This window comes from Streptomyces sp. NPDC041124, assembly GCF_055592385.1.
In genome coordinates this window covers 682951-726076 of sequence record NZ_JBVIYR010000004.1, presented here as the reverse complement: position 1 = coordinate 726076, position 43126 = coordinate 682951, and the positions used below count along the sequence as shown (strand labels likewise).

36 protein-coding genes, 1 tRNA gene and 1 rRNA gene (1 of these 38 cut by a window edge) are annotated in these 43126 nt (G+C 71.7%); 26 read left to right on the top strand and 12 right to left on the bottom strand.

What is annotated here, in order from left to right:
- From rrf to ACZ6A9_RS14815, 3 genes are all read left to right on the top strand, one after another.
- Positions 1–90 (top strand): 5S ribosomal RNA (rrf, locus tag ACZ6A9_RS14825); the annotation flags it as partial.
- A gap of 114 nt (positions 91–204) precedes the next feature.
- Positions 205–867 (top strand): DegT/DnrJ/EryC1/StrS family aminotransferase, encoded by a 663-nt coding sequence (locus ACZ6A9_RS14820; RefSeq protein WP_468984625.1) that lies wholly within the window; start codon positions 205–207, stop codon positions 865–867.
- Between the two features lie 78 nt (positions 868–945).
- Positions 946–1018, top strand: a tRNA-Thr gene (locus ACZ6A9_RS14815).
- Between the two features lie 56 nt (positions 1019–1074).
- Here ACZ6A9_RS14815 and ACZ6A9_RS14810 read toward each other — a convergent pair.
- Positions 1075–3831: a SpoIIE family protein phosphatase gene (locus ACZ6A9_RS14810; RefSeq protein ID WP_468984553.1), complete on the bottom strand. Its 2757-nt coding sequence runs from the start codon at positions 3829–3831 to the stop codon at positions 1075–1077.
- Positions 3832–4243: 412 nt separating this feature from the next.
- Between ACZ6A9_RS14810 and ACZ6A9_RS14805 the strand changes: the two genes are divergently transcribed.
- From ACZ6A9_RS14805 to ACZ6A9_RS14760, 10 genes are all read left to right on the top strand, one after another.
- Positions 4244–9712 (top strand): HAMP domain-containing protein, encoded by a 5469-nt coding sequence (locus ACZ6A9_RS14805; protein WP_468984551.1) that lies wholly within the window; start codon positions 4244–4246, stop codon positions 9710–9712.
- 312 nt (positions 9713–10024) lie between these two features.
- Positions 10025–10702: a response regulator gene (locus ACZ6A9_RS14800; protein WP_468984549.1), complete on the top strand. Its 678-nt coding sequence runs from the start codon at positions 10025–10027 to the stop codon at positions 10700–10702.
- Positions 10703–10877: 175 nt separating this feature from the next.
- Positions 10878–13604: a DNA translocase FtsK gene (locus tag ACZ6A9_RS14795; protein WP_468984547.1), complete on the top strand. Its 2727-nt coding sequence runs from the start codon at positions 10878–10880 to the stop codon at positions 13602–13604.
- A gap of 249 nt (positions 13605–13853) precedes the next feature.
- Positions 13854–14693, top strand: coding sequence for a helix-turn-helix domain-containing protein (locus ACZ6A9_RS14790; RefSeq protein ID WP_468984545.1), 840 nt, complete (start codon positions 13854–13856; stop codon positions 14691–14693).
- A 93-nt stretch (positions 14694–14786) separates the two neighbouring features.
- Positions 14787–16262, top strand: coding sequence for a 30S ribosomal protein S12 methylthiotransferase RimO (gene rimO, locus ACZ6A9_RS14785; RefSeq protein WP_468984543.1), 1476 nt, complete (start codon positions 14787–14789; stop codon positions 16260–16262).
- Positions 16259–17137 (top strand): CDP-diacylglycerol--glycerol-3-phosphate 3-phosphatidyltransferase, encoded by an 879-nt coding sequence (gene pgsA / locus ACZ6A9_RS14780; protein ID WP_468984541.1) that lies wholly within the window; start codon positions 16259–16261, stop codon positions 17135–17137. The genes rimO and pgsA overlap by 4 nt, the downstream gene beginning before the upstream one ends.
- On the top strand, positions 17134–17679 hold the full coding sequence (locus ACZ6A9_RS14775; protein ID WP_468984539.1) for a CinA family protein: 546 nt from the start codon (positions 17134–17136) through the stop codon (positions 17677–17679). The genes pgsA and ACZ6A9_RS14775 overlap by 4 nt, the downstream gene beginning before the upstream one ends.
- 109 nt (positions 17680–17788) lie before the next feature.
- The gene (locus ACZ6A9_RS14770) at positions 17789–18169 is read left to right on the top strand and encodes a helix-turn-helix domain-containing protein (RefSeq protein ID WP_003993396.1); all 381 of its coding nucleotides are present in this window, start codon (positions 17789–17791) and stop codon (positions 18167–18169) included.
- Positions 18170–18363: 194 nt separating this feature from the next.
- Entirely contained in the window at positions 18364–18834 is a 471-nt protein-coding gene (locus ACZ6A9_RS14765) for a Dps family protein (protein WP_228969499.1), read from the top strand.
- Between the two features lie 85 nt (positions 18835–18919).
- Positions 18920–19129, top strand: coding sequence for a hypothetical protein (locus tag ACZ6A9_RS14760; RefSeq protein WP_468984536.1), 210 nt, complete (start codon positions 18920–18922; stop codon positions 19127–19129).
- Between the two features lie 55 nt (positions 19130–19184).
- Here the strand turns inward: ACZ6A9_RS14760 and ACZ6A9_RS14755 are convergent, their stop codons facing one another.
- Positions 19185–20006 (bottom strand): Fpg/Nei family DNA glycosylase, encoded by an 822-nt coding sequence (locus ACZ6A9_RS14755; RefSeq protein WP_468984534.1) that lies wholly within the window; start codon positions 20004–20006, stop codon positions 19185–19187.
- 306 nt (positions 20007–20312) lie between these two features.
- Entirely contained in the window at positions 20313–25154 is a 4842-nt protein-coding gene (locus ACZ6A9_RS14750; protein WP_468984532.1) for an ATP-dependent helicase, read from the bottom strand.
- Between the two features lie 84 nt (positions 25155–25238).
- Here ACZ6A9_RS14750 and ACZ6A9_RS14745 point away from each other — a divergent pair, with 84 nt between their 5' ends.
- From ACZ6A9_RS14745 to recX, 7 genes are all read left to right on the top strand, one after another.
- A complete protein-coding gene (locus ACZ6A9_RS14745) occupies positions 25239–26279 on the top strand; it encodes an AraC family transcriptional regulator (protein ID WP_468984529.1) in 1041 nt (346 codons plus the stop codon).
- Complete coding sequence (locus ACZ6A9_RS14740; protein ID WP_468984527.1) at positions 26219–26896, top strand: AzlC family ABC transporter permease; 678 nt, start codon at positions 26219–26221, stop codon at positions 26894–26896. Before ACZ6A9_RS14745 ends, ACZ6A9_RS14740 begins: the two co-directional genes overlap by 61 nt.
- The gene (locus ACZ6A9_RS14735) at positions 26893–27201 is read left to right on the top strand and encodes an AzlD domain-containing protein (RefSeq protein WP_468984525.1); all 309 of its coding nucleotides are present in this window, start codon (positions 26893–26895) and stop codon (positions 27199–27201) included. The genes ACZ6A9_RS14740 and ACZ6A9_RS14735 overlap by 4 nt, the downstream gene beginning before the upstream one ends.
- A 224-nt stretch (positions 27202–27425) precedes the next feature.
- Positions 27426–27620, top strand: a complete 195-nt coding sequence (locus tag ACZ6A9_RS14730) for a DUF3046 domain-containing protein (RefSeq protein WP_468984523.1) — start codon at positions 27426–27428, stop codon at positions 27618–27620.
- A gap of 59 nt (positions 27621–27679) precedes the next feature.
- A complete protein-coding gene (locus ACZ6A9_RS14725) occupies positions 27680–28942 on the top strand; it encodes an AI-2E family transporter (protein ID WP_468984521.1) in 1263 nt (420 codons plus the stop codon).
- 229 nt (positions 28943–29171) lie between these two features.
- Positions 29172–30290, top strand: a complete 1119-nt coding sequence (gene recA, locus ACZ6A9_RS14720; RefSeq protein ID WP_468984519.1) for a recombinase RecA — start codon at positions 29172–29174, stop codon at positions 30288–30290.
- A 3-nt stretch (positions 30291–30293) separates the two neighbouring features.
- Entirely contained in the window at positions 30294–31085 is a 792-nt protein-coding gene (gene recX / locus ACZ6A9_RS14715; protein WP_468984517.1) for a recombination regulator RecX, read from the top strand.
- Positions 31086–31212: 127 nt separating this feature from the next.
- On the opposite strand, the gene ACZ6A9_RS14710 is transcribed toward recX, so the two are convergent.
- The 8 genes from ACZ6A9_RS14710 to ACZ6A9_RS14675 all read right to left on the bottom strand — a co-directional run bounded on the left by ACZ6A9_RS14710 (position 31213) and on the right by ACZ6A9_RS14675 (position 37737).
- Complete coding sequence (locus ACZ6A9_RS14710) at positions 31213–31650, bottom strand: rhodanese-like domain-containing protein (RefSeq protein WP_468984515.1); 438 nt, start codon at positions 31648–31650, stop codon at positions 31213–31215.
- Positions 31647–32174: a cupin domain-containing protein gene (locus ACZ6A9_RS14705; protein WP_468984512.1), complete on the bottom strand. Its 528-nt coding sequence runs from the start codon at positions 32172–32174 to the stop codon at positions 31647–31649. The genes ACZ6A9_RS14710 and ACZ6A9_RS14705 overlap by 4 nt, the downstream gene beginning before the upstream one ends.
- Before the next feature lie 67 nt (positions 32175–32241).
- Positions 32242–32289 carry a hypothetical protein gene (locus ACZ6A9_RS14700; RefSeq protein ID WP_386933994.1) on the bottom strand — a complete coding sequence of 16 codons (48 nt, stop codon included), beginning with the start codon at positions 32287–32289 and terminating at the stop codon, positions 32242–32244.
- Between the two features lie 112 nt (positions 32290–32401).
- Positions 32402–34027 (bottom strand): FAD-dependent monooxygenase, encoded by a 1626-nt coding sequence (locus ACZ6A9_RS14695; RefSeq protein ID WP_468984510.1) that lies wholly within the window; start codon positions 34025–34027, stop codon positions 32402–32404.
- A gap of 291 nt (positions 34028–34318) precedes the next feature.
- Positions 34319–35227, bottom strand: a complete 909-nt coding sequence (locus tag ACZ6A9_RS14690) for an amino acid ABC transporter permease (RefSeq protein WP_468984507.1) — start codon at positions 35225–35227, stop codon at positions 34319–34321.
- Positions 35224–35901 carry an amino acid ABC transporter permease gene (locus ACZ6A9_RS14685; RefSeq protein WP_468984504.1) on the bottom strand — a complete coding sequence of 226 codons (678 nt, stop codon included), beginning with the start codon at positions 35899–35901 and terminating at the stop codon, positions 35224–35226. Before ACZ6A9_RS14685 ends, ACZ6A9_RS14690 begins: the two co-directional genes overlap by 4 nt.
- Before the next feature lie 132 nt (positions 35902–36033).
- Complete coding sequence (locus ACZ6A9_RS14680) at positions 36034–36879, bottom strand: glutamate ABC transporter substrate-binding protein (RefSeq protein ID WP_468984502.1); 846 nt, start codon at positions 36877–36879, stop codon at positions 36034–36036.
- Between the two features lie 81 nt (positions 36880–36960).
- Positions 36961–37737 (bottom strand): amino acid ABC transporter ATP-binding protein, encoded by a 777-nt coding sequence (locus ACZ6A9_RS14675; RefSeq protein WP_228969515.1) that lies wholly within the window; start codon positions 37735–37737, stop codon positions 36961–36963.
- 285 nt (positions 37738–38022) lie between these two features.
- On the opposite strand from ACZ6A9_RS14675, the gene ACZ6A9_RS14670 reads away from it, so the two are divergent.
- Together ACZ6A9_RS14670 and ACZ6A9_RS14665 are read left to right on the top strand one after the other, a co-directional pair.
- The gene (locus ACZ6A9_RS14670; RefSeq protein ID WP_468984500.1) at positions 38023–38709 is read left to right on the top strand and encodes a response regulator transcription factor; all 687 of its coding nucleotides are present in this window, start codon (positions 38023–38025) and stop codon (positions 38707–38709) included.
- Between the two features lie 9 nt (positions 38710–38718).
- A complete protein-coding gene (locus ACZ6A9_RS14665; protein WP_468984496.1) occupies positions 38719–40152 on the top strand; it encodes a sensor histidine kinase in 1434 nt (477 codons plus the stop codon).
- On the opposite strand, the gene ACZ6A9_RS14660 is transcribed toward ACZ6A9_RS14665, so the two are convergent.
- Positions 40131–41126, bottom strand: coding sequence for a TAXI family TRAP transporter solute-binding subunit (locus tag ACZ6A9_RS14660; protein ID WP_468984493.1), 996 nt, complete (start codon positions 41124–41126; stop codon positions 40131–40133). The genes ACZ6A9_RS14665 and ACZ6A9_RS14660 overlap by 22 nt on opposite strands.
- 81 nt (positions 41127–41207) lie before the next feature.
- Between ACZ6A9_RS14660 and ACZ6A9_RS14655 the strand changes: the two genes are divergently transcribed.
- The 4 genes from ACZ6A9_RS14655 to miaB form a co-directional block, all read left to right on the top strand.
- Complete coding sequence (locus tag ACZ6A9_RS14655) at positions 41208–41615, top strand: pyrophosphohydrolase domain-containing protein (RefSeq protein WP_468984491.1); 408 nt, start codon at positions 41208–41210, stop codon at positions 41613–41615.
- Positions 41616–41790: 175 nt separating this feature from the next.
- A complete protein-coding gene (locus ACZ6A9_RS14650) occupies positions 41791–41946 on the top strand; it encodes a hypothetical protein (RefSeq protein WP_468984489.1) in 156 nt (51 codons plus the stop codon).
- Positions 41943–42281 carry a hypothetical protein gene (locus ACZ6A9_RS14645; RefSeq protein WP_468984486.1) on the top strand — a complete coding sequence of 113 codons (339 nt, stop codon included), beginning with the start codon at positions 41943–41945 and terminating at the stop codon, positions 42279–42281. Before ACZ6A9_RS14650 ends, ACZ6A9_RS14645 begins: the two co-directional genes overlap by 4 nt.
- A 51-nt stretch (positions 42282–42332) precedes the next feature.
- Positions 42333–43126, top strand: the 5' portion of a protein-coding gene (miaB, locus tag ACZ6A9_RS14640; RefSeq protein ID WP_468984484.1) for a tRNA (N6-isopentenyl adenosine(37)-C2)-methylthiotransferase MiaB. The gene runs 724 nt beyond the window's last position; only the first 794 of its 1518 coding nucleotides appear in the window; the start codon lies at positions 42333–42335; its stop codon lies off the right edge, out of view.

Here is a 43126-nt window from a genome sequence, read left to right as displayed (position 1 = left end):
CCCGGTTACATTCCGAACCCGGAAGCTAAGCCTTACAGCGCCGATGGTACTGCAGGGGGGACCCTGTGGGAGAGTAGGACGCCGCCGAACAATTTTTCAAAGGGTTGGCCCCTGAACTTCGGTTCAGGGGCCAACCCTTTTTTGTTCGGTGTCACTTGGCGTTCACATCGCGCAACGAACATCTCCCCCATGGGTACTGCTGCACTGCTCAGGGCCGCCGGTGTCGGCGTCGGTGACGAAGTCGTCGTACCTGCCTTCGGCAACGTGGAAGTCGCCGAGGCCGTGGCCACGACAGGGGCGTTGCCGGTCTTCGCCGACATAGATCCCGCCACGTACTGCCTGGAACCGGCCGCCGTGGACGGAGCCGTAACTCCACGGACCGCGGCGGTCGTTGTCGTCCACCGCTTCGGCCGGCCCGCCGACGTGGGACCGTTGCGGGTGCTCGGCCGGCGGCACGGGCTGCTGGTGCTGGAGCACGGGGAGTCCGACGCCCCGCACGACGAGATAGCTCAACGGCGCGAGCGGGCCGCTTTCCTCGACACCAAACTGAGAGGAGTCCGCCCGCCTGAAGGCGGAGCCGGACACACCTACCAGCAGTACGTCGTCCGCGTCCCGGGCAACGGAAGGCCCGACCGGGACGCCTTCGCACGGGCCCTACGAGCCAAGGGCATTGACTGCGCTGTGCCGGTGAAGACACCGGTGCACCGCCTGCCCGGATTCCGGCGCTGCGTGTCCCTGCCCGAAACCGAGCGGGCCGCCGACGAGACGCTGGCCCTGCCGGTGGAAACCTCCCTGACCAAGCGGGAGATGCAGCGGATCGTGTCCGCGTGCAACGCGCTGGGCGGACTGCTGGCACCGGCCCTGTGAGCGTGGTTGGGAGCACGGGCCTGTTCGGGGTATGATCTATTCCGTTGCCGCGAGGGAAACCTCGGAAGCGGACAACAGGCCCCTATAGCTCAGTCGGTAGAGCGTCTCCATGGTAAGGAGAAGGTCAACGGTTCGATTCCGTTTGGGGGCTCCGACAGAAAGGCCCCGCCCATTCGGGCGGGGCCTTTCTCATGCCGTCAGGTGCCTTCACACGTCCCTTTGCAGGCCCGGAACACGCATGGCCAGGATGGCCATGTCGTCGGACGGCGCGTCGGAGGCGAATCGCTCCACCGCGCGCATGATGCGGGCCGCGACCGCGCCGGCCGTCAGCCCCGTACACGTCGTCAGGACCTCGGCGAGGCCGTCGTCGCCCAGCATCCGCGGGCCCTCACGGCGCTCGGTGACGCCGTCCGTCACGCAGAGAAGGACATCCCCGGGATCCAGGACGACCGTCTGCTCGTACAGCTCCAGGTCCTCCAGAACACCCAGCAGCGGCTGGGGTTCGGCGGCCGGTTCGACCGTGCCGTCCTGGCGGAGACGGAGCGGGAGGGGATGACCGGCGCACACCACCTTCAGCTCCGCGCTGCCGTCCTCCTGCGGGCGCATCTCGCCGTACAGGAGGGTGAGGAAACGGCTGCGGGCGCCCTCGTCGAGGATCGCCGAATTGAGGCGCTCCAGGACCGCCGGGCCGCTCAGACCCTCGCGGGCCAGCAGGCGCAGCGCGTGCCGGGCGAGACCCGTCACGGCCGCCGCGTTCGGGCCCGTACCGCAGACATCGCCGATGGCGAAACCGTAAGCGCCGTCGCTGATCGGGAAGAGATCGTAGAAGTCGCCGCCGACCTCGTTGCCCTCGCCGGCCGCCCGGTAGATGACTTCGACCTCGACACCGTCGACCGACGGCAGCTCCGGCGGCAGCAGACTGCGCTGCAGGGACTGGCTGATCGCCGTGCGCTCCGAGTACAGGCGGGCGTTGTCCAGTGCCAGGGCGGCCCGCCGGGACAGGTCCTCGGCGAGCTCCAGGATCTCCTGACGGAAGTGCTCGTCGGTCGGCTTGCCGAGCGTCAGCATGCCGATCACACGGTTGCGGGCGACCAGGGGCAGCACCACGGTCTCTCCGCCGACCGCGGAGGCCGTGGCGAGGGTCGGGCCGATGCCCGGCGTGACCTGCCGGGTCGGACCGCCACTGAGGCCCAGACTGCGCATGGAACTGCGCAGGGCCGCCTGGTGGGCGACCTCCGCGGGCGCCGACCAGACACGGGCGCCGGGCGTGGGCACCGGGTCCGGCGGGTCGATCTTCGACAGCAGGGACTTGATGCCGTCGATCAGCTCCTCGTCCTCGTGCAGCACATACGACAGGTACGGCTCGGAAGCCTGGTCGGCGATCGTGTAGACGGCGCACCAGGTGGCGAGGGTCGGGACCGTCATCTGCGCCATCAGGGCCAGCGTCTGGTCCCGGTCCAGGGTGCCCGCCAGCAGGTCGGAGGCCTCGACGAGGAAGCTGAGCGAGCCGCGGCGCAGCCGCTCCAGCTCACCCAGACGCGCCGACTCGACCGCGAGCGCGATCCGGTCCGCCGCGAACTGCAGCCGCAGCGCCTCCTCGTTGGAGTACCTGCCGGGCGCCTCGGCGGCGACGCCGAGCGAACCGGTGAGGCGGCCCTCCACCTTCAGCGGGACGGTGACGACCGAGCGCATCCCCGTACCGTTCAGCAGGGGCACCGCGCCGGAGACGGCGGTGAGGTCGTCGTGGACCGCCGGCATGCGGGCCGAGCCGTAGCGGCCGGGGCCGGCCTCGACGGGGACGCGGGCGAAGCGCTGGCGGGCCGAGGGAAGCCCGGTCGAGGCGCGGACCTCCAGCTCGGTCTCGTCGTCGGTGGCCAGCAGGAGGAAGGCCGAGTCGCCGTCGAGCATGTCCCGGGCGCGTTCCACCGTGCGCTGCAGCAGGCCGTCGAGGTCGTCCGGGGCGGGGGAGCCGATGAAGACCTCGAACGGGTCGGTGTTCTGGCCGTCGGAGCCGCCGGAGGAATCGGAGGCGGGAACCCGCGACGGGGTCTGCAGAACCGCCCGTTCGTGGTCCCGCACGAGGAGACAGACGGTTGACGGCTCCCCTTCGGTGTCGCGGACCCGCAGGTGGGAGGCGTACACGGGGATGACCCGGCCGTGGGCGCCCCTGATGCCGTAGCTGCCCTCCCAGCGGGAGAGCCGCAGCGCGTCGGCGATGCCGGTGCCGGTGCCCGGTGTGTGCGGCCAGGCCGCCAGATCGGTGAGCGGCTTGCCGGTGACCTGCTCGGCGGAATAGCCGAACAACTCCTCCGCGTCCTCGTTCCAGGCGCTGATGGAACCCGCCCGGTCGATCTGGACGACGGCCACCCGGACTCGGGTGTCGGCCAGCGGGAGCAGCGGGGTCGGCAGGGACGGGCCGGCCGACCGGGTGCCGACCGGGCGCTCGGGGAGCGCCAGCTGGAACCAGACGGTCTTGTGCGTGGGTGTGTAGTCGACGCCCCAGTGCCCGGCCAGGGCCGCGCAGAGCTGGAGCCCGCGGCCGCCCTCGCGGTCGGGGCTGCCCATGTCGACGGGCGAGCCCTGCAGCGGGATCTCGCGCTCCGGATACCGGTCGGCCACCTCGATCCGCACGCCCTCCTCGCTGCGCAGACAGAGGAGGTCGGCGGAGGTTCCGGCGTGGACGACGGCGTTGGTCACCAGCTCGCTGGTGAGTACCACGGCGTCGTCGACGATGTCACCGAAGCCCCAGCCCTGCAGGGTGTCGCGGACGAAGGAGCGGGCGCTCGCGACCGATCGTCCGAGGGGCTCGAAGCTGGCGGCCGCGCGCGCGGTGATCACAGAACTCCTCGACCGGTTCTCGACGGGCATGGTTCCCTGACCGGCCGGCTCACGCCGCTGCAGCGGCAGGCCGTCAGCCGGCCGTGGGTCCGGGGGCTGTTCCCCCGGGATCAGTCCCGTGGTCATGTGTGCGGCCGCCCCTCCGATGCCCGCTCGTCTCCTTGCCACCGCCCAGGCCGGGCGGACCGGCGTGGCTGGACAGCCGCATGCAAGGTTACTTACCTTCGCGGTCCGAGCGGATGCCGGTCCGCCGTGTTTCCGTCCGGAGGTGTTCGCCGTCCGGCGGGTGTGCGGACGATGTGCGAAGCTGCCGAACTGTTATGGCCTGGTTCGGCGGGGGTGAAACACTGGGCAGGCTCGCGGTGAAGGCCCCGGCAGGCCGTGTGGCCTCCGTACCGAGTGGGCAGCAGCCCCTTGGCGGCACATGGGAACGCCGGGCGGGACATCGCGGTAGTACAGGAAGAGCGCGGTAGTAACGGGTACGCCCCTGGCGGTCCCGGGCACAGCGGTAACGGTCGACCCCTGCGGGAGGGACACAGTGGAGTCTGGCGCAGCGACGCGGGGCACGAAGACGACGCGCGCGAAAGGCGGACAGTCCCTGAGCAAGCCGGGAAGGGCACGGGGCGGGACCACGACGGTGGACACGGCGTCGCTGAACCGGCTGATGACGGCCCTGGTGGCGATGCGGGACGGTAACTTCCGCAAGCGGCTCACGGTGTCCGGCGACGGCGTGATGTCGGAGATCGCGGCGGTCTTCAACGAGGTGGCCGACCGCAATCTCCACCTGACGGGTGAGCTGGCGCGGGTGCGCCGCATGGTGGGCCGTGAGGGCAAGCTCACGGAGCGGCTGGAGACCGGCGCGTCCCAGGGTTCCTGGGCGACCGCGATCGACCACTCGAACGCGCTCGTGGACGACCTCGTGCGGCCGGTCTCCGAGGTCAGCCGGGTGCTGTCGGCGGTGGCCCAGGGCGACCTGTCGCCGCGTATGGAGCTGCGGACGCAGGCGCCGGACGGGACGGGGCATCCGCTGCGGGGCGAGTTCCTGAAGGTCGCGCGGACCGTCAACAATCTCGTCGACCAGCTGTCGACCTTCACCGACGAGGTCACGCGCGTGGCCAGCGAGGTCGGCACCGAGGGCAAGCTGGGCGGGCAGGCCCAGGTGCGGGGCATGTCCGGTTCGTGGAAGGACCTGACGGACTCCGTCAACACGATGGCGGAGCGGCTCACGGCGCAGGTGCGCGACATCGCCCTGGTGACGACGGCCGTCGCACGCGGTGACCTGTCGCGCAAGGTCACCGTGCACGTCGAGGGCGAGATGCTGGAGCTGAAGAACACCGTCAACACGATGGTCGACCAGCTCTCCGCGTTCTCCTCCGAGGTGACCCGCGTCGCCCGCGAGGTCGGCACCGAGGGCGCCCTGGGCGGCCAGGCGCAGGTGCCCGGGGTGGACGGCGTGTGGAAGGAGCTCACCGACTCCGTCAACACCATGGCCGGCAATCTCACGGCCCAGGTGCGCGGGATCGCCGAGGTGACGACCGCGGTCGCCAACGGCGACCTGTCGCGGAAGGTGACGGTGCCGGCCCGCGGCGAGGTCGCGCAGCTCGCCGACACGATCAACCAGATGACCGAGACACTGCGGATCTTCGCCGACGAGGTCACGCGCGTCGCCAACGAGGTCGGGGCCGAGGGACGGCTGGGCGGTCAGGCGAACGTGCCGGGGGCGGCGGGCACGTGGAAGGACCTGACGGACTCCGTCAACACGGTGTTCCGGAACCTGACGACCCAGGTGCGCGACATCGCGGCGGTGACGACGGCGGTCGCCAACGGTGACCTGTCGCAGAAGGTCACCGTGGACGTGGCAGGCGAGATGCTGGAGCTGAAGAACACCGTCAACACGATGGTCGACCAGCTGTCCTCCTTCGGCGCGGAGGTCACGCGGGTGGCGCGCGAGATCGGCGTCGAGGGCGAGCTGGGCGGCCAGGCGCAGGTGCCGGGGGCGGCGGGCACGTGGAAGGACCTGACGGACTCCGTCAACACGGCCTTCCGCAACCTCACCGGTCAGGTGCGCAACATCGCCCAGGTGACGACGGCGGTCGCCAACGGCGACCTGTCGCAGAAGGTCACCGTGGACGTCTCCGGCGAGATGCTCCAGCTGAAGAACACCGTGAACACGATGGTGGACCAGCTGTCGAGCTTCGCCGACCAGGTGACGCGGATGGCCCGGGACGTGGGTACGGAGGGGCGGCTGGGCGGTCAGGCGCGCGTGGACGGTGTGTCGGGCACCTGGAAGGAGCTCACCGACTCCGTCAACTCCATGGCGTCGAATCTGACCGGTCAGGTGCGCAACATCGCCCAGGTGACGACGGCCGTGGCGCGCGGTGACCTGTCGCAGAAGATCGACGTCGACGCGCGCGGTGAGATCCTCGAGCTGAAGAACACCATCAACACGATGGTGGACCAGCTGTCCTCGTTCGCCGACCAGGTCACGCGGGTGGCCCGCGAGGTGGGTACCGAGGGCAGGCTGGGCGGCCAGGCGCAGGTGCCCGGGGTCGCCGGTGTGTGGCGCGACCTGACGGACTCCGTGAACGGCATGGCGTCGAATCTGACCGGTCAGGTCCGCAACATCGCCCAGGTGGCGACGGCGGTGGCGCGCGGTGACCTGTCGCAGAAGATCACCGTGGACGCGCGCGGGGAGATCCTGGAGCTCAAGAACACGCTGAACACGATGGTCGACCAGCTGTCGTCGTTCGCCGAAGAGGTCACCCGGGTGGCGCGCGAGGTGGGTACGGAGGGCATCCTCGGCGGTCAGGCCGAGGTGCAGGGCGTCTCCGGCACCTGGAAGGACCTCACGCAGTCGGTGAACGGCATGGCGAACAACCTGACCCTCCAGGTGCGCAACATCGCCGAGGTCACCACGGCGGTCGCCAAGGGCGACCTGTCGAAGAAGATCACCGTCGACGCCAAGGGCGAGATCCTCGAGCTGGTCACGACCGTCAACACGATGGTGGACCAGCTGTCGTCGTTCGCCGAGCAGGTGACCCGGGTGGCCCGGGAGGTGGGCACGGAGGGGATCCTGGGCGGTCAGGCGAACGTGCCGGGCGTCACGGGCATCTGGAAGGACCTGAGCGACAACGTCAACCTGATGGCGAAGAACCTGACCACTCAAGTGCGGAACATCTCGCAGGTCTCCGCCGCCGTCGCCAACGGTGACCTGACGCGGCAGGTGAGCATCGAGGCGCGCGGTGAGGTGGCGCAGCTCGCCGACACGATCAACACCATGGTGAAGACGCTGAGCGCGTTCGCCGAGCAGGTCACCAAGGTGGCCCGCGAGGTGGGCACGGACGGCATCCTGGGCGGTCAGGCGCACGTGCCGGGTGTGGCGGGCACGTGGAAGGACCTCACCGAGTCGGTGAACGGCATGGCGTCGAACCTGACGGGCCAGGTGCGCAACATCGCCATGGTGACGACGGCCATCGCCAAGGGCGACCTGACGAAGAAGATCGACATCGACGCGCGCGGTGAGATCCTCGAGCTGAAGACGACCATCAACACGATGGTGGACCAGCTGTCCTCGTTCGCCGAGGAGGTCACCCGGGTGGCGCGCGAGGTGGGCACCGAGGGCCAGCTGGGCGGCCAGGCGCGGGTGCGGGACGTGGACGGCACCTGGCGGGACCTGACCGAGTCCGTGAACGAGATGGCCGGCAATCTCACCCGGCAGGTGCGTGCCATCGCGCGGGTGGCGACGGCGGTGACCCGTGGTGACCTGAACCTGAAGATCGACGTGGACGCGTCCGGGGAGATCCAGGAACTGCAGGACTACATCAACAAGATGATCGCCAACCTGCGCGACACCACCATCGCCAACAAGGAGCAGGACTGGCTGAAGGGCAATCTGGCGCGGATCTCCGCGTTGATGCAGGGCCGCCGCGACCTGGACGACGTGGCGTCGCTGATCATGAGCGAGCTGACGCCGGTGGTGTCCGCGCAGCACGGCGCGTTCTTCCTCGCCATGCCGCTGGTCGACGGCGAGGACCTGACCTCCGCCGACGACGACCAGTTCGAGCTGCGCATGCTCGGCTCGTACGGGTACTCCATGGGGTCCATGCCGACGTCGTTCCAGCCGGGTGAGGGGCTCATCGGGACGGCTGCCATGGAGAAGCGCACGATCCTGGTGGAGAACGCGCCCAGCGGCTATCTGAAGATCTCCTCGGGGCTCGGGGAGGCACCGCCGGCGCAGGTGATCGTGCTCCCCGTGGTGTTCGAGGGGAAGGTGCTCGGCGTGATCGAGCTGGCGTCGTTCACGCCGTTCACGGCGATCCAGAAGGACTTCCTCAACCAGATCGCCGAGATGATCGCGACGAGCGTCAACACCATCTCGGTCAACACCAAGACCGAGCGGCTGCTGGCCCAGTCCCAGGAGCTCACCGAGCAACTGCGGGAGAGGTCGGCGGAGTTGGAGCAGCGGCAGAAGGCGCTGCAGGCGTCCAACGCCGAATTGGAGGAGAAGGCCGAGCTGCTGGCCCGGCAGAACCGCGACATCGAGGTGAAGAACACCGAGATCGAGGAGGCGCGGCAGGTCCTGGAGGAGCGCGCGGAACAGCTCGCGGTGTCCATGCGCTACAAGAGCGAGTTCCTGGCGAACATGTCGCACGAGCTGCGCACGCCGCTCAACTCGCTGCTGATCCTGGCCAAGTTGCTCGCCGACAACGCCGACGCGAACCTGTCGCCGAAGCAGGTCGAGTTCGCCGAGACCATCCACGGCGCCGGGTCCGACCTGCTCCAGCTCATCAACGACATCCTCGACCTGTCGAAGGTCGAGGCGGGCAAGATGGACGTCTCGCCGACGCGTATCGCGCTCGTCCAGCTCGTGGACTACGTGGAGGCCACGTTCCGGCCGCTGACCGCGGAGAAGGGCCTGGACCTGTCCGTGCGGGTCTCCCCGGAGCTGCCGGCCACGCTGCACACCGACGAGCAGCGGTTGCTGCAGGTGCTGCGGAACCTGCTGTCGAACGCGGTGAAGTTCACCGACTCCGGCTCGGTCGAGCTGGTCATCCGGCCCGCCCGGGACGACGTCCCGCAGGCCATCCGGGAGCAGTTGCTGGAGGCCGGTTCGCTGACGGACCCGGACGCGGACCTGATCGCGTTCTCGGTGAGCGACACGGGCATCGGTATCGCGGCGAGCAAGATGCGGGTGATCTTCGAGGCGTTCAAGCAGGCCGACGGCACCACCAGCCGCAAATACGGCGGGACGGGGCTGGGGCTGTCCATCTCGCGGGAGATCGCCCAGCTGCTCGGCGGCGAGATCCACGCGCAGAGCGAGCCGGGGCGGGGATCCACGTTCACGCTGTACCTGCCGCTGCACCCCAGCGAGCTGCCGCCGCACGGATACGCGCAGCCCATGCCGGCACTGGAGGCCGGAGACCTGGTCGCGTCGGCCGAGTCGGCCGCGCCGCAGACCGGGACGCCGGCGGAGGTGACGTCGTACCGGGACTCCCAGAACGGTCCGGCCGCGCTGTTCCGGCGCCGTCGCCGGGTCACGCTGGAGCGGCGGCCGGTCGCCGAGCCGGAGCAGTGGCCGGGAGTGGAGCAGCAGGAGCCGGCGCCGCGTCCGTCGCGCCGGGGGATCCGCTTCGGCGGGCAGAAGGTGCTGATCGTCGACGACGACATCCGCAACGTCTTCGCGCTGACCAGCGTCCTGGAGCAGCACGGTCTGTCCGTGCTGTACGCGGAGAACGGCCGTGAGGGCATCGAGGTGCTGGAGCAGCACGACGACGTGGCGGTCGTCCTGATGGACATCATGATGCCGGAGATGGACGGGTACGCCACCACCACGGCGATCCGCAGGATGCCGCAGTTCGCCGGGCTGCCGATCATCGCGCTCACGGCGAAGGCGATGAAGGGCGACCGCGAGAAGGCGATCGAGTCGGGTGCGTCCGACTACGTGACCAAGCCCGTCGACCCCGATCACCTGCTGTCGGTGATGGAGCAGTGGATGAGGGGGGAGTGAGGCCGGCGTCCGGCGGGCGCGCGACGGGCCGGGACGCTTCGCCGTTCATACGAAGTTGCTGACGCGGTGCGCGTGAAGTCGTGTAGAAGTACGGGATCCGGGGAACCTTCTGGTCTCCTGCCGCGTTTCTGCTACGTGCACAGTGACATCACGGTGACAGGGTGTGGCGACGGGCGGGGTGCGGCTACGATGACCGGCACAAGGACGGGCGGCGCAAGGGAGTCGCCCCCTGGGGCGGTACCCACAGGTACAGGTACGACCCCAGGTCCTGCGGACAGGGGAGGCCCCAAGCCGGGGCGAGGAGGGCGGGCCATGGTGCAGAAGGCCAAGATCCTCCTGGTCGATGACCGGCCGGAGAATCTGCTCGCGCTGGAGGCGATCCTCTCGGCGCTCGATCAGACACTGGTGCGGGCATCGTCCGGGGAGGAAGCGCTCAAGGCACTGCTCACGGACGACTTCGCGGTCATTCTGCTGGACGTCCAGATGCCGGGCATGGACGGCTTCGAGACCGCTGCGCACATCAAACGCCGGGAGCGGACCCGGGACATCCCGATCATCTTCCTCACCGCGATCAACCACGGCCCGCACCACACGTTCCGGGGGTACGCGGCCGGCGCGGTCGACTACATCTCCAAGCCGTTCGACCCGTGGGTGCTGCGCGCCAAGGTCTCGGTGTTCGTCGAGCTGTACATGAAGAACTGCCAGCTGAGGGAGCAGGCGTCGCTGCTGCGGCTGCAGTTGGAGGGCGGCGAGAAGGACGTCGGCGAGGCCGACGAGCCGGCGGGGCTGCTCGCCGAACTCTCGGCGCGGCTCGCGGCCGTCGAGGAGCAGGCCGAGGCGCTGACCAAGCAGCTCAACGACGAGTCGACGGACGCGGCCGCGGTGGCCACGGCGGCCCATCTGGAGCGCAAGCTCACCGGGTTGCGGCGGGCGCTGGACGCCCTGGAGCCGGGGACCGGTGGCGCCTCCTCCGTGCCCTCGCCGAACTGAACCCCGGAACAGGGCCCTTGGCCGCCTCCTGCGGGGGCGACCCGTCTGAAGGGGCGTCAAACCGGTTGAGCGCGCCTGCCACCGCGTCAGCTTCGCGCCTCGACGAGGGCGACACGAACGGGTGAAGCACGCGCCACGCGTGTCCCCGCCCGCCTCCACCGGTAACCTCACACCCATGGCCTCACGTCCCTCCGCAGCCAAGAAGCCGCCCGCGAAGAAGGCGGCCGCTTCCGCGAAGGCCCCGGCGAGGAAGGCCGCTGCCAAAAAGGCCCCGGCGAGGAAGGCTCCCGCCAAGAAGGCCGCGGCCAGAAAGCCGGCGCCCGCGCCCAACCCGACGAGCGGCGTCTACCGGCTCGTGCGCGCCCTGTGGCTGGGCCTCGCGCACGCCGTCGGAGCGGTCTTCCGCGGTCTTGGGCAGGGCGCCAAGAACCTCGACCCCGCGCACCGCAAGGACGGCGTCGCGCTGCTGCTGCTCGCCATCGCGCTGATCGTCGCCGCCGGCACCTGGGCGGACCTGGAGGGCCCCGTCGGCGACCTCGTGGAGATCCTGGTCACCGGAGCCTTCGGCCGGCTCGACCTGCTCGTGCCGATCCTGGTCGCCGTCGTCGCCGTACGGTTCATCCGACACCCGGAGAAGCCCGAGGCCAACGGGCGGATCGTCATCGGCCTGTCCGCACTCGTCGTCGGCGTGCTCGGCCAGATCCACATCGGATGCGGATCGCCCGCCCGCAGCGAGGGCATGCACGCGATAAGGGACGCGGGCGGTCTCATCGGCTGGGGAGCGGCCACACCACTGTCGTCCACCATGACCGATGTCCTCGCCGTGCCGCTGCTGGTGCTGCTCACGGTCTTCGGTCTGCTGGTCGTCACGGCCACGCCGGTGAACGCCATCCCGCAGCGCCTGCGCCTTCTCGGCGTACGGCTCGGACTCGTCCACGAACCCGAGCCGGCGGAGTTCGCCGAGGACGACGCCCGCTACGAGGAGCAGTGGCGCGAGGCCCTGCCCGCGAGCCGCCGCGGACGCCGGCCGGCCCCCGAGGAGTACGACCCCGACAGCGCGGAGCACGAGGCACTGACCCGGCGCCGCTCCCGGCGCCGCAGGTCCGCGGTGCCGCAGCCCGACATGAACCGGCCGATGGACGCCGTCGACGTGGCCGCCGCGGCGGCCGCCGCGCTCGACGGCGCCGTGCTGCACGGCATGCCGCCCTCGCCCGTCGTCGCCGACCTCACCCAGGGGGTGAGCACCGGCGACCGCGAGCCCACCACACCGACCCCGGTCCCGGCGGCCCGCACCCAGCCGAAGAAGCCGAAGACGGCCGAGCCGGCGCCGGAGAAACCGCCGGCGGGCGTCCTGGACATGACCAAGGAGCCGCCCCGCGAACCGCGCGACCTGCCGCCCCGTGCGGAACAGCTCCAGCTCGCCGGTGACATCACCTACTCCCTGCCCTCGCTGGACCTGCTCACCCGAGGTGGGCCGGGCAAGGCCCGCAGCGCGGCCAACGACGTCATAGTGGACGCCCTGCGGAAGGTCTTCACCGAGTTCAAGGTGGACGCCGCCGTCACCGGCTTCACCCGCGGCCCGACGGTCACCCGCTACGTCGTGGAACTCGGCCCGGCGGTGAAGGTCGAGCGGGTGACGGCGCTGACCAAGAACATCGCGTACGCCGTGGCCAGCCCGGACGTGCGGATCATCAGCCCGATCCCCGGCAAGTCCGCGGTCGGCATCGAGATCCCCAACACCGACCGGGAGATGGTCAACCTCGGTGACGTGCTGCGGCTCGCCGAGTCCGCCGAGGACGACGACCCGATGCTGGTCGCCTTCGGCAAGGACGTCGAGGGCGGCTACGTGATGGACTCGCTGGCGAAGATGCCGCACATGCTGGTCGCCGGCGCCACCGGCTCCGGAAAGTCGTCCTGCATCAACTGCCTGATCACCTCGGTCATGATGCGGGCGACCCCGGAGGACGTCCGGATGATCCTGGTCGACCCCAAGCGCGTCGAGCTGACCGCCTACGAGGGCATCCCGCACCTGATCACGCCGATCATCACCAACCCCAAGCGGGCCGCCGAGGCGCTCCAGTGGGTCGTGCGCGAGATGGACCTGCGCTACGACGACCTGGCCGCCTACGGCTACCGGCACATCGACGACTTCAACCGCGCGGTGCGCGAGGGCAAGGCGAAGCCGCCCGAGGGCAGCGAGCGGGAACTCCAGCCGTACCCCTACCTGCTGGTGATCGTCGACGAGCTGGCCGACCTGATGATGGTCGCCCCGCGCGACGTCGAGGACGCCATCGTGCGGATCACGCAGCTCGCGCGGGCGGCCGGCATCCACCTGGTGCTCGCCACGCAGCGTCCGTCGGTCGACGTCGTCACCGGTCTGATCAAGGCGAACGTGCCCTCCCGGCTGGCGTTCGCCACCTCCTCGCTCGCGGACTCGCGGGTCATCCTGGACCAGCCCGGCGCCGAGAAGCTGATCGGCAAGGGCGACGGGCTCTTCCTGCCGATGGGCGCGAACAAACCCACGCGCATGCAGGGCGCGTTCGTGACCGAGGAGGAGGTCTCGGCCGTCGTCCAGCACTGCAAGGACCAGATGGCGCCCGTCTTCCGGGACGACGTCACCGTCGGGTCCAAGCAGAAGAAGGAGATCGACGAGGACATCGGCGACGACCTCGACCTGCTGTGCCAGGCGGCCGAGCTGGTCGTCTCGACCCAGTTCGGGTCGACGTCCATGCTGCAGCGCAAGCTGCGCGTCGGCTTCGCCAAGGCCGGCCGGCTGATGGACCTCATGGAGTCGAGGAACATCGTCGGGCCGAGCGAGGGATCGAAGGCGCGTGACGTTCTTGTGAAGCCTGACGAGCTGGATGGCGTGCTCGCGCTGATCCGGGGGGAGTCTGAAGGGTAGGCGGAGGGGACACGGTCGTCGTCCGGCACCAGGGCGGCCGATCGTGACCCACCCGTTAGGGATCACCGAGCAACTGTTTCCCGTCGGCGTACGTCAAGTTGAGCGAAGCGACAAACCGCAGTACCCCCATCGGGACCTCGGGCCATTCCGATGGCGTACAAAATCCGACTGCCCGGTTGCCCCAACCTCTCGTACCCCTCCTAGACTGAACCTCCAGCACAGGCGGCTACACGCTCGAAAGGCGCCCCCGTGTCCATCGGCAACTCCCCTGAAGACGAGCGTCCGTTCGAAGACGTTTCCGAGGAAGCCCGCCCTTCCGTGTCCGTCGGCCGAGCGCTCCAGCAGGCGCGCATCGCCGCCGGGCTCACCGTCGACGACGTCAGTACCGCCACCCGCGTCCGGATCGCCATCGTGCACGCCATCGAGGCGAACGACTTCGCGCCCTGCGGCGGTGACGTCTACGCACGCGGGCACATCCGGACCCTGGCCCGGGCCGTGCAGCTCGATCCGGCGCCGCTGCTCGCCCAGTACGAGCGGGAGCACGGCGGCGGCCGCCCCGCCCCGACCCCGGCCGCTCCCCTCTTCGAGGCGGAACGCATCCGTCCGGAGCGGCGCGGCCCCAACTGGACCGCGGCCATGGTCGCCGCGATCGTCGTCGTGATCGGCTTCGTCGGCTTCACCATGGTCAAGGGCGACGACGAGGGCGGCAAGGCCAACGTCGCCGACGGCGCCACCCCGAGCAGCTCCGCCTCGGCCACGCCCAAGTCCGAGAAGCCCGCCGCCCCGGAACCCAAGCCGTCGGACAGCGCCATCGCCGCCGCACCGCAGGACAAGGTGACCGTCCAGGTCACCGCCGCCGACGGCCGCAGCTGGATCTCCGCCAAGGACCACAGCGGCCGGCTGCTGTTCGACGGACTGCTCAAGCAGGGCGACACCGAGACCTTCCAGGACAGCTCCGAGATCAACCTGGTGCTCGGCGACGCCGGCGCGATCGACCTGTTCGTCAACGGCAAGAAGATCGAGGACGACTGGCAGCCGGGCGCGGTCGAGCGCCTGACCTACACCAAGGGCGACCCGCAGGCCGGATAAAAGGGGCCCCGGGACGCATCGGCGACGGGGTCGGCCATGATCGGCCAACCCCGTCGACGTGGGGTGTCGGCGGGACGAAGTAGTCTTGAGCCCATGCCTGAACGCCGTACCGTCGCACTCGTCACTCTTGGCTGCGCCCGCAACGAGGTGGACTCGGAGGAGCTCGCAGGCCGTTTGGAGGCGGACGGCTGGCAGCTCGTGGAGGACGCCGAGGACGCCGACGTGGCCGTCGTCAACACCTGTGGCTTCGTCGAGGCCGCGAAGAAGGACTCCGTCGACGCCCTCCTGGAGGCCAACGACCTCAAGGGGCACGGGAGAACGCAGGCCGTCGTGGCGGTGGGCTGCATGGCCGAGCGGTACGGCAAGGAGCTCGCCGAGGCCCTTCCCGAAGCCGACGGTGTGCTCGGCTTCGACGACTACACCGACATCTCCGACCGCCTCCAGACCATTCTCAACGGCGGCATCCACGCCTCGCACACGCCGCGCGACCGGCGCAAGCTCCTGCCGATCAGCCCGGCCGAGCGGCAGGAGTCCGCCGCCTCCGTCGCCCTCCCGGGCCACGGGCCGGTGGACCTCCCCGAGGGCCTCGCCCCGGCCTCCGGGCCCCGCGCACCGCTGCGCCGCCGGCTGGACGGCGCCCCGGTCGCCTCCGTGAAGCTCGCCTCCGGCTGCGACCGGCGCTGCTCCTTCTGCGCCATCCCGTCCTTCCGCGGCTCCTTCATCTCGCGCCGGCCCAGCGACGTGCTGAACGAGACGCGGTGGCTGGCCGAGCAGGGCGTGAAGGAGATCATGCTGGTCTCCGAGAACAACACCTCCTACGGCAAGGACCTGGGCGACATCCGCCTGCTGGAGTCCCTGCTGCCCGAGCTCGCCGAGGTCGACGGTCTCGAGCGGGTGCGGGTCAGCTACCTCCAGCCGGCCGAGATGCGGCCCGGTCTGATCGACGTGCTGACCTCCACCCCGAAGGTCGTCCCCTACTTCGACCTGTCCTTCCAGCACTCCGCGCCCGACGTCCTGCGCGCGATGCGCCGCTTCGGCGACACCGACCGGTTCCTCGAACTGCTCGACACCATCCGCGGAAAGGCGCCCCAGGCCGGTGTGCGCTCCAACTTCATCGTCGGGTTCCCCGGTGAGTCGGCGGCCGACCTCGCCGAGCTGGAGCGCTTCCTGAACCACGCGCGGCTGGACGCCATCGGCGTCTTCGGGTACTCCGACGAGGAGGGCACCGAGGCGGCGACGTACGACCGCAAGCTGGACGAGGACGTCGTCGCCGAGCGGCTGGCCCGCGTGTCCCGGATGGCCGAGGAACTCGTCTCGCAGCGCGCCGAGGAGCGGGTCGGCGAGACCGTGCACGTGCTGGTGGAGTCCGTGGACGAGGAGGAGGGCATCCGCGGGCGGGCGGCCCACCAGGCTCCCGAGACGGACGGCCAGGTGCTGCTCACGAGCGGCGAGGGACTGAGCGTCGGCCGTATGGTCGAGGCGAAGGTGGTCGGTACGGAAGGTGTCGACCTGGTGGCCGAGCCGCTGTTCCAGGGTTCGCTCGCGCGGAGTGAGGAGGCGGGCAGATGACGGGTGCTCCGGCATCGGCGGCAGGCGGCCCCCCCGGCGCGAGGAGGGTGGGGCGCCCCGCACCCGCGGGTGTACCGGGATCGGTGCCCGGCCGCGCGGCCGCGGCGCGGGAGTCACGGGGGGCGGCTCCGGGGTCGTCAGGTGGCGGTCCGGCACGGCGCGGTCAGGCCGGGGCCCGGCCCCGCGCCGACGAAGCCGTACCGGCCGTCGCGACCGGCGACGGCGTCGACGCCGGGGACGGGACGAAGCCGGCCCGGGGCGCGAAGATCGCGGCGGCGGCCGTCAACCAGGCGAGCGTGTGGAACATCGCCAACCTGCTCACCATGCTGCGGCTGTTCCTGGTGCCGGCGTTCGTGATGCTGATGCTCGCCGAGGGCGGCTACGACCCGGCGTGGCGGTCGTTCGCCTGGGCGGCCTTCGCCATCGCCATGATCACCGACCTGTTCGACGGTCACCTGGCCCGCGCCTACAACCTCGTCACCGACTTCGGGAAGATCGCCGACCCCATCGCCGACAAGGCGATCATGGGTGCGGCGCTGATCTGCCTGTCCTCGCTGGGTGACCTGCCGTGGTGGGTCACCGGAGTCATCCTCGGCCGGGAACTCGGCGTCACGCTGCTGCGTTTCTGGGTCATCCGCTACGGCGTCATCCCGGCCAGCCGCGGGGGCAAGCTCAAGACCCTCACCCAGGGCATCGCCGTCGGCATGTACGTGCTGGCGCTGACGGGGTGGCTGGCGACGCTGCGGTGGTGGGTGATGGCCGCGGCGGTCGTGCTGACCGTGGCGACCGGACTCGACTATGTGAAACAGGCCATTGTGCTCCGAAGGCAGGGAATCGCCGAGCGCGAGGCGGCGTTGGAGGAGAAGGAAGCGTGAGTTCCACGGCCACCGAGGTGGTGCGACTACTCACTGTGAACGGGGGGACGCTCGCCGTCGCCGAGTCGTTGACCGGTGGTCTGGTGGCGGCCGACATCACTGCCGTACCCGGGGCGTCCAAGGTCTTCCGTGGCTCGGTGACGGCCTACGCCACGGACCTGAAGCGCCGGCTGCTCGGCGTCGACGCCACTCTGCTGGCCGAGCGGGGAGCGGTGGATCCGCAGGTGGCGGCCCAGATGGCGGCGGGAGTCCGCGAGGCGCTGGGCGCCGACTGGGGTATCGCCACCACCGGTGTCGCCGGTCCGGACCCGCAGGACGGGCAGGACGTCGGGACGGTCTTCGTGGCCGTGGCCGGGCCCACGGGGGCGGGCTCCGTTTCCGCCCCCGGCGGAAAAGTGGAGCGTCTGCGGTTGAACGGCGACCGCGCGGAAATTCGTAAGGAGAGTGTACGGAGCGTACTCGCACTGCTTTTGACGGAGCTCGCGGGCGAACAGACCGGGAATGAGCGGGCACAGGATACGGAACGGAACGGGGGGTTTTGATGTTTGCAGCCCTGAGTGAACACGACATCGCTCCCCGCACGGCCGCGGCGCAAGGCGGTACGGTGGGGCGTGAAGGATGCGGCTACGCGGTCCGAGGAGGGAGCCACCGATGATTCTGCTCCGTCGCCTGCTGGGTGACGTGCTGCGTCGGCAGCGCCAGCGCCAGGGCCGTACTCTGCGCGAAGTCTCCTCGTCCGCCCGAGTCTCACTCGGCTATCTCTCCGAGGTGGAGCGGGGGCAGAAGGAGGCATCCTCCGAGCTGCTCTCCGCCATCTGCGACGCGTTGGACGTACGGATGTCCGAGCTCATGCGGGAAGTGAGCGACGAGCTCGCCCTCGCCGAGCTGGCCCAGTCTGCGGCAGCGACCCCCAGCGAGCCCGTACCCACGCCGGTTCGTCCGATGCTGGGTTCCGTTTCGGTGACTGGTGTGCCACCGGAACGGGTGACCATCAAGGCGCCCGCCGAGGCGGTGGACGTCGTCGCCGCCTGAGCGCGGTGTTCAGCGCCCCCGTGGCGTGAAGGTGTGGGATGCCCCGGTAGGGGCCCGTCCGGAGGATCCGGAGGGGTGCCGCCGGGGTTTTTCGCGTCCCCGCGCCGTGTCAGGGCGCTCCAGGTGCGTTTGCCGGTGGGGCAGCGGGCCGTCATGGTGGAAGGACGAGGCGGGGGTCAGCCACGGAGGTGCGGATGTACGTCGTGAAGAGCCCGTTGTCCGACGAGAACCTGAAGACCGTGTCCGAGGCGCTGCAGGGCGCCCTGGTCGATCTCGTGGACCTCGCCCTGGTGGCGAAGCAGATCCACTGGAACGTGGTCGGGCCACGCTTCCGCTCCGTCCACCTCCAGCTCGACGAGGTCGTGGCGCTGGCGCGTACGCACTCCGACACCGTCGCCGAGCGGGCCGCGGCCCTGGGGGTCTCGCCGGACGGGCGTGCCGCGACGGTGGCCGTGGGCAGCGGGATCGGTGTGACACCGGAGGGCTGGGTCGACGACTCGGCCGCGGTGAGCGCGATGGTGGACGCCCTGGGCGCGGTGATCGCCCGTATGCGGGAGCGGGTGACGTCGACCGAACAGCCGGACCCCGTGAGCCAGGACATCCTCATCGGGATCACCGGGGACCTGGAGAAGCAGCACTGGATGTTCCAGGCCGAGAACGGGTGAACCGGCCGTGGGAGCCGCGGGCCCTGAGCGCCGCGGTTCGGATGCGGACGGTGTGACGTCGGGCCGGGGCGCGTGCCGGTGGGCCGTGCTCGGGCTCGGGGTGCTGTGGTGGTGGGCGGTGGCGCGACTGGCGCTGGCGCCCGACGCGGGTGCGCTGGAGGGGGCGGTCGCGGCCGGCGGGTGGGGACTCAGCGTGCTGCCGGTGCACTGCGTGCCCAAGGCGCGTGCACAGGGGGCGCTGAGGGCGGGCCGGCGGCACGCAGGGCGCCCGGGCGGCCGGCACAAGGAAGGCTGACGGTGTTTCAGGTCCGCCGTCGGCCGTGTGCGGTCCGCCCGTCGGTCGTGCGCGGTCAGCGGGGGAGGCCGCCCCGGGTGCGGGCGGGAGCCGGGCCGGGCTGGCAGGTGGGGCACCAGTACGTGGGCCGTTCACGGGAGCCGTCGCCCTGGTCGGCGAGACGGATCGGGGTGCCGCAGCGCAGGCAGGGCCGGCGGGCGCGGCCGTACACGAAGAGGTCCTGGCCGCGCCGGCCCGTCGTGCTGCGGATCGGCCGTTCACGGTTGAACTCCAGCAGCTTCTTGGCGAGTTCCACGAGCTCGGCGGCGCGGCCGGCCGGGAGTTCGCCCACGGGGAGCCAGGGGGTGACGGCGATCAGGAAGCAGAGCTCGCACTTGAAGACGTTGCCGACCCCGGCCAGGTTGCGCTGGTCGAGGAGCGCCTCGCCGAGCGGGCGGGCCGGGTCCTCCACCAGGTTGGCCAGCGCGAGGTCGGGGTCCCAGTCCGGGCCGAGGAGGTCGGGTCCCAGGTGGCCGACCGCGCGGTCCTCGTCGGCGGTGCGCAGCAGTTCCAGCACGGGCAGCCGGTAGCCGACGGCCGTGCGACCGGTGGTGCCGAGGATCGCCCGGATCTGGTGGGCGGGGCCGCCGTTCCAGCGCTGTCCGTCGGCGTAGACCCTCCAGGAACCGTCCATCCGCAGGTGCGAGTGCAGGGTCAGGCCGCCCTCGACACGGGTCAGCAGGTGCTTGCCACGCGGGGTGACGTCCAGGACGGTGCGGCCGGTGAGGTCCGCCGTGGCGAACCGGGGCACCCGGAGGTCGCTGCGGGTCAGCACCCGGCCGGCGAGGGCATCGTGCAGCCGTCGCGCGGCCTGCCACACCGTGTCTCCTTCAGGCATGCGTCAAGGGTGGCACGCCGCACCGGACGGGGCTGAGGTGCCGGTGATCCGCCGAGCCGTGGGGGCGCCGAAAAGGTCCGCGCGGGGCCGGGTGGCGCGACGGTCCCCTGGTGTCTGCCAGGGCTTCGTGGGACTCGGCAGGCGGTGCCGGTTCGGGCACCGGGCGGGGCATCCCGGACCCGGGTGGGGCCGCGGCGCCGTGGGTGCGCCGAGGAGTCCGCGCGGGGCCGGTAGAGGCCGGTGACGCTGCGGTGTCCGGTAGGGCGTCGGGCCCGGCGGGCCGTGTCCGGGGTGGGCAGGGGAGGGTCATGCGCGCAGGCGGAGGCCACGGGGGGTGGCCACGAAGCCGGCGTTCTCCAGGAGGGCGCCCAGGGGCGACGTCAGGGCCGGGGTGCCGTTGATCCGCTCCACCGTGACCGTGCCGAGGGAACCCGCGCGGGCGGCGCCGGCGAGGGCCTCGGCAGCGGCCGGGAGGCGGGGATCGCCGGCGGGTTCGCCGTCGCCCGCGGCGGGCCAGGCCAGCAGCGTCTTGCCGCCGCGCTCCATGTAGAGCGTCAGCTCGCCGTCCACCAGCACCACCAGGGAACCCGCCTTGCGGCCCGGCTTGTGCCCGGCACCGGTGGGGGGCTCGGGCCAGCCCAGCGCGGCACCGTACGCGTTCGCCGGGTCGGCGGCGGCCAGGACGACGGAACGCCCCGAGCGGTCCGGTCCGGTACGGCGTCCGGCGAAGGGGTCGTACGACGGACCGCCGCCGTTGCTCCAGGGAGGCGGGGCCTGTGGGGCCTGGTCGCGCGGGGCGACGTGGTCGCGCGGCGACGGACGGGAGTACGGGGCATCGTGAAGGGCGTCGTGGCCCGGAGCGCCGTCGAACGGGGCGGGGACGTCCGGGGCCGGCATGCCGCCGCTCCGCTCGCGGGCGTTGGCCGCCGCGCGGAGGCGGTCCACGGCGCCGTCCATCGCGAACTGGGCGGCGCCCAGGCCCTCCACCACGTAGCCGCGGCGGGCCTGGCCGGTCTCCTCGAACGCCGACAGGATGCGGTACGTCGCCGAGAATCCGCCCTCGACGCCCTCCGCGGAGACCGCTCCCCGGGTCACCACGCCGTGCCGGTCCAGCAGGGTGTGCGCCAGCGCGTGCGCGCGTACGGTCGGGTCGGCCTCCCGGTGCGGGACGAGGGACCAGCGGCCGGCGACGGTCGGGGGCCCCGTCCGCGACGCGGTGCGGGCGGCCGCGGTGAGCGAGCCGTAGCGTCCGCGCGGGACCGCGCGCTTGGCCCGGTGCGCCGTGGAGCCCGCCGTCCGGCCCGAGCCCAGCAGGGAGCGCATGGGGGCGAGCGTGTCGTTGGTCAGCCGCCCGGACCACACGAGGTCCCACAGCACGTCGGCCAGTTGGGGATCGCCGGCCCCCGGGTGCGTGGTGGCCCGGACCTGGTCGGCGATCTGGCGGAAGAACAGGCCGTACCCGCCGGACAGGGCGTCCAGGACCGACTGGTGGAGCGCGGTGAGCTCCAGTGGGTGCGGGGGCGGCAGGAGCAGCGGTGCCGCGTCGGCGAGGTACAGGGAGACCCAGCCGTCCTTCCCCGGGAGCGAACCGGCGCCCGCCCACACCACCTCCCCGGCGGCCGTGAGTTCGTCCAGCATCGCCGGCGCGTAGTTCGCCACGCGTGCGGGCAGGACCAGTTTCTCCAGCGCGGACGCGGGCACCGAGGCGCCCTGCAACTGCTCGACGGCCCGCACCAGGCCGTCGACGCCGCGCAGGGTGTGCCCCTTGCCGATGTGCTGCCACTGGGGGAGGAACTGGGCGAGCGAGGCGGGCGGCACCGGCTCCAGCTCGTGCCGCAGCGCGGCCAGGGAACGGCGGCGCAGTCTGCGCAGCACGGCCGCGTCGCACCACTCCTGTCCGATCCCGGCGGGGTGGAACTCGCCCTGGACCACCCGGCCGGCCGCGGAGAGCCGCTGCAGAGCGCCCTCGGTGACCGCCGCCCCGAGCCCGAAGCGGCCCGCCGCCGTGGCCGAGGTGAACGGGCCGTGCGTGCGCGCGTACCGCGCGAGGAGGTCGCCGAGGGGGTCCTTCACCGGTTCGGTGAACGCCTCCGGCACACCCACCGGCAGCGCGGTGCCCAGCGCGTCCCGCAGCCGGCCGGCGTCCTCGACCGCCGCCCAGTGGTCGGCGCCGGCCACCCGCACCCGGATGGCGCGCCGCGCGGAGGCGAGTTCCCGCGCCCACTGCGGTTCGGCGCCGCGCTCGGCGAGCTCGCCGTCGGTGAGCGGGCCGAGCAGCCGCAGCAGGTCGGCCACGCCTTCCGCGTCCTTGACCCGCCGGTCCTCGGTGAGCCACTGCAGCTCGCGCTCCAGCTCGGTCAGTACCTCGGCGTCGAGCAGTTCGCGCAGCTCGGCCTGGCCGAGCAGTTCGGCGAGCAGCCGTGAGTCCAGCGACAGCGCGGCGGCGCGGCGCTCGGCGAGCGGGGAGTCGCCCTCGTACAGGAACTGGGCGACGTACCCGAAGAGGAGGGAGCGGGCGAACGGCGACGGCTCCGGGGTGGTGACCTCCACCAGGCGGACCTTGCGGGCCTCCAGGTCGCCCATCAGCTCGACCAGCCCGGGGACGTCGAAGACGTCCTGGAGGCATTCGCGCACCGCTTCCAGGACGATCGGGAACGAGCCGAACTCCCCGGCCACCTGGAGCAGCTGCGAGGCGCGCTGGCGCTGCTGCCACAGCGGGGTGCGCCGGCCTGGGCTGCGGCGCGGCAGCAGCAGCGCGCGGGCGGCACACTCGCGGAACCGGGACGCGAACAGTGCCGAGCCGCCCACCTGGTCGGTGACGACCTGGTCGACCTCGCCCTTGTCGAAGACGACGTCGGCGGCGCCCACGGGGGCCTGGTCGCTGTCGTACTCGCTGCCGGCCTTCACCGGGTCCTGGTCGAGCAGGTCGAGACTCATCAGATCGGCGTCCGGCAGGCGCAGCACGATGCCGTCGTCGGCGTGCATCACCTGGGCGTCCATGCCGTACCGCTCGGAGAGGCGGGCGCCGAGCGCGAGGGCCCAGGGGGCGTGCACCTGGGCGCCGAACGGGGAGTGCACGACGACCCGCCAGTCGCCGAGCTCGTCGCGGAAGCGCTCGACGACGATGGTGCGGTCGTCGGGGACGTGGCCGCAGGCCTCGCGCTGTTCGTCGAGGTAGGACAGCACGTTGTCCGCGGCCCAGGCGTCCAGTCCCGCGGTGAGGAGCCGCAGCCGGGCGTCCTCCTTCGACTGCGAGCCCACCTCGCGCAGGAAGGCGCCCACCGCCCGGCCCAGCTCCAGCGGACGGCCCAGCTGGTCGCCCTTCCAGAACGGCAGCCGGCCCGGCACGCCCGGCGCGGGGGAGACCAGGACCCGGTCGCGCGTGATGTCCTCGATGCGCCAGGAACTGGTGCCGAGGGTGAAGACGTCGCCCACGCGGGACTCGTAGACCATCTCCTCGTCGAGCTCGCCGACCCGGCCGCCGCCCTTCTTGGGGTCGGCGCCCGCCAGGAACACCCCGAACAGACCCCGGTCGGGAATCGTGCCCCCCGACGTGACGGCGAGGCGCTGGGCGCCCGGCCGGCCGGTGATCTCGCCCGTGACCCGGTCCCAGACCACGCGCGGGCGCAGCTCGGCGAAGGCGTCGGAGGGGTAGCGGCCGGCGAGCATGTCCAGGACACCGGTGAAGGCCGACTCGGGCAGGGAGGCGAAGGGGGCCGCGCGGCGGACCAGGGCGAGCAGGTCGTCGACCTGCCAGGTGTCCATGGCCGTCATCGCGACGAGCTGCTGCGCCAGGACGTCGAGCGGGTTGGCGGGGACGCGGAGCGCCTCGATGGCCCCGGTGCGCATCCGCTCGGTGACCACGGCCGACTGCACCAGGTCGCCCCGGTACTTGGGGAAGACCACGCCCGTGGAGACCGCGCCCACCTGGTGTCCGGCCCGGCCGACGCGCTGGAGCCCCGAGGCGACCGACGGCGGCGACTCGACCTGGACCACCAGGTCCACGGCGCCCATGTCGATGCCCAGCTCCAGACTGGAGGTGGCGACGACCGCGGGCAGCCGGCCCGCCTTCAGGTCCTCCTCGACCAGAGCGCGCTGCTCCTTGGACACGGAACCGTGGTGGGCCCGCGCGATGACCGGGGGCGCGCCCTGGGCGGCCCCGGAACCACCCATCAGCTCGGCGGGGGAGTGCTGTTCGTCGAGCGGCTGCCCGGTGGCCCGCTCGTAGGCGATCTCGTTGAGCCGGTTGCACAGACGCTCGGCGAGGCGGCGGGAATTGGCGAAGACGATGGTCGAGCGGTGCGACTGCACCAGATCGGTGATCCGCTCCTCGACGTGCGGCCAGATCGACGGGCGCTCGGCACCCTCCGATCCGTCGGCGACCGGGGAACCGCCCAGCTCTCCCAGGTCCTCGACCGGCAGCACCACGGACAGGTCGAACTCCTTGCCCGACGCCGGCTGGACGATCTCCACCTTGCCGCGGGGGGCGAGGAAGCGGGCCACCTCGTCCACCGGACGCACGGTCGCCGAGAGGCCGATGCGCCGGGCCGGGCGGGGCAGCAGCTCGTCCAACCGCTCCAGGGACAGGGCGAGGTGCGCGCCGCGCTTGGTGCCCGCGACCGCGTGCACCTCGTCCAGGATCACCGTCTCCACGCCCGTCAGCGCGTCGCGCGTGGCGGACGTCAGCATCAGGAACAGCGACTCCGGAGTGGTGATCAGGATGTCCGGCGGCCGGGTCGCGAGGGCCCGCCGCTCCGCCGGAGGGGTGTCGCCGGAGCGGATGCCGACCTTCACCTCGGGCTCGGGCAGCCCCAGGCGCACGGCCTCCTGGCGGATGCCGGTCAGCGGGCTGCGCAGGTTGCGCTCCACGTCGACGGCGAGCGCCTTCAGCGGCGAGACGTACAGCACACGGCAGCGCTTCCTGGGATCGGCGGGCGGCGGCGCGGACGCCAGCTGGTCCAGGGCGGCGAGGAAGGCCGCCAGGGTCTTCCCCGAGCCGGTGGGGGCGACCACCAGCACGTCCGAACCCTCCCCGATGGCCCGCCACGCACCGGCCTGCGCGGCGGTGGGCGCGGAGAAGGCACCCGTGAACCAGCCGCGGGTGGCGGGGGAGAAGCCGTCCAGGGCCCGGTGCGGATCGCTGACCATGCGTCCATCGTGCACCCGGCCACTGACAATCGGGCCGGGCGGGGCCACGGGCGGGGGTGTGCCGGGCCGCGTGACAATGGCCGTATGGCGGAAGCGCGCAGGGAACGGGCGCGGCACTGGAAGTACGACGAACTGCCCGGTGTCGACCTGCTGCGTGCCCGCTACATCCGCAAGACGTTCGTCCGGCACACACACGAGCACTTCGTGATCGCCGCCATCGACGACGGGGTGGAGGTCTTCCACCACGGCGGCGGGGACCAGTACGCCGCTGCCGGGTCCCTCGCGCTGGTGAACCCCGACACCCCGCACACCGGCCGGGCGGGCGTCCCCGAGGGATGGCGGTACGGGGCGGTGTACCCCTCGCCGGAGGTGGTGGCCGCGATCGCCGCCGAGACGACGACGCTGCGCGGCACACCCGGGTTCGTGAGACCCGTCCTCGACGACCCGTACACCGTCCACCTCGTGCACCAGGTGCTGCGGGCCACGGACGAGGGCAACGCGCTCGCCGCCGACACACTGCTCCGCGTCGCGGTGACGCGGCTGCTCCGGCTGAACGGGGGCACGCTGCCGCGGCGCGAGGTGCGTACCGCGGGCGCCCGCACCGCGGCACGCGCGCGTGCCGTGCTGGAGGAGCGGATGGCCGATCCCCCGACGCTGGAGCGGCTGGCGGCCGAGCTCGGCACCGGCCCGTTCGCCCTGCTGCGGGCGTTCCGCGACACCTACGGGATGCCCCCGCACGCCTGGCTCACCGACGCGCGGGTACGGCGCGCCCGCCGGCTGCTGGACGCGGGGACGGTGCCGTCACAGGCGGCCCTCGCGGTGGGGTTCACCGACCAGCCGCACCTGAACCGGCACTTCAGCCGGATCGTCGGCGTGCCCCCGGGCGCCTACCAGCGCGAGCGCAAGAACGTACAAGACGCACGCGGCGGCCTTCTCGTACCGTCGGGAACGTGGCAGCAGAACGGACAGCAGCACTCGCGGACCTACGGGACGAAGCGGGAGGAAAGCAGGACGGAGCGGGAGGGAAACCGGACGGCGCGGAAGGAAAGCCGGCCGGCGCGGTCGTGCGGGACGCCCTCGGCGTCGGGATCGCCGTCGGACTCTCCGGGTTCGCCTTCGGCGTGACCTCGGCGGGCAGCGGGCTCACCCTGCTCCAGACCTGTGCGCTGAGCCTGCTGGTGTTCACCGGGGCCTCCCAGTTCGCCCTGGTCGGGGCGCTCGCGGCCGGAGGCGGCCCGTTCACCGCCGCCGCGGGTGCGCTCTTCCTCGGGGTGCGCAACGCCTTCTACGGTCTGCGGCTGTCGCAGCTCCTGGCGCTGCCCCGCGCGGTGCGGCCCTTCGCCGCGCAGTGGGTCATCGACGAGACGGCCGCCGTGTCCCTCGCGCAGCCCACCCGGCGCAGCGCCCGGCTCGGGTTCGTGGTGACCGGGCTCAGCCTGTACGTCCTGTGGAACCTCACCACGCTGCTCGGCGCGCTGGGCGCTGAGGCGATCGGGGACACCGACGCGTGGGGGCTGGACGCGGCCGGCCCCGCCGTCTTCCTCGCTCTGCTGGCCCCGATGCTGCGGACCGGCACTGAGCGGACCGTCGCTGGGCTCGCGGTCCTCCTCGGACTCGGCCTGCTGCCCGTGCTGCCGGCCGGCGTGCCGGTGCTGGTGGCGGCGCTCGCGGCACCGGCCGTGCTGTGGGCGCGGGGCCGCCGGAGCGCACCGCGCGGGGACGGACCGGAGGAGGACCGTTGAGCGTCTGGATCGCGATCGGCGTGACCGTCCTCGGCTGCTACGCCGTCAAACTCGCGGGGCTGCTGGTGCCCGCCGGAGTCCTGGAGCGCCCGCTCGTCCGGCGGCTCGCCGCGCTGCTGCCGGTCGCGCTGCTCGCCGCGCTCACGGCCCAGCAGGCCTTCTCCGACGGCCAGAGCCTGGTGCTGGACGCCCGCGCGGCCGGCCTGGCGGCCGCGGCCGTGGCGCTGATGCTGCGTGCCCCGTTCCTGCTCGTCATCGGGGCGGCCGTCGTGGTGACGGCGGGGGTGCGGGCACTGGGCGGGTGAGCGGGGCCGCCCGGCCGGGGACGGAGCCGGCACCGCGCGGTCGACGGTGCGGCCGTACGTCACCAGGGTGCGCGGGGAGTTCCGGCGCAGGGGCCGGGGGCCGGGGCCCGGACGTCGGGGGCGGCGGGCGGCTCCGGTGTCGGCCATGGCATCGACCGTGGTCGGAAAGCCGTGCAGGCGGGCGCCGCGTCGGGAGGACACCCCCGACGCGGGATACTGAGGGCATGCGGTTGACGGTTTTCTGGGAGCGGATGGCGGAGCACTTCGGTGCGGGTTACGCCGAGACCTTCGCGCGCGACCACGTCATCTCCGAACTCGGCGGGCGCACCGTGTACGAGGCACTGTCGGCCGGCTGGGACGCCAAGGACGTCTGGCGGGTGGTCTGCACGGTGATGGGCGTGCCCCGGGAGAAGCGCTGATCGTCACAGTGACCGCCCGGGGGCGGACGGCCGGTGCCGGCGTAGGTGAGACTTGAGCCGTGCCAACCACTGACGAGACCGGGCCGACGGCCCAGCGAACCACCACGCCCGGCGCGCCACCGCCCGCCGGGCCTCCGGTGGACCCCACGGCCCGGCCGGGCGCCCGCATGCCGCGCTGGCTGCCGCGTGCCATGGTGCTCGCACTCGCGCTGATCGCCGTGTTCCAGCTGGGCAGCTGGGCCTTCCACCAGCTCACCGGCCTGCTGCTCAACGTGCTCATAGCGTTCTTCCTGGCGCTCGCCGTCGAGCCCGCGGTGAGCTGGATGGCGGCGCGCGGGCTGCGCCGGGGCCTGGGCACGTTCCTCGTCTTCCTGGGCATCCTGGTCGCGTCGGCGGGCTTCGTCACGCTGCTCGGGTCGATGCTGGCGGGACAGATCGTCAAGATCGTCGAGGACTTCCCGGAGTACCTCGACTCGGTGATCAACTGGGTCAACGCGCACTTCCGCACCGAGCTGCGGCGGGTGGACATCCAGGAGGGGCTGCTGCGCTCCGACTGGCTGCGCAATTACGTGCAGAACAGCGCCACCGGCGTGCTCGACGTCTCGGCCCAGGTCCTCGGCGGCCTCTTCCAGTTGCTGACCATCGGCCTGTTCTCGTTCTACTTCGCCGCCGACGGACCCCGGCTGCGGCGCACCGTCTGCTCCCTGCTGCCACCCGCGCGGCAGGCCGAGGTGCTGCGCGCGTGGGAGATCGCCGTGAACAAGACGGGCGGCTACCTGTACTCGCGCGGACTGATGGCCCTCGCCTCCGGCTTCGCCCACTACGTCCTCCTGGAGTTCCTCCAGGTCCCCTACGCGCCCGTGCTGGCCGTGTGGGTGGGCCTGGTGTCGCAGTTCATCCCCACCATCGGAACGTATCTCGCGGGCGCGCTGCCCATGCTGATCGCCTTCACGGTCGACCCCTGGTACGCGCTGTGGGTGCTGATCTTCGTGGTGATCTACCAGCAGTTCGAGAACTACGTGCTCCAGCCCAAGCTGACCTCCAGGACCGTCGACATCCACCCGGCGGTCGCCTTCGGCTCGGTCGTCGCGGGCACCGCCCTGCTGGGCGCCGTCGGCGCGCTCATCGCCATCCCCGCCGTCGCCACCCTCCAGGCGTTCCTCGGCGCCTACGTGAAGCGGTACGACGTCACGGACGATCCCCGTGTGCACGGCCACCGCGGTTCCGGCGGAGAGCAGGGAGCGCTCAGGCGCGCCCGCCGCCTGTGGGCCCGGCGGTCCGGCGTGCCGCACCCCCGGAACGGAGACACCGGGGCCTCCTGAGGACAGCCGTCGCGCCCGCGGGCACCGCGTGGCGCGGCTTGACACAAAAATCGAACATCCATTCTTATGGGAGTGCCGGTGAGGCTCGACGGCGGGTGTTCTGTCCAGGTTCACGCCGAAATGCATCCGCGTTATCCACAGGCCGGACGTGCGTCGGAGCGCGTTGTCAGTGGCAGGCGTTAGCGTCTTTGACGTGAAGCGATCGACTCAAGCAAATCGGGTGGAACCCATGGCAGGAACCGACCGCGAGAAGGCGCTCGACGCCGCGCTCGCACAGATTGAACGGCAATTCGGCAAGGGCGCGGTCATGCGCATGGGTGACCGGACGAACGAGCCCATCGAGGTCATCCCGACCGGGTCGACCGCGCTGGACGTGGCGCTCGGCGTGGGCGGTCTGCCGCGCGGCCGTGTGGTGGAGATCTACGGACCGGAGTCCTCCGGCAAGACGACCCTGACCCTGCACGCGGTGGCGAACGCGCAGAAGGCCGGCGGCCAGGTCGCCTTCGTGGACGCGGAGCACGCCCTCGACCCCGAGTACGCGAAGAAGCTCGGCGTCGACATCGACAACCTGATCCTGTCCCAGCCGGACAACGGCGAGCAGGCCCTGGAGATCGTGGACATGCTGGTCCGCTCGGGTGCTCTCGACCTCATCGTCATCGACTCCGTCGCGGCCCTCGTCCCGCGTGCGGAGATCGAGGGCGAGATGGGCGACAGCCACGTCGGTCTGCAGGCCCGTCTGATGAGCCAGGCCCTGCGGAAGATCACCAGCGCGCTCAACCAGTCCAAGACCACCGCGATCTTCATCAACCAGCTCCGCGAGAAGATCGGCGTGATGTTCGGCTCCCCGGAGACGACGACCGGTGGCCGGGCGCTGAAGTTCTACGCCTCGGTGCGCATCGACATCCGCCGCATCGAGACCCTCAAGGACGGCACCGAGGCGGTCGGCAACCGCACCCGCTGCAAGGTCGTCAAGAACAAGGTGGCGCCGCCCTTCAAGCAGGCCGAGTTCGACATCCTCTACGGCCAGGGCATCAGCCGCGAGGGCGGCCTGATCGACATGGGCGTGGAGCACGGCTTCGTCCGCAAGGCCGGCGCCTGGTACACGTACGAGGGCGACCAGCTCGGCCAGGGCAAGGAGAACGCCCGCAACTTCCTGAAGGACAACCCCGACCTCGCCAACGAGATCGAGAGGAAGATCAAGGAGAAGCTGGGCGTCGGCGTCCGGCCCGAGCAGCCCGCCGCAGAGGCGGCCGCGGACGCCACGGGCACCGCTCCGGCCGAGCCGGCCGCGGTACCGGCTCCGGCGGCCAAGGCCACCAAGTCCAAGGCCGCGGCGGCCAAGAGCTGACCCGTGACCCGACGAACCGACTGGGCCGAGTACGAGTTCGACGCCGCCGGTGTCCCACGGGGGAGGGACACCGACGGCGTCGACGGCCCGGCCGTGGACGGTGACACGGCGTACGACGACGGCACGGGCGCGGACCGCGGCGGCAGGCGGCGCGGCGGGGGCGCACGGGCGGGCGGCTCGCGTGACGGCGGGCCGCGCGGTGGGCGCGGACGCGGGCGCCGGAACTTCGGCGACGCGGCCGCGGCGGACGGAGGCTCCTCCTCCTCGGAGAGGGCGGAGCGGGAGGAACCTCCGGGGGACCCGGTCGAGCGAGCGCGGGGGATCTGCCTGCGCCTGCTCACCGGGACCCCGCGCACCCGGAAGCAGCTCGCCGACGCGCTGCGCAAGCGCGAGATCCCGGACGAGGCCGCCGAGGAGGTGCTGTCCCGGTTCGAAGAGGTCGGACTGATCAACGACAGTGCCTTCGCGGACGCCTGGGTGGAGTCCCGCCACCACGGCCGGGGGCTGGCCCGGCGCGCGCTCGCCCGCGAACTGCGGACCAAGGGCGTCGACCCCACGCTGATCGAGGAGGCCGTCTCCCGACTCGACTCCGAGCAGGAGGAGGAGACCGCGCGCGAACTGGTGGCCCGCAAACTGCGCGCCACCCGCGGACTCGACCGCGACAAGCGCATCCGCCGCCTCGCCGGCATGCTCGCCCGCAAGGGCTACCCCGAAGGCCTCGCCCTGCGCGTGGTCCGGCAGGCCCTGGAGGAGGAGGGCGAGGACACGGACTTCCTCGGGGACGAGGGGGTCTGAGCCGACGGCGCACGACTGCGCCGCACACTCCCGCCGGGCAGCCGGAGCCACCGACCGAACCGGGGCCCTCGCCCCCGCCGCGCGGGAGGCGACCTGCCGCCCGGACGTGACGCTCACCCGGGCGCGGTCATGCCGACGTCTGCGCGGGCCCCGTCACCGGGAGGCCGGCAGCACGCCAGGCCTGGAAGCCGCCCACCAGGTCGGTGGCGCGGCGCAGGCCCAGCCGGTGGAGGGACTCCGCCGCCAGGCTGGAGGCGTACCCCTCGTTGCAGATCACGACCACGCGCAGGTCATGACCGGTGGCCTCGGGAAGGCGGTGGCTGCCCAGGGGGTCCAGGCGCCACTCCAGTTCGTTGCGCTCGACGACGAGAGCGCCGGGAACGAGGCCGTCACGGTCCCGCAGCGCGGCGTACCGGATGTCCACCAGCAGCGCCTCACCGGCCCGGGCCGCCGTGTAGGCGTCCGGGGCCTCGATGCGTTCGTAGCCGGCGCGCACCCGCTCCAGCAGTTCGTCGATCCCGGTGGCACCGCCGGGCTGTTCGTTCGTCTCGTGCGTTCCGCTCACTGCCAGTCCTCCGGCCCCTCGACCTGCTCCAGACGCAGCACATGGCCGCTGCGACCGTAACGGCGGATCCGCGGCAACGGCGGGAAGTAGGCATGCACGGAGACCGCGTGCCGGTCCGGGGACTCGTTGAGCACCTCGTGCACATGGTGTCGCCCGAAGGCGCGGCCCTGCCCGGCGGTCAGCCGGCGCTCCCGGTCCACGCCGTCGCTGAGCTCAAGGGTCTTCCAGCCGTCGGTGGGCAGCCGCGCGGCGAGCGAGTTCTCCGTCAGCTCACCCGCGGCGGTCATGAAGGCACCGAGGGAGTCGGCGTGGTCGTGCCAGCCCGTACCGGTACCCGGCGGCCAGCCGATCAGCCAGGCCTCGCTGCCGCCCGGCCCGTCGAGCCGCACCCACGTGCGCCCCTCGGGGTCGAGCGGAAGGGAGGCGATCAGTTCGGGGTCGGCGGCGGCCCGCCGGACGAAGTCGAGGAGGTCCGCCTGCGTGGGGGCGGAGGCGGGAGCCGGAGCAGGGGAGGAGACAGACATGTGCACCGTCCTGATGAAGAGTTCGCGACAGCGCGCGGCAACGGCGCGCGCGAGGGAGAGAGGCGAATCAACAGGACGGGCGACACACGCAGCCCACGTAGCGGACGAGGTCCATGTGGACCCTCCGCCACAGGTGCACGCAGGTGTCGGTCACGAGGCGGAGTACACCACGAGGCCGATCACCGGTTCAACTCGACGTCACCAGGTGGACCCGGAGTGACGGCGGCTCAGCGCGACCCCGCCGCCGCGTCGGCTCGCGCACCGGCGCCGTCCCCGCCCTCCTCCCCGACCGGACCGCCGAGCACCGCCTCAGCGGCCGTGTACAGATCCGCCGGGCGGACCCCGCTCAGCGCGGTCACCAGGTGCCCGTCGGGCCGTACCAGCAGCACGGTGTGGGCCGCCGCGCCCGGGTAGCTCTCGGCGACCAGCAGTTCCGCCCGGTGCGGCAGCGCCGAGACCGCCGCGGCCAGCCGGGGCATGATCCCCGCGGACACCCAGTGCCTGCGCTCCCACACGCCCGTGCCGGGCGCGATCAGCACCACCAGCAGCGCACCCCGCCCGAGCCGGTCCCGCAGCCGGACGAACGTGCCGTCCTCGGCCGTGACCCGCACGTCTGTTACCGCCGCCCCGAGCGCCGTCCCGACCGGGGCCTCGCCGTCGAGCCGGCCGGGCGCCAGCGGAGAGCCGGCGTACGTCCCCGGCGCGCCCAGGGCGCCACGCCCCAGGTGGCCGTCCGTCAGCAGCGTGTCGTGCCCCCGCGCGGAGCCCGGGACGTAGGAACGCAGTCCTCCGCCGCCCCGCAGCAGCGGCAGCACCTGGTCGGCGGCGCGCAGCCGGGCGGCGACGATCGCGCGGCGCTCGGTCTGGTAGCTGTCGAGCAGCGCCTCGTGAGGGCCGTGGTGCCAGGCCAGTGCCAGCTTCCAGGCCAGGTTGTCCGCGTCGCGGAGCCCCTCGTCCAGGCCGTGCGTGCCCAGCGCGCCGAGCAGATGGGCCGCGTCCCCGGCGAGGAACACCCGGTCGGCCCGCCAGCGCCGGGCCAGCCGGTGGTGCACGGTGTGCACACCGGTGTCCAGCAGCTCGTACGACGGGGTGGGGCCGCCGCCCCAGCCGGCCAGGGTCTCCCGGACCCGGGCCAGCAGCAGTTCCGGCGTGACCAGGTCCTTGCCCGGCGGCAGCAGCCAGTCCAGCCGCCAGACGTCGTCCGGCAGCGGCCGCGCGGTGATCTCCCCGGCCGAGGGACCGGACGTGCGCCACGGCGGCATCCGGTGCAGCAGCGCCTCGTCGTACCAGGGAAGGTCGGTGCGCAGGGCGGCCACGGCGTGGCGTTCCACCGCGGTGCGGCCGGGGAAGCGGATGTCCTGGAGCTTGCGCACCGTCGAGCGCGGCCCGTCGCAGCCCACCAGGTAACTGCCACGCCACCAGGTGCCCGATGCGCCGCGCGTGCGGGCGGTGACGCCGGAGGGCTCCTGCTCTATGGTGTCCAGCCGGCTCTCCGCGGCGACCTTGACGAGCCGTTCGCCCGCGAGGGCTGTGCGCAGGGCGTCCGTCAGGACGTGCTGGGCGATGTGCAGCGGAGCGGGGTCGGCGTCGGCGAAGGCGACCTCGTACATCACCTGCTTGCGCCGTACCGACCGCCATCCGGCCCAACGGACACCGGCGTGCGCGAGCGGTACGCCGGTCAGCCGCTCCACGAGCGCGGCGGTGTCCTCCCGCAGCACGACGGTGCGTGCCGGGCGGGGCTCGTCCTTGCCCGGCCCCTCGTCGAGGACCACGGACGGTACGTCCTGACGTGCCAGGGCCAGTGCGAGCGTGAGCCCGACGGGACCCGCTCCGACGATGATCACCGGGTCCACGGCGCGGTGCCCCCTGCCCGGAGTGACGTCCGAAGGGACGTGGCGGAACGGGAAGATGGAGCAGGGTGCACGATCACAGAACGTATGCAACCTATTGCCGGTGCTTGCGTCAAGTGACCGAAGGCAGGTGGCGATCATGAAGGGGGCGGGCGCCCGTCACACGGTCGACCGCTCATCACACGAGTCCGGGGCGCACCGCTCCGCGGCACCGACCGGATCGGCCGGCACTCGACATGCGTGTGGCCCGCCGGGACCCGGCGGGCCACACACATGTCGTACGGCAGCGGTGCCTCAGATCGTGCCGCTCGCACCGGTTCCGTGGGTGCCGCCCACCTCGGCCGCGTTGAGGTCGTCGACCTTGTCCGCGCCGAGCACCGCACCGGTGCTGCGCTTGCTGCGGCGCAGCCGGCCCTCGAGCCAGGAGGCGAAGGAGGTGAGGAGGAAGTTGAGCAGGATGAAGACGACCGCCACCACGATGAAGCTGGGGATGACGTTGGCGTAGTTGGCCGCCAGCGTGGCGCGCGAGTTCAGCAGCTCGGTGAAGCCGAGCATCACGCCGCCCAGCGCGGTGTCCTTCACGATGACGACCAGCTGGCTGACGATCGCCGGGAGCATCACCGTGACCGCCTGCGGAAGCAGGATGCTGCTCATCGTCTGGCTCTTGCGCAGGCCGATCGCCTGGGCGGCCTCGGACTGCCCCTTGGGGAGCGAGAGGATGCCGGCCCGGACCACCTCGGCGAGCACCGAGGCGTTGTAGAGCACCAGGCCGGTGACGACCGCGTACAGGGGCCGGTCCTCACTGGTGACGTCGGTGGACCGGGCGAAGAACTCGTTGGCGAACAGCATCAGCAGCAGCACCGGGATGGCCCGGAAGAACTCGACCACCGCGCCGGCCGGAACCCGCACCCAGCGGTGGTCCGACATGCGTGCGATGCCGAGGACCGCGCCCAGCGGGAGGGCGATGACCATGGCGAGGCCGGCCGCCTTCAGCGTGTCGGCCAGGCCCGGCAGCAGGTACGTCGTCCAGGCCTCGGACGTGGTGAAGGGCTTCCACAGGGACCACTCCAGCTGGCCCTTGTCGTCCATCACCGTCCACACCCACCACAGCGCCAGGGCGAGGAGGACGAAGAACAGCACCGAGAAGAGCAGGTTGCGCCGCTTGGCCTTCGGGCCGGGTGCGTCGTAGAGAACAGAGGTCATCGCTTCACCGCCAGGCGCTTGCTCAGCCAGTTGAGGAACAGGCCGGTGGGCAGGGTCAGGACCACGAATCCGAAGGCGAAGACCGCGCCGATGAGCAGCGTCTGTGCCTCGTTCTCGATCATGCCCTTCATCAGGAAGGCGGCCTCCGCGACACCGATGGTGGCCGCCACGGTCGTGTTCTTGGTCAGCGCGATCAGCACGTTGGCCAGGGGGCCGATCACCGAGCGGAACGCCTGCGGCAGCACGACGAGCCTGAGTACCTGGCTGAAGCTCAGGCCGAGGGCCCGCGCCGCCTCGGCCTGTCCGACGGGCACCGTGTTGATGCCGGAGCGGATCGCCTCGCACACGAAGGCGGCGGTGTAGGCGACGAGGCCCAGCACGGCCAGGCGGAAGTACATGAGGTCGAAGTCGTCCCGCGCACCCATCGTCGCGCCGAAGATGTCGGCGAGGCCGAGCGACGTGAAGACGATGATGACGGTCAGGGGGATGTTCCGGACGATGTTCACGTAAGCGGTGCCGAAGCCGCGCATCAGGGGTACGGGGCTGACCCGCATGGCCGCCAGCAGGGTGCCCCAGATCAGGGATCCGATGCCCGAGAAGACGGTCAGCTGCACCGTGACCCAGAAAGCGCCCAGCAGGGACGGGTCGTCATATTTTGAAAGAAAGTCGAACACGATCTCCCGCGCTTCCGGGTGTGTGACGTGAGTGGCGGACGTGACGCGCCGCCGCCGGACAGGCCGGGGGCGGCGGCACATCGGCGGATCCCCGCGTCGGCCGCGGGGATCCTGCGTCGGCGGAGTCCCGCGTTACTTGACGAGCTGGCCGATCTTCGGGGCGGGCTCGTTCTTGTAGTTCGCCGGGCCGAAGTTCTCCTCGACGGCCTTCTCCCACGAACCGTCGCTGACCATCTTCTCGAGCGCGGCGTTGACCTTGTTCACGGTCTCCGTGTCGCCCTTCTTGACACCGATGCCGTAGTTCTCGTTGCTCAGCTTCAGGCCGGCGAGCTTGAACTTGCCCTTGTACTCGTCCTGCGCGGCGTAACCGGCGAGGATCGAGTCGTCGGTGGTCAGCGCGTCCACCTGGCCGCTCTGCAGGGCGGACAGGCACTCCGAGTAGCCACCGCGGTTGCTCAGCTGTGCCTTCGGCGCGAAGTCGTTCTTGACGTTCTGCGCGGAGGTGGAGCCGGTCACCGAGCAGAGCTTCTTGTCGTTCAGGTCCGTGGCCTCGGTGATGTCCGAGTCGGCCTTGACCAGCAGGTCCTGGTGGGCCAGCAGGTAGGGGCCGGCGAAGTCGACCTTCTGCTTGCGCTCGTCGGTGATCGAGTACGTCGCCGCGATCAGCTTCACGTCCCCGCGCGAGAGGGCGTTCTCGCGGTCGGCGCTCTTGGTCTCGACCCACTCGATCTGGTTCGGCTCGTAGCCGAGCTCCTTGGCGACGTAGGTCGCCACGTCCACGTCGAAGCCGGAGAAGGAGCCGTCCGGCGTCTTCAGGCCGAGACCGGGCTGGTCGTACTTGATGCCGATCTTGATCTTCTCGCCGCCGCCCGAGGAGGACGAACCGCCGTCACCGCTGTCGTCGCCGCCACAGGCGGTGGCGGTCAGGGCGAGGGCGAACACGGCGGCCGAGGCGGCGGTGACCTTGCGGAGCTTCATGGTGCACATCCTTTGACTGGTGAAATGACGCGGCCCGGTCCAGGTCCGGTGACGCGAGTCCTCAGGGCGCGGGGTGCGCCGTCAGTGGTGAAGGATCTTCGACAGGAAGTCCTTGGCCCGGTCGCTGCGCGGGTTGCTGAAGAACTGGTCCGGCGCGGCCTCTTCGACGATGCGGCCGTCGGCCATGAACACCACGCGGTTCGCCGCGGAGCGGGCGAAACCCATCTCGTGGGTGACGACGATCATCGTCATCCCGTCCCGGGCGAGCTGCTGCATGACCTCCAGCACCTCGTTGATCATCTCCGGGTCGAGGGCCGACGTCGGCTCGTCGAAGAGCATGACCTTGGGTTCCATCGCCAGGGCGCGCGCGATGGCGACACGCTGCTGCTGGCCGCCGGAGAGCTGCGCGGGGTACTTCTCGGCCTGCGCGGCCACGCCGACCCGGTCGAGCAGGGCACGGGCCCGCTCGTCGGCGGCCTTCTTGTCCTTCTTGCGGACCTTTACCTGGCCGAGCGTCACGTTCTCGAGCACGGTCTTGTGCGCGAAGAGGTTGAAACTCTGGAAGACCATGCCCACGTCAGCGCGCAGCCGGGCGAGCTCCTTGCCCTCGTGGGGCAGCGGCTTGCCGTCGATGGTGATCGAGCCGGAGTCGATCGTCTCCAGTCGGTTGATGGTGCGGCACAGGGTGGACTTGCCGGACCCGGAGGGTCCGATGACCACGACGACTTCGCCACGGGCGATCGTCAGGTCGATGTCCTGGAGTACGTGCAACGCGCCGAAGTGCTTGTTGACGCTCTTCAGGACGACCAGATCGCCGGTCGCGGCCACATCTTCCTTGGCCACCGATACTTCGGTCATCGCTCTCAGGCTCCGTCCTCCTCGGTTTCGGAGGACAGTAGTAACCCGTCAGACGTGCGTCATTACATCTGAGGGGAATCTGAGCATCACGATCCGATAGCAATCGGACACCTGTCGTAGCACTTGTGAGCAGGGGTGATTTCGGCGGGGTAACGGTACGGAAGCGCAACCGGAACCCTCTTGACGCCGCCCTCCTCCATCGGCGTGACTGCAAGGTGCGACACATGCCTTCCCGTGTATTCCACACCGAAGGACCGAACGGCCGATGAACCGAAGGGGGCCCTGGTGAGACTGCTTCTTGTCGAGGACGACAACCACGTAGCCGCCGCCCTGTCGGCGGTCCTCGCGCGGCACGGGTTCGACGTCACCCACGCGCGCAGCGGCGAGGAGGCCCTCCAGGCGCTCGTCCCCGAGGGCAACGGCTTCGGCGTGGTCCTGCTCGACCTGGGACTGCCCGACCAGGACGGCTACGAGGTGTGCGGCAAGATCCGCAAGCGCACGGGCACACCGGTGATCATGGTCACCGCACGGTCCGACGTCCGCTCCCGCATCCACGGCCTCAACCTCGGCGCCGACGACTACGTGGTCAAGCCGTACGACACCGGGGAGCTGCTCGCGCGGATCCACGCCGTCAGCCGGCGCAGCGCCCCCGAGGAGGCCACGGGCAGCACGGAGACCGAGCTGCGCCTGGGACCCGTCCGCATCGAGCTGCCGACCCGCCAGGTCAGCGTGAACGGCACGGTCGTCCAGCTCACCCGCAAGGAGTTCGACCTGCTCGCCCTGCTCGCCCAGCGGCCGGGGGTCGTCTTCCGGCGGGAACAGATCATCAGCGAGGTGTGGCGCACCAGCTGGGAGGGGACCGGGCGCACCCTGGAGGTGCACGTCGCGTCCCTGCGGTCCAAACTGCGCATGCCCGCCCTCATCGAGACCGTGCGCGGCGTCGGCTACCGGCTCGTCGCGCCCGTGGCGTAGCGGGGCCGGGTGCACACGCGTCTGCTTCCGCTGCTCATCGTTCTGATGGCGGCCGTGCTGCTCGCCCTCGGCATTCCGCTGGCCGTGAGTCTGGCCGGCGCGCAGCAGCAGAAGGTCGTCGTCGACCGGATCGACGACACGGCGCGTTTCGCGGCCCTCGCCCAGTTCGTCACCGAGCCCGCCGATCCGGCGAACGGGGACATCGACGAGCGCCGGGAGACCCTCAGCAGCGAGCTCCGCAGCTACCACCGGGTCTACGGCATCCGCGCGGGCGTCTTCTACCGCAACGACTCGCCGATGGCGCAGGCGCCGGCCGACTGGTTCCTGCCCCCCACGGGCGAAGTGCGCGACGCCTTCGAGGAGGCGCTGCTCAGCCGCCGCAGCCACGACCCCGAGCAGGTGTGGCCCTGGCAGCGGCGCAGCCTCGTGGTGGCCTCCCCGGTCATCCGGGACGGCGACGTCGTCGCGGTGGTGGTCACCGACTCACCCACCGGGCAGATGCGCTCGCGCATCCTGCACGGCTGGCTGGTCATCGCCGCGGGGGAGGCCGCCGCGATGCTGCTCGCCGTCGGCGCGGCCCTGCGGCTGGCCGGCTGGGTGCTCAGGCCCGTGCGCGTCCTGGACGCCACCACCCACGACATCGCCACCGGACGGCTGAAGTCCCGGGTCGCGGCGGCCGGAGGGCCACCGGAGCTCAGACGGCTCGCCCGGTCGTTCAACGAGATGGCGGACAACGTCGAGAGCGTCCTGGAGCAGCAGCGCGCCTTCGTCGCGGACGCCTCCCACCAACTGCGCAACCCCCTGGCCGCGCTGCTGCTGCGCATCGAGCTGCTCGCCCTGGAGCTGCCGGAGGGCAACGAGGAGATCGCCTCCGTGCAGGCCGAGGGCAAGCGCCTGGCGCAGGTCCTGGACGACCTGCTCGACCTGGCGCTCGCCGAGCACAGCGAGGCCGACCTCCAGATCGCCGACATCGGTGCCCTCACCGCCGAGCGGGTCGCGGCCTGGTCGCCCACCGCCGACGCCAAGGGCGTCCGGCTCACCGGCGCCTGCCCGCCCACCACCGCCTGGGTGGACCCGGTCGCGCTGTCCAGCGCGCTGGACGCGGTCATCGACAACGCGGTGAAGTTCACGCCCGGGGGAGAGAGCGTCGAGGTGACCGTGGCCTCCAACGGCGACACCGCCACCGTCGTCGTCACCGACAACGGGCCGGGACTGACCGACGAGGAGCTGACCCGCGTCGGCGACCGGTTCTGGCGCAGCGGCCGCCACCAGAACGTCAAGGGCTCGGGACTGGGCCTGTCCATCTCCCGGGCCCTGCTCGCGGCGGGCGGCGGCTCGATCGCGTACGAGTGCCACGAGCCGCACGGACTGCGGGTGACCGTGACGGTGCCCAGGAACGCTCCCGCGGGTGAACCGGAGACTCAGGGCTTGACTGACCTGTAGTACCGGCGGGCGCCGTCGTGCAGCAGCAGCGGGTCGGTGTAGATCGCGGTGCGCACGTCGACCAGCTGGGCGGAGTGGACGTGCGCGCCGATGCCGTCGCGGCTCTTGAGCACGATGCGGGTCAGCCACTCGGTGAGCCGGGGATCCACGTCCGTGCGCGTGATCAGCAGGTTGGACACCGCCATCGTCGGGACGGCGGAACCGAGCTGACTGCCCGGGTAGGCCGACTCCGGCATGTTGGTGGCACGGTAGTAGCGCGTCGCGCCGCCCTGCTCGTGCAGCGTCGACACCAGGTCGGCGTCGATCGGCACGAACCTCAGCGCGGCCTGCTCGGCGAACGTCTTCAGGCCGTCCGTGGGCAGACCGCCGGACCAGAAGAACGCGTCCAGACCGTGGCCCAGCCGCCCCGGTCCGGTGTCGATGCCGTCGGAGGAGGGCCGGATGTCCGTCTCCGGGTCGATCCCCGCCGCCCTGAGCACCCGGTTCGCTATGAGCCGCACCCCCGACTTGGGCGGCCCGATGGCGACCCGCTTGCCGCGCAGGTCCTCGACGCTGCGGATGTCCGAGCCGGACGGGACGGCCAGCTGTACGTAGTCGTCGTACAGGCGTGCCACCCCGCGCAGCCCGTCCGCCCCCGGCCGGTGGTCCAGCCGGTACGTCTCCACCGCGTCGGCCGCGGCGATCGCGAAGTCGGCCTGCCCGGTCGCCACGCGGCGCACGTTCTCCTGCGAGCCGTCACTCGTCTCCAGCCGGACCTCGAGGTCCGGCATGTGCTTGCCGAGCGACGAGCGCAGCAGCTCGCCGTACTTCTGGTAGACCCCCGAACGGGTGCCCGTGCTCAGCGTGACCGTCCCGCCGGGAGGCTCCTCGCTCCACGGCGCCAGCCACCACAGCAGCAGTCCGAGCGCCACGAGGGCGGCGGCCGCGCCCCGCAGGGCCCGCCGCCTGCCGGTCCGGGAGAGCGCGAGGGACATGCGCGTGATCCTGCCAGCCCGTGTGCCCGCTGACCAGGGCGGAGCTCACAACGGGACGGCGGCGGCCGCTACAGTCGCCGCATGAGTGCTTCGCCCGCCGACCTGGTCCGTGAGTTCCACCGCGCCTTCGGGCTGGACGCCCGCGACACACCAACCGAGGTCACCCCGGAACTCGCCGCCCACCGCGGGGAACTGCTCGCGGAGGAGGCCGGCGAGGTCGCCGAGGTGTCGGTGACCGGGCCGCTCGACCGGCTGGCGCACGAGCTGGCCGACGTGGTCTACGTCGCGTACGGGACGGCGCTGGTGCACGGGATCGACCTCGACGCGGTGATCGCCGAGATCCACCGTTCCAACATGACCAAACTGGGTCCTGACGGCCGGGTCAGCCGGCGTGCCGACGGCAAGGTCCTCAAGGGCGAGCACTACGAGGCGCCGGATGTCGCGCGGGTGCTGCGCGGGCAGGGCTGGGTGCCGGGCCGGGAGGCCTGACGGGGGAGCCGCCTGGCGGGAGGGTGCGTTGTTCCCGGGAAATCCCGCCCTGGTGGCGGGACGGTCGCAGTACGCTCCGCCCAAGACGCCGTTACCGCCGGTCCCCTCCGCCGTCGACGCAGAGTGTGTGGTGCCGACCCGGCAGCTCCGGTGCCGGGGGACCGTGGTGCTCTCCGTGTTCGCTCTGATCTGGGCCTTCGCCGGCGCCTCGGGAACGGGCTCGGCGACGGACGCCGTACCGGCGACGGTGCGGGTGGCGGCGGTGGTCCTCACGGCGGCAGCGATCCACCTCGGGCACCGCAAGGACGCCGCGCCCTCGCCCCGGACGTGAACATCCCGGCCAACTGGGCGCGGGGCGTGGGCATGGTCAACGCGACCGAGGCGGCGGCCGTCGCCGCCGTGATCGCAGAGGCCGCCGGCACCGGCCACCCCCGGGTGATACCCGCCGCCGTCGCGCTCGTCGTGGGGCTGCGCTTCTTCCCGCTCGCCCGCCTGTACGACCAGCGGCAGTACCGGTGGACGGGCGCGCTGCTGTCGGCCGTGGCGGCCGCCGGTCTCGCGCTCACCGCCACGGGCCTGCCGGGCGAGGCCCTGCGGCTCGTGGTGGGCCCGGGATGCGCGCTGGTGCTCTGGGCCACCGCGTACCACCTGGCCCTGCGCGGCTGACGGGCCGCCGGGACGGAAGGCCGGCCCCGAGAACCGCCTACCCTTGTCCGCATGAGCAGCATCGACCGGAGCCAGTCAGTGGGCGGCACGCGCACCTATGAAGTACGCACCTACGGGTGTCAGATGAACGTCCACGACTCGGAACGGTTGTCCGGGCTGCTGGAGGACGCGGGCTACGTCCGCGCCCCCGAGGGCTCCGACGGCGACGCCGACGTCGTCGTCTTCAACACCTGCGCCGTGCGCGAGAACGCCGACAACAAGCTGTACGGCAACCTCGGCCACCTCGCCCCCAAGAAGGCGAGCCGGCCCGGGATGCAGATCGCGGTCGGCGGCTGCCTGGCGCAGAAGGACCGCGACACCATCGTGAAGCGGGCCCCGTGGGTGGACGTCGTCTTCGGCACGCACAACATCGGCAAGCTGCCCGTCCTGCTGGAGCGCGCCCGCGTGCAGGAGGAGGCCCAGGTCGAGATCGCCGAGTCCCTCGAAGCGTTCCCCTCCACGCTCCCCACCCGGCGGGAGAGCGCCTACGCGGCCTGGGTGTCCATCTCCGTCGGCTGCAACAACACCTGCACCTTCTGCATCGTCCCCGCGCTGCGCGGCAAGGAGAAGGACCGCCGGCCCGGCGACATCCTCGCCGAGATCGAGGCCCTGGTCGCCGAGGGCGTCTGCGAGATCACCCTGCTCGGCCAGAACGTCAACGCGTACGGCTCCGACATCGGCGACCGTGAGGCGTTCAGCAAGCTGCTGCGGGCCTGCGGGGCGATCGACGGCCTGGAGCGCGTCCGCTTCACCTCCCCGCACCCGCGCGACTTCACCGACGACGTCATCGCCGCCATGGCCGAGAC

What these genes read in the sequence shown, in the direction of transcription:
- ACZ6A9_RS14810 (WP_468984553.1), bottom strand. Translation starts at nt 3,831, where the DNA reads ATGACCACGGGACTGATCCCGGGGGAACAGCCCCCGGACCCACGGCCG.
- ACZ6A9_RS14800 (WP_468984549.1), top strand. Translation starts at nt 10,025, where the DNA reads ATGGTGCAGAAGGCCAAGATCCTCCTGGTCGATGACCGGCCGGAGAAT.
- ACZ6A9_RS14795 (WP_468984547.1), top strand. Translation starts at nt 10,878, where the DNA reads ATGGCCTCACGTCCCTCCGCAGCCAAGAAGCCGCCCGCGAAGAAGGCG.
- rimO (WP_468984543.1), top strand. Translation starts at nt 14,787, where the DNA reads ATGCCTGAACGCCGTACCGTCGCACTCGTCACTCTTGGCTGCGCCCGC.
- pgsA (WP_468984541.1), top strand. Translation starts at nt 16,259, where the DNA reads ATGACGGGTGCTCCGGCATCGGCGGCAGGCGGCCCCCCCGGCGCGAGG.
- ACZ6A9_RS14770 (WP_003993396.1), top strand. Translation starts at nt 17,789, where the DNA reads ATGATTCTGCTCCGTCGCCTGCTGGGTGACGTGCTGCGTCGGCAGCGC.
- ACZ6A9_RS14765 (WP_228969499.1), top strand. Translation starts at nt 18,364, where the DNA reads ATGTACGTCGTGAAGAGCCCGTTGTCCGACGAGAACCTGAAGACCGTG.
- ACZ6A9_RS14755 (WP_468984534.1), bottom strand. Translation starts at nt 20,006, where the DNA reads ATGCCTGAAGGAGACACGGTGTGGCAGGCCGCGCGACGGCTGCACGAT.
- ACZ6A9_RS14750 (WP_468984532.1), bottom strand. Translation starts at nt 25,154, where the DNA reads ATGGTCAGCGATCCGCACCGGGCCCTGGACGGCTTCTCCCCCGCCACC.
- ACZ6A9_RS14745 (WP_468984529.1), top strand. Translation starts at nt 25,239, where the DNA reads ATGGCGGAAGCGCGCAGGGAACGGGCGCGGCACTGGAAGTACGACGAA.
- ACZ6A9_RS14730 (WP_468984523.1), top strand. Translation starts at nt 27,426, where the DNA reads ATGCGGTTGACGGTTTTCTGGGAGCGGATGGCGGAGCACTTCGGTGCG.
- recA (WP_468984519.1), top strand. Translation starts at nt 29,172, where the DNA reads ATGGCAGGAACCGACCGCGAGAAGGCGCTCGACGCCGCGCTCGCACAG.
- ACZ6A9_RS14705 (WP_468984512.1), bottom strand. Translation starts at nt 32,174, where the DNA reads ATGTCTGTCTCCTCCCCTGCTCCGGCTCCCGCCTCCGCCCCCACGCAG.
- ACZ6A9_RS14690 (WP_468984507.1), bottom strand. Translation starts at nt 35,227, where the DNA reads ATGACCTCTGTTCTCTACGACGCACCCGGCCCGAAGGCCAAGCGGCGC.
- ACZ6A9_RS14680 (WP_468984502.1), bottom strand. Translation starts at nt 36,879, where the DNA reads ATGAAGCTCCGCAAGGTCACCGCCGCCTCGGCCGCCGTGTTCGCCCTC.
- ACZ6A9_RS14675 (WP_228969515.1), bottom strand. Translation starts at nt 37,737, where the DNA reads ATGACCGAAGTATCGGTGGCCAAGGAAGATGTGGCCGCGACCGGCGAT.
- ACZ6A9_RS14660 (WP_468984493.1), bottom strand. Translation starts at nt 41,126, where the DNA reads ATGTCCCTCGCGCTCTCCCGGACCGGCAGGCGGCGGGCCCTGCGGGGC.
- ACZ6A9_RS14655 (WP_468984491.1), top strand. Translation starts at nt 41,208, where the DNA reads ATGAGTGCTTCGCCCGCCGACCTGGTCCGTGAGTTCCACCGCGCCTTC.